General features: G+C 59.5%; 52 protein-coding genes and 1 pseudogene (2 of these 53 running past the window's edge). 33 read left to right on the top strand and 20 right to left on the bottom strand.

Features of this window, described 5'->3' with window-relative positions:
* Positions 1 to 239: the beginning of a putative ABC transporter substrate-binding protein YdcS gene (gene ydcS, locus V0R60_RS12835; protein WP_136477871.1), read on the bottom strand. It extends 913 nt beyond the left edge of the window; only the first 239 of its 1152 coding nucleotides appear in the window; the start codon lies at positions 237 to 239; the stop codon falls past the left edge of the window.
* 156 nt (positions 240 to 395) lie between these two features.
* Between ydcS and V0R60_RS12830 the strand changes: the two genes are divergently transcribed.
* The 15 genes and pseudogenes from V0R60_RS12830 to V0R60_RS12760 all read left to right on the top strand — a co-directional run bounded on the left by V0R60_RS12830 (position 396) and on the right by V0R60_RS12760 (position 16459).
* A complete protein-coding gene (locus V0R60_RS12830; protein WP_330079824.1) occupies positions 396 to 1124 on the top strand; it encodes a tellurite resistance TerB family protein in 729 nt (242 codons plus the stop codon).
* A 129-nt stretch (positions 1125 to 1253) separates the two neighbouring features.
* Positions 1254 to 2876: a methyl-accepting chemotaxis protein gene (locus V0R60_RS12825; protein WP_330079823.1), complete on the top strand. Its 1623-nt coding sequence runs from the start codon at positions 1254 to 1256 to the stop codon at positions 2874 to 2876.
* 6 nt (positions 2877 to 2882) lie between these two features.
* Entirely contained in the window at positions 2883 to 3419 is a 537-nt protein-coding gene (locus tag V0R60_RS12820; RefSeq protein WP_136477868.1) for a chemotaxis protein CheW, read from the top strand.
* Positions 3416 to 4690, top strand: coding sequence for a CheR family methyltransferase (locus tag V0R60_RS12815; protein WP_136477867.1), 1275 nt, complete (start codon positions 3416 to 3418; stop codon positions 4688 to 4690). The genes V0R60_RS12820 and V0R60_RS12815 overlap by 4 nt, the downstream gene beginning before the upstream one ends.
* Positions 4687 to 5352, top strand: coding sequence for a chemotaxis protein CheW (locus V0R60_RS12810; protein ID WP_330079822.1), 666 nt, complete (start codon positions 4687 to 4689; stop codon positions 5350 to 5352). The genes V0R60_RS12815 and V0R60_RS12810 overlap by 4 nt, the downstream gene beginning before the upstream one ends.
* Positions 5349 to 7643, top strand: coding sequence for a hybrid sensor histidine kinase/response regulator (locus V0R60_RS12805; protein WP_136477865.1), 2295 nt, complete (start codon positions 5349 to 5351; stop codon positions 7641 to 7643). The genes V0R60_RS12810 and V0R60_RS12805 overlap by 4 nt, the downstream gene beginning before the upstream one ends.
* Entirely contained in the window at positions 7640 to 8653 is a 1014-nt protein-coding gene (gene cheB / locus V0R60_RS12800; protein WP_330079821.1) for a chemotaxis response regulator protein-glutamate methylesterase, read from the top strand. Before V0R60_RS12805 ends, cheB begins: the two co-directional genes overlap by 4 nt.
* A gap of 51 nt (positions 8654 to 8704) precedes the next feature.
* Positions 8705 to 9738: pseudogene (locus V0R60_RS12795) on the top strand (diguanylate cyclase).
* 106 nt (positions 9739 to 9844) lie between these two features.
* A protein-coding gene (gene prfB / locus V0R60_RS12790; protein ID WP_136477862.1) for a peptide chain release factor 2 occupies positions 9845 to 10940 on the top strand; the annotation gives its coding sequence in 2 pieces (ribosomal slippage) (positions 9845 to 9916 and positions 9918 to 10940; 1095 coding nt in all).
* A gap of 100 nt (positions 10941 to 11040) precedes the next feature.
* Positions 11041 to 12543, top strand: coding sequence for a lysine--tRNA ligase (lysS, locus tag V0R60_RS12785; protein WP_038614096.1), 1503 nt, complete (start codon positions 11041 to 11043; stop codon positions 12541 to 12543).
* Positions 12544 to 12654: 111 nt separating this feature from the next.
* A complete protein-coding gene (locus V0R60_RS12780) occupies positions 12655 to 13359 on the top strand; it encodes a TetR/AcrR family transcriptional regulator (protein ID WP_136477861.1) in 705 nt (234 codons plus the stop codon).
* Positions 13360 to 13387: 28 nt separating this feature from the next.
* Positions 13388 to 13933: a hypothetical protein gene (locus tag V0R60_RS12775; protein WP_136477860.1), complete on the top strand. Its 546-nt coding sequence runs from the start codon at positions 13388 to 13390 to the stop codon at positions 13931 to 13933.
* Positions 13934 to 13957: 24 nt separating this feature from the next.
* Positions 13958 to 15235 (top strand): flavohemoglobin expression-modulating QEGLA motif protein, encoded by a 1278-nt coding sequence (locus tag V0R60_RS12770; RefSeq protein WP_136477859.1) that lies wholly within the window; start codon positions 13958 to 13960, stop codon positions 15233 to 15235.
* Positions 15207 to 16133: an alpha/beta hydrolase gene (locus V0R60_RS12765; protein WP_136477858.1), complete on the top strand. Its 927-nt coding sequence runs from the start codon at positions 15207 to 15209 to the stop codon at positions 16131 to 16133. Before V0R60_RS12770 ends, V0R60_RS12765 begins: the two co-directional genes overlap by 29 nt.
* A complete protein-coding gene (locus V0R60_RS12760) occupies positions 16130 to 16459 on the top strand; it encodes a hypothetical protein (RefSeq protein WP_330079820.1) in 330 nt (109 codons plus the stop codon). The genes V0R60_RS12765 and V0R60_RS12760 overlap by 4 nt, the downstream gene beginning before the upstream one ends.
* 64 nt (positions 16460 to 16523) lie before the next feature.
* On the opposite strand, the gene V0R60_RS12755 is transcribed toward V0R60_RS12760, so the two are convergent.
* The 3 genes from V0R60_RS12755 to V0R60_RS12745 all read right to left on the bottom strand — a co-directional run bounded on the left by V0R60_RS12755 (position 16524) and on the right by V0R60_RS12745 (position 18375).
* Positions 16524 to 17312 carry an OmpA family protein gene (locus tag V0R60_RS12755; RefSeq protein WP_136477856.1) on the bottom strand — a complete coding sequence of 263 codons (789 nt, stop codon included), beginning with the start codon at positions 17310 to 17312 and terminating at the stop codon, positions 16524 to 16526.
* A gap of 51 nt (positions 17313 to 17363) precedes the next feature.
* Positions 17364 to 17777 carry a DUF4398 domain-containing protein gene (locus tag V0R60_RS12750; RefSeq protein ID WP_136477855.1) on the bottom strand — a complete coding sequence of 138 codons (414 nt, stop codon included), beginning with the start codon at positions 17775 to 17777 and terminating at the stop codon, positions 17364 to 17366.
* A 253-nt stretch (positions 17778 to 18030) separates the two neighbouring features.
* Positions 18031 to 18375 carry a pilin assembly protein gene (locus tag V0R60_RS12745; protein WP_136477854.1) on the bottom strand — a complete coding sequence of 115 codons (345 nt, stop codon included), beginning with the start codon at positions 18373 to 18375 and terminating at the stop codon, positions 18031 to 18033.
* Between the two features lie 134 nt (positions 18376 to 18509).
* Between V0R60_RS12745 and ppc the strand changes: the two genes are divergently transcribed.
* From ppc to V0R60_RS12710, 7 genes are all read left to right on the top strand, one after another.
* Positions 18510 to 21137 (top strand): phosphoenolpyruvate carboxylase, encoded by a 2628-nt coding sequence (gene ppc / locus V0R60_RS12740; RefSeq protein ID WP_330079819.1) that lies wholly within the window; start codon positions 18510 to 18512, stop codon positions 21135 to 21137.
* A 253-nt stretch (positions 21138 to 21390) separates the two neighbouring features.
* Positions 21391 to 22041 carry an adenylate kinase gene (gene adk / locus V0R60_RS12735; RefSeq protein WP_136477852.1) on the top strand — a complete coding sequence of 217 codons (651 nt, stop codon included), beginning with the start codon at positions 21391 to 21393 and terminating at the stop codon, positions 22039 to 22041.
* Positions 22042 to 22126: 85 nt separating this feature from the next.
* Positions 22127 to 22801: a tRNA (adenosine(37)-N6)-threonylcarbamoyltransferase complex dimerization subunit type 1 TsaB gene (gene tsaB / locus V0R60_RS12730; RefSeq protein ID WP_136477851.1), complete on the top strand. Its 675-nt coding sequence runs from the start codon at positions 22127 to 22129 to the stop codon at positions 22799 to 22801.
* Positions 22802 to 22930: 129 nt separating this feature from the next.
* Positions 22931 to 23218, top strand: coding sequence for a hypothetical protein (locus V0R60_RS12725; RefSeq protein WP_136477850.1), 288 nt, complete (start codon positions 22931 to 22933; stop codon positions 23216 to 23218).
* 3 nt (positions 23219 to 23221) lie between these two features.
* A complete protein-coding gene (locus V0R60_RS12720) occupies positions 23222 to 24091 on the top strand; it encodes a DUF72 domain-containing protein (RefSeq protein WP_330079818.1) in 870 nt (289 codons plus the stop codon).
* A 33-nt stretch (positions 24092 to 24124) separates the two neighbouring features.
* On the top strand, positions 24125 to 24955 hold the full coding sequence (locus tag V0R60_RS12715; RefSeq protein WP_330079817.1) for an isocitrate lyase/PEP mutase family protein: 831 nt from the start codon (positions 24125 to 24127) through the stop codon (positions 24953 to 24955).
* Between the two features lie 6 nt (positions 24956 to 24961).
* Positions 24962 to 25654, top strand: coding sequence for an extensin-like domain-containing protein (locus V0R60_RS12710; protein WP_136477847.1), 693 nt, complete (start codon positions 24962 to 24964; stop codon positions 25652 to 25654).
* Positions 25655 to 25657: 3 nt separating this feature from the next.
* Here V0R60_RS12710 and V0R60_RS12705 read toward each other — a convergent pair whose 3' ends face one another.
* On the bottom strand, positions 25658 to 26278 hold the full coding sequence (locus V0R60_RS12705) for an energy transducer TonB (protein ID WP_330079816.1): 621 nt from the start codon (positions 26276 to 26278) through the stop codon (positions 25658 to 25660).
* A gap of 94 nt (positions 26279 to 26372) precedes the next feature.
* Here V0R60_RS12705 and V0R60_RS12700 point away from each other — a divergent pair, with 94 nt between their 5' ends.
* Entirely contained in the window at positions 26373 to 27152 is a 780-nt protein-coding gene (locus V0R60_RS12700; RefSeq protein ID WP_330079815.1) for a class I SAM-dependent methyltransferase, read from the top strand.
* Here V0R60_RS12700 and V0R60_RS12695 read toward each other — a convergent pair whose 3' ends face one another.
* The gene (locus V0R60_RS12695; RefSeq protein WP_256658265.1) at positions 27153 to 27821 is read right to left on the bottom strand and encodes a TetR/AcrR family transcriptional regulator; all 669 of its coding nucleotides are present in this window, start codon (positions 27819 to 27821) and stop codon (positions 27153 to 27155) included.
* A 161-nt stretch (positions 27822 to 27982) separates the two neighbouring features.
* Between V0R60_RS12695 and V0R60_RS12690 the strand changes: the two genes are divergently transcribed.
* Positions 27983 to 29083, top strand: coding sequence for an efflux RND transporter periplasmic adaptor subunit (locus V0R60_RS12690; RefSeq protein WP_330079814.1), 1101 nt, complete (start codon positions 27983 to 27985; stop codon positions 29081 to 29083).
* A 6-nt stretch (positions 29084 to 29089) separates the two neighbouring features.
* Positions 29090 to 32158, top strand: a complete 3069-nt coding sequence (locus tag V0R60_RS12685) for an efflux RND transporter permease subunit (protein WP_330079813.1) — start codon at positions 29090 to 29092, stop codon at positions 32156 to 32158.
* 64 nt (positions 32159 to 32222) lie between these two features.
* Here V0R60_RS12685 and V0R60_RS12680 read toward each other — a convergent pair whose 3' ends face one another.
* From V0R60_RS12680 to plsB, 3 genes are read right to left on the bottom strand one after another with little or no spacing between them, the layout of a single operon-like run.
* The gene (locus V0R60_RS12680; RefSeq protein ID WP_330079812.1) at positions 32223 to 32912 is read right to left on the bottom strand and encodes a DUF4197 domain-containing protein; all 690 of its coding nucleotides are present in this window, start codon (positions 32910 to 32912) and stop codon (positions 32223 to 32225) included.
* 32 nt (positions 32913 to 32944) lie between these two features.
* Positions 32945 to 33343 (bottom strand): YbaY family lipoprotein, encoded by a 399-nt coding sequence (locus tag V0R60_RS12675; protein WP_330079811.1) that lies wholly within the window; start codon positions 33341 to 33343, stop codon positions 32945 to 32947.
* 11 nt (positions 33344 to 33354) lie between these two features.
* On the bottom strand, positions 33355 to 35841 hold the full coding sequence (gene plsB, locus V0R60_RS12670) for a glycerol-3-phosphate 1-O-acyltransferase PlsB (RefSeq protein WP_330079810.1): 2487 nt from the start codon (positions 35839 to 35841) through the stop codon (positions 33355 to 33357).
* Positions 35842 to 36060: 219 nt separating this feature from the next.
* On the opposite strand from plsB, the gene V0R60_RS12665 reads away from it, so the two are divergent.
* Positions 36061 to 36270, top strand: a complete 210-nt coding sequence (locus V0R60_RS12665) for a cold shock domain-containing protein (protein ID WP_136477839.1) — start codon at positions 36061 to 36063, stop codon at positions 36268 to 36270.
* A 72-nt stretch (positions 36271 to 36342) separates the two neighbouring features.
* Here V0R60_RS12665 and V0R60_RS12660 read toward each other — a convergent pair whose 3' ends face one another.
* The 4 genes from V0R60_RS12660 to V0R60_RS12645 form a co-directional block, all read right to left on the bottom strand.
* On the bottom strand, positions 36343 to 36720 hold the full coding sequence (locus tag V0R60_RS12660; RefSeq protein WP_136477838.1) for a hypothetical protein: 378 nt from the start codon (positions 36718 to 36720) through the stop codon (positions 36343 to 36345).
* Positions 36721 to 36738: 18 nt separating this feature from the next.
* A complete protein-coding gene (locus tag V0R60_RS12655) occupies positions 36739 to 37551 on the bottom strand; it encodes a putative RNA methyltransferase (protein WP_330079809.1) in 813 nt (270 codons plus the stop codon).
* On the bottom strand, positions 37551 to 38702 hold the full coding sequence (gene dapE, locus V0R60_RS12650; RefSeq protein ID WP_136477836.1) for a succinyl-diaminopimelate desuccinylase: 1152 nt from the start codon (positions 38700 to 38702) through the stop codon (positions 37551 to 37553). Before dapE ends, V0R60_RS12655 begins: the two co-directional genes overlap by 1 nt.
* A 166-nt stretch (positions 38703 to 38868) precedes the next feature.
* Positions 38869 to 41460 (bottom strand): glycosyltransferase, encoded by a 2592-nt coding sequence (locus tag V0R60_RS12645; RefSeq protein ID WP_136477835.1) that lies wholly within the window; start codon positions 41458 to 41460, stop codon positions 38869 to 38871.
* 289 nt (positions 41461 to 41749) lie between these two features.
* Here V0R60_RS12645 and tcdA point away from each other — a divergent pair, with 289 nt between their 5' ends.
* Positions 41750 to 42571, top strand: a complete 822-nt coding sequence (gene tcdA, locus V0R60_RS12640; RefSeq protein WP_136477834.1) for a tRNA cyclic N6-threonylcarbamoyladenosine(37) synthase TcdA — start codon at positions 41750 to 41752, stop codon at positions 42569 to 42571.
* Here tcdA and V0R60_RS12635 read toward each other — a convergent pair.
* Genes V0R60_RS12635 through V0R60_RS12620 form a run of 4 tightly spaced genes read right to left on the bottom strand, consistent with a single transcriptional unit; the run spans position 42544 to position 45656 of the window.
* Positions 42544 to 42960, bottom strand: a complete 417-nt coding sequence (locus V0R60_RS12635) for a SufE family protein (RefSeq protein ID WP_136477833.1) — start codon at positions 42958 to 42960, stop codon at positions 42544 to 42546. The genes tcdA and V0R60_RS12635 overlap by 28 nt on opposite strands.
* The gene (locus tag V0R60_RS12630; RefSeq protein ID WP_136477832.1) at positions 42957 to 44162 is read right to left on the bottom strand and encodes an aminotransferase class V-fold PLP-dependent enzyme; all 1206 of its coding nucleotides are present in this window, start codon (positions 44160 to 44162) and stop codon (positions 42957 to 42959) included. The genes V0R60_RS12635 and V0R60_RS12630 overlap by 4 nt, the downstream gene beginning before the upstream one ends.
* A gap of 54 nt (positions 44163 to 44216) precedes the next feature.
* Positions 44217 to 45251: a 2,3,4,5-tetrahydropyridine-2,6-dicarboxylate N-succinyltransferase gene (gene dapD, locus V0R60_RS12625; RefSeq protein WP_136477831.1), complete on the bottom strand. Its 1035-nt coding sequence runs from the start codon at positions 45249 to 45251 to the stop codon at positions 44217 to 44219.
* Between the two features lie 42 nt (positions 45252 to 45293).
* Positions 45294 to 45656: an ArsC family reductase gene (locus V0R60_RS12620; RefSeq protein ID WP_136477830.1), complete on the bottom strand. Its 363-nt coding sequence runs from the start codon at positions 45654 to 45656 to the stop codon at positions 45294 to 45296.
* A 230-nt stretch (positions 45657 to 45886) separates the two neighbouring features.
* Between V0R60_RS12620 and V0R60_RS12615 the strand changes: the two genes are divergently transcribed.
* A complete protein-coding gene (locus tag V0R60_RS12615; RefSeq protein WP_136477829.1) occupies positions 45887 to 47533 on the top strand; it encodes a Na+/H+ antiporter in 1647 nt (548 codons plus the stop codon).
* Between the two features lie 62 nt (positions 47534 to 47595).
* Here the strand turns inward: V0R60_RS12615 and dapC are convergent, their stop codons facing one another.
* Genes dapC through map form a run of 3 tightly spaced genes read right to left on the bottom strand, consistent with a single transcriptional unit; the run spans position 47596 to position 52315 of the window.
* Entirely contained in the window at positions 47596 to 48789 is a 1194-nt protein-coding gene (gene dapC / locus V0R60_RS12610; RefSeq protein ID WP_136477828.1) for a succinyldiaminopimelate transaminase, read from the bottom strand.
* A gap of 22 nt (positions 48790 to 48811) precedes the next feature.
* On the bottom strand, positions 48812 to 51511 hold the full coding sequence (locus tag V0R60_RS12605; RefSeq protein WP_136477827.1) for a [protein-PII] uridylyltransferase: 2700 nt from the start codon (positions 51509 to 51511) through the stop codon (positions 48812 to 48814).
* Between the two features lie 21 nt (positions 51512 to 51532).
* The gene (gene map, locus V0R60_RS12600) at positions 51533 to 52315 is read right to left on the bottom strand and encodes a type I methionyl aminopeptidase (RefSeq protein WP_136477826.1); all 783 of its coding nucleotides are present in this window, start codon (positions 52313 to 52315) and stop codon (positions 51533 to 51535) included.
* A gap of 434 nt (positions 52316 to 52749) precedes the next feature.
* Here map and rpsB point away from each other — a divergent pair, with 434 nt between their 5' ends.
* From rpsB to uppS, 5 genes are all read left to right on the top strand, one after another.
* Positions 52750 to 53484, top strand: a complete 735-nt coding sequence (gene rpsB, locus V0R60_RS12595) for a 30S ribosomal protein S2 (protein ID WP_130263453.1) — start codon at positions 52750 to 52752, stop codon at positions 53482 to 53484.
* A gap of 188 nt (positions 53485 to 53672) precedes the next feature.
* Entirely contained in the window at positions 53673 to 54536 is an 864-nt protein-coding gene (tsf, locus tag V0R60_RS12590) for a translation elongation factor Ts (RefSeq protein WP_136477825.1), read from the top strand.
* Positions 54537 to 54717: 181 nt separating this feature from the next.
* Positions 54718 to 55461: a UMP kinase gene (pyrH, locus tag V0R60_RS12585; RefSeq protein ID WP_016392310.1), complete on the top strand. Its 744-nt coding sequence runs from the start codon at positions 54718 to 54720 to the stop codon at positions 55459 to 55461.
* The gene (gene frr, locus V0R60_RS12580) at positions 55458 to 56015 is read left to right on the top strand and encodes a ribosome recycling factor (RefSeq protein WP_136477824.1); all 558 of its coding nucleotides are present in this window, start codon (positions 55458 to 55460) and stop codon (positions 56013 to 56015) included. The genes pyrH and frr overlap by 4 nt, the downstream gene beginning before the upstream one ends.
* A gap of 18 nt (positions 56016 to 56033) precedes the next feature.
* Positions 56034 to 56602, top strand: the 5' portion of a protein-coding gene (uppS, locus tag V0R60_RS12575; protein ID WP_136477823.1) for a polyprenyl diphosphate synthase. Its footprint extends 187 nt past the window's final position; the window shows 569 of its 756 coding nt (coding positions 1-569); its start codon is at positions 56034 to 56036; its stop codon lies beyond the right edge, outside the window.

Genomic DNA, 56602 nt, shown 5'->3' with positions numbered 1-56602 from the left:
TCGTCGGAAGTGGCAGCGGTCTTGACGCTGACTTTGCAGCCGGTTTCCTTCTCGAAGCCGCTAACCCAATCGTAGGCTTTGTCACTTTCACCGCGCTCGATATAACCGGGCCAGGCGACGATATCCAGTTGCCCTTCGCCAGCGCCTACAGCCTTCAGAGGTTGCGCCGCCTGCAGGCTGGTGCTGGCCAGCAAGGCGGTACCCAGGGCACTGAGCAAAGCGGTCTTGTTCACAAGCATGGTGTTCCCTCTTGTTCAAATTATGATCGGGTCAGTCATGAAAGCGGTGGCACATCGCTTTAAGCGTAGTGCAACATCTGGATGCAAATGCATTCAGCTTGATTTCAGCTTGCGGCAGTAATCTTGGGGTTTATTTCCCGTCCTTGGAGGTTCCAGATGAACACCCGTGGTTTGCTCGATCAGTTGCTCAAATCCGGTCAGGACCTGCTGCAGAATCAGGCTGGCAAGAACTCAGCCGGCAAGGCTGGTGGGTCAGGCGGTCTTGGCGATCTGCTGGGAGGCAAAGGCGGCGGTGGCCTGGGCAGTCTGCTTTCCGGAGCCGGTGGCGGAGCCCTGGCAGCGGGTGCAATGGGGCTGTTGATGGGCAGCAAAAAGGCGCGCAAGTATGGCGGCAAGGCCCTGACCTACGGCGGCCTGGCGGCACTTGGCGTGCTGGCGTACAAGGCTTATGGCAACTGGCAGGCCAAACAGGGCACTGCGGTGCAGGGCGAGCCGCAGACGCTCGATCGCCTGCCCCCGGCGCAGGTCGAGCAACACAGCCAGGCCATCCTCAAGGCCCTGGTGGCCGCGGCCAAGTCCGATGGTCATGTCGATGAGCGCGAGCGAGCGCTTATCGAAGGTGAATTCGTCAAGCTTTCCAACGATCAGGAGCTGCAGCACTGGTTGCATGCCGAGCTCAACAAACCCCTGGATCCCGCTGATGTCGCGCGCGCCGCTACTACGCCGGAAATGGCCGCGGAGATGTATATCGCCAGTGTCATGCTGGTCGACGAGGAGCACTTCATGGAGCGCGCTTACCTTGACGAATTGGCGCGTCAACTGAAGTTGGACCCGGCATTGAAAGTAGAACTTGAGAGCCAGGTCAGGCAAGCCATTGGCCAATGATTTCAGGCAAGTGGCCATTGCACTGGCCATTTGCTCCGGTCCAGCCTGAAAGTCAGGCGCAAAAGCCCTTGGAGCCTGGGCTATACTCTGCCCATTTTTCTGCTCGCGTAGAACACTTGAGGGCTGACTGTGAAAAACTGGACCTTGCGCCAACGGATTCTGGCGAGCTTCGCCGTGATTATCGCCATCATGCTGTTGATGGTGGTGGCGGCCTATTCACGGCTGGTGACCATCGAATCCGGTGAGGAAGCAGTTCGAACCGATAGCATTCCCGGGGTGTATTACAGCTCCATGATCCGCAGTGCCTGGGTCGACAGTTACGTGTTGACCCAGCAATTGGTGGGCTTGAGCGGCAATCGCGAGATCACCTCTGCTGACCTGGCGTTGTACAAGGGCTTTGAGGCACGCCTGAAACAGCACATGGCCAGCTACCAAGGCACCATCAAGGATCCACAGGATCAAGCCAGTTTCGATGAGTTCGAACACCTCGAAGACGGCTACATCAAGTCGATCGAGACGGTGCTTGAAGCCTATCGTCGCAAGGACTACAGCGAAGCTGAGCGCCTGATCAACGAGGTGTTGACCCCGGCCTGGAACACTGGACGCAATCACCTGAACGCAGTAATCGAGCGCAACCGCCATTCTGCCGAAGAAGCAGCCGAATCGATCGTCGGCGCTGTGGTGACGGCCAAGTTCAGCATGATCACTTCTCTGGTCCTGGCGATTATCGCAGCAACTATCTGCGGCTTGCTGCTGATGCGTGCCATTACCGCGCCGATGCAACGTATCGTCCACGCCCTGGACAAGCTCAGCAGCGGCGACCTGAGCGTGCGCATGAACCTCGACCGCAAAGACGAATTCGGTGCAGTGGAAACCGGCTTCAATGAAATGATGGGCGAGTTGACCAGCCTGGTCTCCCAGGCCCAGCGTTCATCCGTGCAAGTGACTACGTCGGTCACCGAAATTGCTGCCACCTCCAAGCAACAGCAGGCTACCGCTACCGAAACGGCAGCCACTACCACTGAAATTGGCGCCACCTCACGGGAAATTGCCGCAACTTCCCGTGACCTGGTACGCACAATGACCGAAGTTACTTCAGCCGCCGACCAGGCTTCGAACCTTGCAGGTTCCGGCCAACAAGGGCTGGCACGCATGGAAGAAACCATGCACCAGGTGATGGGCGCCGCCGACCTGGTCAACAACAAGCTGGCGATCCTCAATGAGAAGGCCGGCAACATCAATCAGGTCGTGGTCACAATCGTCAAGGTTGCCGATCAAACCAACCTGCTCTCACTTAACGCTGCCATCGAAGCTGAAAAGGCTGGCGAATACGGTCGCGGCTTTGCGGTGGTGGCCACTGAAGTACGACGCCTGGCAGACCAGACCGCGGTTGCTACCTATGACATCGAGCAGATGGTCCGTGAGATTCAGTCAGCGGTGTCCGCTGGGGTGATGGGCATGGACAAGTTCTCCGAGGAGGTGCGCCGTGGCATGTTCGAGGTGCAACAGGTAGGTGAGCAACTGAGCCAGATCATTCATCAAGTCCAGGCCTTGGCGCCGCGGGTGCTGATGGTGAATGAAGGGATGCAGGCCCAGGCCACTGGCGCCGAACAGATCAACCACGCCCTGGCCCAGCTGGGCGATGCCAGCAGCCAGACCGTTGAGTCGCTGCGTCAGGCCAGCTTTGCCATCGACGAGTTGAGCCAGGTTGCTACCGGCCTGCGTGGTGGCGTGTCGCGGTTCAAAGTCTGATTGGCGATGACTGACTTCAAGCTTGATCGTAGCCAGCACATGATCGCTCACGGCACGTTGTACCTGTTGTTCCGTATGGGTGAGCAGCGCTTTGCGCTCGACGCCCATGAAATTGCCGAAGTCTTGCCGCGGCTGCCGCTCAAACCTCTGGCCCATACCCCAACCTGGGTTGCCGGGGTGTTGGCTCACCGCGGCGCATTGGTGCCGGTAATCGACGTCGGCGCCTTGAGCTTCGGAGTGCCTGCCCCGGTGCGTACCAGTACACGGCTTGTGCTGGTGCATTACCGTAACGACCCGTTGCAGCCCGAGCGATTGCTGGGGTTGATTCTTGAGCAGGCCACCGACACCTTGCGTTGCTCGCCGCAAGCGTTCCAACCCTACGGTGTGGATAACCATCAGGCTCGCTACCTTGGGCCGGTGCGCGAGGATGCTCAGGGCTTGGTGCAGCGCATCAGCGTGCAGGACCTGCTCAGCGACGAGGTACGTGCCTTGCTGTACCCCTTGCCTGAAGAGCAGGTGTCTGTGCACGGGGAACAGCCATGAGTCATGAACAACGTTTTTTTCGTTTTCTGCAGGAGCGCATCGGTCTGGATGTCGCTTCGGTCGGCACCTCGATGGTCGAGCGCGCATTGCGCCAGCGTTGCGCTGCAGTAGCGGCGATCGATCTGGACGACTACTGGCTGCGGCTGCAGCAGTCGAGTGAGGAAAAACAGGCGCTGATCGAGGCAGTGATCGTCCCCGAGACCTGGTTCTTCCGTTACCCGGAGTCCTTTTCGGCATTGGCGAGCCTTGCCCGCAAGCGTTTGGTCGAGCTGGCTGGGGCGCGTCCATTGCGCATTCTCAGCCTGCCATGTTCCACCGGAGAGGAACCTTACTCGATTGCCATGACCCTGCTGGATGCCGGGCTTGGCGCGCACGCGTTTCGTGTCGACGGCATGGACATCAGCCCAATCTCGATAAACCGGGCTGAGCAAGGCCTGTACGGGCGGAACTCGTTTCGCGGGTCGGATCTGCAATTTCGTCAGCGGCATTTTGATGAAAGCCAGGAGGGACACCGACTACACGAGCGAGTGCGTCAACAGGTCAAACTGCAAGTCGGCAATGTGCTCGACCCAGCGCTGCTCAGCCTGCAAGGCAGTTATGATTTTGTCTTCTGCCGCAATTTGTTGATCTATTTTGACGTACCCACCCAGAAACGGGTTTTCGAGGTGCTCAAGAGTTTGATTCACGAGGAGGGTGTGCTGTTTATCGGTCCGGCCGAAGGTAGCTTGCTGGCGCGCATGGGCATGCGCCCGCTGGGTATCGCACAATCCTTTGCCTATATGCGCCAGGCCGAAATCATCGAGCCTGCGCCGCTGTTTTCCAGCAAACCGCTACTGCCACCTATGCCGCCATCGCCGGTGGCCAAAAGCGTGCTCGCACCGTTGCCTGTACCCGCGCGTAAACTCAAGATCGTTGCACCGCCGGCGGTTGCCCAGGCCGCGCTGGCAGACAGCCGTGTCGAGTTGCTGGCGCAGATCACCCGGCTTGCCAACAGCGGCAGCAGTGCCGAGGCCAGGGCTGCCTGTGCTCGCTACTTGCAGCAGTATCCGCCGCATGCCGAGGTGTTCTACTGGCTTGGGCTGCTCAGTGATACGGCAGGTGACGCGGGCGAGGCGCTCAGCCACTATCGTAAAGCGCTCTACCTCGACCCGCAGCATGCCGAGGCACTGGCACATCTGGCAGCATTATTGGCGTCCCAGGGCGATGTCGCTGGCGCGCGTCGTCTGCAGGAGCGCGCTGCGCGGCGAGCGGATCGGGAGTCTGAACAATGATCACTGATGATCAGGTACAACTCGTTGCCGCCGATGCCAGTGCAATCGATGATTGCTGGAATCGTATCGGTGTGCGCGGCGATAAAAGTTGCCCGTTGTTGGTCGAGCACATTCACTGCCGCAACTGCGATGTCTATGCCAGTGCTGCGACGCGATTGCTGGACCGTTATTCGTTGTCCCAGGACGCCCACCAGCAGGTTCAGGTTCAGGAGCAGCGGGCCACTCGCTCGATGCTGCTGTTCCGGCTCGGTGAAGAGTGGCTGGCACTGGCTACCCGTTGTCTGGTCGAGGTCGCGCCGCTGCAGCCAGTGCATTCACTGCCTCACCAACGTTCGCGAGTGCTGCAGGGCGTAGCCAATGTGCGTGGCGCCCTGGTGCCGTGCCTGTCACTGGCAGACCTGCTTGGCCTGGAAGTTCAGGCTGAGGTCAATGCTTCGGGCAGAATCATGCCGCGTATGTTGATCCTGGCCGCTGCTGGCGGTTCGGTGGTGGTGCGTGTGGATGAAGTCGATGGTATCCACGGTATTGACCCGGAACTTGTGCACCACGAGCACAGCGAGGCAGCACGTTTTACCGCTGCCGTCCTGCAGTGGCGCGAGCGCAGTGTGCGGGTGCTGGATGAAGAACAGGTGCTTTCTGCTGTGAACCGGAGCCTTTCATGACCCCAGAGCAAATGCGGGACGCGTCCTTGCTCGAGTTGTTCAGCCTGGAAGCCGAAGCTCAGACCCAAGTGCTCAGCGCCGGTCTGTTGGCGCTGGAGCGCAACCCAACCCAGGCTGACCAGTTGGAAGCCTGCATGCGTGCAGCTCACTCGCTCAAGGGCGCAGCGCGAATCGTTGGCGTCGACGCCGGGGTCAGCGTTGCGCATGTGATGGAAGACTGCCTGGTCGGCGCGCAGGAAGGGCGCCTGCGCTTGCGCGCTGAACACATCGATGCGTTGTTGCAGGGCACTGATCTATTGATGCGCATTGCCACGCCTGGCGATGCCACGTTGGAACCTGCGGTACAGGCTTTTCTCCTGCAAATGGCGGCTCTGCTCGACCCCTCTGCTGCGCCAGCGAGGGGTGCACCGGCGGCGCCGATTGTCACTGCATCGGAGCCGCAGCCGAGAGAAGCGATAGCTGAACCGGTAGTGGAGCCCTCAAGCATTGACGCCGAACCAGAGGTCGCCAGCAAGCGCAGCGGCAAGCGCGCCGCTGAAGGCGGTGAACGGATATTGCGGGTAACTGCCGAGCGCCTGAACAGCTTGCTCGATCTGTCCAGCAAGTCGATGGTCGAAACCCAGCGGCTCAAGCCTTACCTGGCCACGCTGCAGCGCCTCAAGCGTATGCACAGCCAAAGCATTCGGGCCCTGGACGGGCTCAAGATCCAACTGGAGGCCAGCGGCCAGAGTCCGGAAGTTCAGGAATCGCTGGCCCAGGCCCAGCAACTCCTTGCACAAACCCAGCAGATTCTTCTGCAACAGGCAGCCGACCTGGACGAATTTGGTTGGCAAGCCAGCCAACGCGCACAACTGCTTTATGACACAGCTCTGGCGTGCCGCATGCGCCCGTTTGCCGATGTGTTGACCGGACAAAGCCGAATGGTCCGAGACCTGGGGCGCTCGCTGGGCAAGCAGGTTCGTTTGGAGATCGAAGGCGAGAAGACCCAGGTTGATCGCGATGTCCTGGAAAAGCTCGAAGCGCCGTTGACCCATCTGCTACGCAATGCAGTCGACCATGGTATCGAGTTGCCCGAGCGGCGGCTGTTGGCAGGTAAACCGGCGGAAGGCCATATCCGTTTGCGGGCCTCGCACCAGGCTGGCCTGCTGGTATTGGAACTCAGTGATGATGGCGGCGGCGTCGACCTGCAGCGGTTGCGTCAGAGCATTATCGAGCGGCAGTTGTCCCCTGCTGAAACCGTGGCGCAGATGAGCGAAGCCGAGTTGCTGACCTTCCTGTTCCTGCCGGGCTTCAGTCTGCGTGACAAGGTGACCGAGGTTTCCGGGCGTGGCGTTGGCCTGGATGCAGTGCAGCATATGGTCCGACTACTGCGCGGGTCTATCGTGCTGACCCAGACTAACGGGCAGGGCAGCTGTTTTCACTTGGAAGTACCCCTGACCCTTTCGGTCGTGCGCAGTCTGGTTGTGGAAGTCGGCGCGGAAGCCTATGCCTTTCCGCTGGCGCACATCGAGCGAACCCTGGAACTGCCCCCTGAGGCCATCGTACAGATAGAGGGGCGTCAGCATTTCTGGCATGAAGGTCGGCATATCGGCTTGGTCGCGGCCAATCAGTTGCTCAATCGGCCGCCGACCGAGACTGATGCGCCGACGATTAAAGTAGTGGTTATCCGCGAGCGAGACATGCTCTACGGCGTGGCCGTCGAACGCCTGGTCGGCGAGCGGGTGTTGGTGGTTATGCCGCTCGATGCGCGGTTGGGTAAAGTCCAGGATATTTCCTCTGGGGCCCTGCTGGATAATGGCAGTGTGGTGTTGATCATCGACGTCGAAGATCTGTTGCGCTCGGTCGAGAAGTTGCTCAGCACTGGCCGTCTGGAGCGCATCGAACGTGGTCACCGCAATACTCGCGAGGCGGCGCGCAAGCGCATCCTGGTGGTTGATGACTCACTGACCGTGCGCGAACTGCAGCGCAAGCTGTTGAGCAATCGCGGCTATGAAGTTGCGGTGGCGGTTGACGGCATGGACGGCTGGAACGCGCTGCGTGGTGAGGATTTCGATTTGCTGATTACCGATATCGACATGCCGCGGATGGATGGTATCGAGTTGGTCACTTTGTTGCGTCGCGACAGCCGCCTGCAATCGCTGCCAGTCATGGTGGTGTCCTACAAGGATCGTGAAGAAGATCGTCGCCGTGGACTGGACGCTGGAGCCGACTACTATTTGGCAAAAGCAAGTTTCCATGATGATGCCTTGCTTGATGCTGTGGTCGAGTTGATCGGGGGAGCCCAGGGATGAAGATCGCTATCGTCAACGACATGCCCATGGCGGTGGAGACTCTGCGCCGGGCGCTAGCGTTCGAGCCACTGCACCAGGTCATCTGGGTAGCCAGCAACGGTGCCGAAGCCGTGAAGATGTGTGCCGGACAGACGCCGGACCTGATCCTGATGGATCTGATCATGCCTGTCATGGATGGTGTAGAGGCCACCCGGCGAATTATGGCCGAGACACCCTGCGCCATTGTGATTGTCACCGTGGACCGTCAGCAGAATGTCCACCGCGTATTCGAAGCCATGGGGCATGGCGCGCTGGACGTGGTCGACACCCCGGCGCTGGGAGCGGGTGATCCCAAGGAAGCGGCAGCGCCGCTGCTGCGCAAAATCCTCAATATCGGCTGGTTGATCGGCCAACAACGCAGCAACACCCCGCAGCCCATGGCGGCGCCCGCGCGCGAACTCGCGCAGCGCCAGAAGCTGGTTGCCATTGGCTCCTCTGCCGGTGGTCCTGCGGCTCTGGAAGTGCTGCTCAAAGGTTTGCCGCGGGATTTTCCTGCCGCTATCGTGCTGGTGCAACACGTCGATCAGGTATTCGCCGCGGGCATGGCCGAATGGCTCAGTAGCGCCTCGGGTTTGACTGTGCGCTTGGCCTGTGAGGGAGAAGCGCCGCAACCAGGGCAGGTACTGCTGGCCGGCACCAACCACCACATTCGCCTGCTCAAGAACGGCACCCTGGCTTACACCGCAGAACCGGTGAACGAAATCTACCGGCCTTCGATTGATGTATTTTTTGAAAGCGTTGCCCGTTACTGGCGCGGGGACGCAATAGGCGTGCTCTTGACCGGGATGGGCCGCGACGGTGCCCAAGGTCTGAAATTGATGCGCCAGCAAAGCTTCCTGACCATCGCTCAGGACCAATACAGCAGCGCCGTTTACGGCATGCCCAAGGCCGCGGCTGCGATAGATGCGGCCATGGAAATTCGCCCTCTGGAGCGAATTGCTGCACGATTGATGGAATTTTTTCCAAAATGACGATATGTATTTCGCCACGCCGGACCTCCGGCAGTGACCAGGTGACAACGCATGAATGATTTACCGCTCGACGGTTTTCCGGCCGCCAATGAAAATTCGGCAATGGTCCTGCTGGTCGACGATCAGGCAATGATCGGTGAGGCGGTGCGGCGTGGGCTGGCGCATGAAGAGAACATCGATTTCCACTTCTGTGCCGACCCTCATCAGGCTGTTGCACAAGCTGTGCAGATCAAACCAACGGTGATTCTCCAGGACTTGATCATGCCAGGGCTCGACGGTCTGACGCTGGTGCGTGAGTACCGGAACAATCCGGCAACCCAGGACATTCCGATCATCGTTCTGTCGACCAAGGAAGACCCGCTGGTAAAAAGCGCAGCCTTTGCCGCCGGCGCCAACGACTACCTGGTCAAACTGCCCGATAACATCGAGTTGGTAGCGCGAATTCGCTACCACTCGCGCTCATACCTGACCTTGTTGCAGCGCGACGAGGCGTATCGCGCCTTGCGCGTGAGCCAGCAGCAGTTGCTCGATACCAATCTGGTGCTGCAGCGCTTGATGAATTCCGACGGCCTTACTGGCCTGTCCAATCGTCGTCATTTCGATGAGTATCTGGAGCTTGAGTGGCGCCGGGCGATGCGCGAGCAGGCTCAGCTTTCGCTGCTCATGATCGACGTCGATTACTTCAAGGCATTCAACGACACGTTCGGGCACCTGGCCGGCGACGAGGCGCTGCGCAAGGTTGCCGAGGCCATTCGCGGCTCCTGCGCTCGTCCTACCGATCTTCCCGCGCGATATGGTGGCGAAGAGTTTGCCCTGGTTCTGCCCAACACCTCGCCGGGTGGCGCGCGCCTGGTAGCGGAAAAACTGCGCCAGATCGTGGTCGGGATGAACATCGCGCACAACATGCCGGTCGCCGACGCCAGCCTGACGGTGAGTATCGGCTTGTCTACCCTCACGCCTGCGATTGGCAGCCATTGTCGGCAGCTGATTTCGGCGGCAGACAAAGGCTTGTACCTGGCCAAGAACAATGGTCGCAACCAGGTTGGCGTGGCATGAGGCAGGCCTTGGTGCCAGCCCCGATTTAGCGATGCAGATCCTTGTGCAACAACCGCCCGACGGGCTGCCGTCGGGTTCCAGACTCGGTTATACTCTCCGGCTTTTCTACAGATTACGCACGAGAGCCGCCCGCCCATGGAAATCCAACCAATCCTGAATACCATCAAGGACCTGACCGAGCGTTCCGAGTCTATTCGGGGGTATCTTTGACTACGATCACAAGCATGAGCGCCTGATCGAAGTCAACCGTGAGCTTGAAGACCCTAGCGTCTGGAATAAGCCTGAATACGCCCAGGAGCTGGGCCGCGAGCGCGCTGCGCTGGCGCAGATCGTCGACACGCTCGACGAAATGGCCAGTGGCCTGGCCGACTCGCGCGAATTGCTCGACATGGCTGTCGAAGAAAACGACGAAAGCTCCGTCAACGATGTCGTCGAGATGCTTGAAGGCCTTGAGGCCTCTCTCGCGCAGTTGGAATTCCGCCGCATGTTCAGCGGTGAAATGGACATGAACAACGCCTACCTGGATATCCAGGCCGGCTCCGGCGGTACCGAAGCCCAGGACTGGGCCAACATCCTCTTGCGCATGTACCTGCGCTGGGCTGACAAACGCGGTTTCGACGCTACCATCATGGAGCTGTCGGCCGGTGAAGTCGCCGGGATCAAAGGCGCTACCGTGCACATCAAAGGCGAATATGCCTTTGGCTGGTTGCGCACCGAAATTGGTGTGCACCGCCTGGTACGTAAAAGCCCGTTCGACTCCGGCAACCGCCGCCACACCTCGTTCTCGGCGGTGTTCGTGTCCCCTGAGATCGACGACAAAGTCGAAATCGATATCAACCCGTCGGACCTGCGTATCGACACCTATCGCTCCTCGGGTGCCGGTGGCCAGCACGTTAACACCACCGACTCGGCCGTCCGTATCACCCACGTACCGACCAACACCGTGGTCAGTTGCCAGAACGAACGTTCCCAGCACGCCAACAAAGACACCGCCATGAAAATGCTGCGGGCCAAGTTGTACGAGCTGGAAATGCAAAAGCGCAATGCGGCGTCCCAGGCCCTGGAAGACAGCAAGTCGGACATTGGCTGGGGTCACCAGATCCGTTCGTATGTGCTTGACGCCTCGCGGATCAAGGATCTACGCACCAACATCGAGCGCAGCGACTGCGACAAGGTGCTCGACGGCGATATCGACGAATACCTGGAAGCCAGCCTCAAGCAGGGGCTGTAACCGCGACACCGATGCCGCGGGCAAGCGCTCCTGTAGCGCTTGCCCCGCGATCCCAGGCCCGAGCCTGGGACAATGAACCTGTGATGGAAGATGTGACGACATGAGCGACCTAAAACTCGACCCGCAAGACCTGCAACAGGAAGAAAATACCCTGATCGCCTTGCGCAAGGAAAAACTTGCCGCAGAGCGTGCCAAGGGCAATGCCTTCCCCAACGACTTCCGCCGTGACAGCTACTGCAACGACCTGCAGAAACAGTATGTCGACAAGACCAAGGAAGAGCTGGAAGCTGCAGCGATTCCGGTCAAGGTTGCCGGGCGCATCATGCTCAACCGTGGCTCGTTCATGGTGATCCAGGACATGACCGGTCGAATCCAGGTCTACGTCAACCGCAAGACCCTGCCGGAAGAAACCCTGGCCGCGGTCAAGACCTGGGACCTGGGTGACATCATTGCCGCCGAAGGTACCCTGGCGCGTTCCGGCAAAGGCGACTTGTACGTCGAGATGACCAACGTGCGCCTGCTGACCAAGTCGCTGCGCCCGCTGCCCGACAAACACCATGGCCTGACCGACACCGAGCAGCGCTATCGCCAGCGTTATGTCGACCTGATGGTCAACGAAGAAGTGCGCGATACTTTCCGCGTGCGTTCTCAGGTCATCAACCATATCCGCAACTTCCTGATCAAGCGCGACTTCCTGGAAGTGGAAACGCCAATGCTGCAGACCATCCCGGGTGGTGCAGCGGCCAAGCCGTTCGAAACCCACCATAACGCCCTGGACATGGCCATGTTCCTGCGTATCGCGCCGGAGCTGTACCTCAAGCGCCTGGTGGTGGGTGGCTTCGAGAAAGTTTTCGAGATCAATCGCAACTTCCGTAACGAAGGTGTTTCGACCCGGCACAACCCCGAGTTCACCATGCTCGAGTTCTACCAGGCCTACGCCGACTACGAAGACAACATGGACCTTACCGAAGAGCTGTTCCGCGAGCTGGCGCAGCTGGTTCTGGGCAGCACCGACGTGCCATATGGCGACAAGGTGTTCCACTTCGGCGAGCCATTCGTGCGTCTGTCGGTATTCGACTCGATCCTCAAGTACAACCCTGAGCTGACTGCCGACGACCTTAACGACATCGACAAGGCTCGTGCCATCGCCAAGAAAGCCGGTGCCAAGGTCCTTGGTTTCGAAGGTCTGGGCAAACTGCAGGTGATGATTTTCGAAGAACTGGTCGAGCACAAGCTGGAGCAGCCTCACTTCATTACCCAGTACCCGTTCGAAGTCTCGCCATTGGCTCGTCGCAACGACGAGAATCCGAACGTTACCGATCGCTTCGAGCTGTTCATCGGTGGCCGTGAGATTGCCAACGCCTACTCCGAGCTCAATGATGCCGAAGACCAGGCCGAGCGCTTCATGGCGCAGGTTGCCGACAAGGACGCCGGTGACGACGAAGCCATGCACTACGATGCAGATTTCGTCCGCGCCCTGGAATATGGCATGCCGCCAACCGCGGGTGAGGGTATCGGTATCGACCGTCTGGTGATGCTGCTGACCAACTCGCCGTCGATTCGCGACGTTATTCTGTTCCCGCACATGCGCCCACAAGCCTGAGGGGAGCAATGAAAAAACCGCCTTTTCAGGCGGTTTTTTATTGAGCTGCAAGCGCGAATGCAGCGTCGTCGAACGCTCCACTATCCAAACTTCCCGAGGTATCCCGTGACAATGGCCCATCAAGGCGCCGCTGGCGTAGCAACCGCCGTGGCCGAAAGTGTTCGATATCAAGGCCGAAAGGCCAGTCGCCAGGGCAGCGAGCAGCGTCGGCAGGATATTCTCGATGCAGCCATGCGCATTGTCGTTCGTGATGGCGTTCGTGGTGTACGTCATCGCGCTGTAGCAGCCGAGGCCGGGGTGCCTTTGTCGGCGACCACCTATTACTTCAATGACATTGAAGACCTGCTTACCGATACCTTTGCCCAGTATGTGGAGCGCAGCGCCGCTTACATGGCAAAGCTGTGGGAGCACACGGAAGTGGTCTTGCGTCAGTTGCTTTCTCAAGGTGATCAAAGCCTGCCATGCCGCGCGCTCCTGGCCGATGAAGTGGCGAAAATGATGGCCGACTATGTCCAGCGCCAACTGCACAACCGGCGTGACTTTCTCATGGCCGAGCAGGCCTTTCGCCAGGAGGCATTGCTGTGCCCGCGTCTGGCCGAACTGGTCAAGCTGCACGAGCAGATTCTGCTCCATGGCGCCTGTCAGATGCTGGAGGTTGTCGGCTCGCGTCAGCCGCAGCAGGATGCGCTGGTGTTGACGGCGATTGTCGAGCAGATGGAATATCAGGGCCTGCTCGACAGTTCACAGGTCGATGCGCATACGCAGATGCTCGCTATCCTTACTCGGTACTTGCATCTGGTGCTGGCCGCCGTGTGAGCCGCGACCCTATTTCAAGGAGAACCCGATGAAAGCCAGAAGTCTGTTGTTGGCATTGTCGTTTTTGCTGCTTGGCGGTTGTCTGGTCACCTTCAATGAGCCGATGCCGGCCAATGAGGCCGCGCCCAAGGCGCTGCTGGGCAAATGGATCAGCAAGGACGCCTGGGGGGAACCGTTGAGCCTGCAGATCAGTCGCAGCGGTGGCGACGCCTACAAGGCGGTGGCTATCGGCAAAGACAAGAAGCGCGATGAGTACGTGTTCACGGTGTCCCGCCACGGCAACCGTTGGTATCTCTCGGCGGGTGTACCCAAGCGGCTCGGCGGAAACTTCCTGATCGGCGGGTTCGAGGTCGTCGATGGCAAGGAACTGGTGGTCTACAACCTCGATGTCGAGCAGGTCAACCAGGCCGTGGAGAAGAAAGAGCTCAGCGGGCGTACCTATGACGTTCCGGAGGACAACGGTGAAGGCGTGCTGATCGACAGCCCGGCCGAGCGGGTCCTGGCCTACCTTGACGATCCGGCCAACTCCGACCTGTTTATCGAAGTGGCGCGGTTCCAGCGGGCAGGCAAGTAAAAGAGTCAATTCAAGGAGAGTAGGGTGGACGAGTACCAGCAGACGATACGTGCCCTGTCTGATCGCATTGTCCTGGCACAAACGCCCATTCGCGTGCTCGATGCGGTGAAATGGGATGACAGCATCCGCCAGGGGTTTCTCAAGGCCAAGGGCAAGGAGATGCCCGCGGTCGATCGGGCTTATTACCAGGGCCGGCCGTTGTCGTTCGACTCTGGCGCAGTAAAGCTCGAGTTCCAGAACATCGAGCGTGACATTACCCGGCAACTGGGCCAGTTCAATCCGGTTGGGCAGATCATGCGGCGCATGTGCAAGGAGTACCGCATGGTGGTGCGCATGCTTGAAGCGCGCGGCACCGAGGATTTCGGGCTGATTTCTCAGGAGCTTTACGGTGCCGCTTCCGATGCGTTTCACGCCGGCGACCCGACCCTGGCTGACCTGGGGTTGATGCTCTCGGATTACCTGAACAATATCGACGGCCGAGGCGACCTCAAGGATGAACCGAAGAACCTCACGGCAAAACAAGCCGTCGAGATGCTGCAGAGGCGTTTGAACAAGGTGTTCAACGAAGCCGAAGACACAATTCGGGTGTTCGAGTCCGACGGTATCGTCGCTGACGCCGCAGCGGGTGCCGACTACATCAAGATTCGCGCCGATGCGATGTTCAACAGCCGCGACGTGCGTGCACTGGAGGTCCATGAAGGGTTGGTGCATGTGGGCACCACACTCAATGGCCTGAACCAGCCGATCTGCACCTTTCTGGCCAAGGGGCCGCCCTCGTCGACTGTTACACAGGAAGGCCTGGCGATTCTCATGGAGGTCATTGCTTTTGCTTCCTACCCGAGCCGCCTGCGCAAACTGACGAACCGCACCCGGGCCATCCATATGGTCGAGGAGGGTGCCGACTTCATGCAAGTCTACGAGTTTTTCCGCGCCCAGGGCTTCGGCATGCCGGAGAGCTATGGCAATGCCAGTCGAGTGTTCCGCGGATCGGTACCCAATGGGCTGCCATTTACCAAGGATTTGTCCTACCTCAAAGGCTTCATCATGGTTTACAACTATATTCAGTTGGCCGTGCGCAAGGGCAAGCTTGAACAGATCCCGTTGCTGTTTTGCGGAAAGACCACGCTTGAGGATATGCGCACATTGCGCCAATTGGTCGATGAAGGCCTGGTGGAACCACCCAAGTACTTGCCGGAACAGTTTCGTGACCTCAACGCGCTATCGGCCTGGATGTGCTTCTCCAACTTCCTTAACCACCTGAGCCTGGACCGGATTGAAGCCGACTATTCGAACATTCTCTGAATCGGGGTGCAAAACCCTGGGCTTGCTGCTGGTGGTGGTGCTGACACTGGGTGGTTGCAGTTCGCTGCTGTTCTACCCTGAGCCTGGCCAGCCGTTCACCCCCGAGAAAGCCAAGCTTGAATACCGTGACGTAGCCCTGACCGCGGCTGACGGTACGCGCCTGCACGGTTGGTGGCTGCCAGCCAAGCCGGGGGTCGAGGTCAAGGGCACGGTTCTGCACTTGCATGGCAACGGTGGCAACCTGGCCTGGCATCTGGGTGGCAGTTGGTGGCTTCCGGAACACGGTTATCAGGTACTGTTGCTGGACTACCGCGGTTACGGCTTGTCCCAGGGCAAGCCGGCACTGCCTGAAGTCTATCAGGACATCGCCGCAGCACTGGACTGGCTCGACAAGGCCCCGCAGGTGCAGGGTAAGCCGCAAATACTGCTGGGGCAGAGCCTGGGTGGCTCCATGGCTATTCATTACCTGGCGCACAACCCAGAGCAAGCCAAGCGTTTCAAAGCGATGGTGTTTGACGGCGTGCCGGCCAGCTATCGTCAGGTCGGACGCTTTGCCCTGAGCAATTCGTGGGTGACATGGCCATTGCAAGTACCCCTGTCGTGGCTAGTGCCTGACAGCGACAGTGCAATCAACTCGATTGCGCAGCTCAAGACACCGCCGAAGTTGTTCTTTCACAGTATCGACGATCCTATTGTGCCGCTGGCCAATGGCATTGAGCTGTATCAGGCAGCGCCGCCGCCAAGGGTGTTGCAATTGACCCGCGGTGGTCATGTGCAGACGTTTGCCGACCGTACCTGGCGGCAGGTGATGCTGCGCTTTTTGCAAGATCCTGAACATTTCAATGGGCTGCGGCGTTTGGCCGAAGTCCCTAATTACCCTGACGAGACGTCACAATGAGTGAAGAACGTAACGCTGTCCCCCTGATCATTACCGGTGTCTGCAGCATCATCGGCACCGTTGCAGCGCTGTGGTACTACGGCTACCTGCATTTTGCCAAGCCGGAAGATGCACTGCTGCTGTCGGATTTCACCATGCTCAAGACAATACCGGGGGAGGATTACAAGATTTCGCTCAAACCGGCCAACCAGGTCGCTCAATGTGTCGATGGCGTGCTGGTGTTGTTCGATATGTCGCAAAAAGGCCTGACCGGTGTGTTGGTGGACAACAAGAAGCAGGCCGTGCGTTGCCTGGGTCAAGAGACGCCGCAGCAACTCGAACAGTAACGGCAAGCCCGCCCCACGGACTGGGTTCCGTGGGGCGGGCTTGCTTTTGCGATGCAGCTTTACATCAATGCGCCTGGCTTACCGAGCGCGGTGCCACGGGCTGGTTGTCGTTGGAAATAGTCACTTCCACGCGACGGTTCTGGGCACGGCCCGAGTTGCTCGCATTATCGGCAATGGGGTATTCCTTGCCGTAGCCCTGGGCAACGATTCGTGATGGATCGACACCTGCACGTACCAGCGCCATGCGCACCGAGGCTGCGCGACGCTCGGACAGCGTCTGGTTGTAGTTGGCGCTACCTTTGCTATCGGTGTAGCCCTCGACAATCACTTTGCGGTCAGGGTTTTCCTGGAGGTAGCGAGCCAATGTGGTGATGTTGGGCAGGGCGCTGCTTTTCAGATTGGCCTTGTCGAAATCAAACAGTACATCGCCAAAGGTCACCAAGGTGCCGCGATCGGTTTGCTTGGCGTTGAGGCTGTCCTGTAGTTTCTGGATCTGAGCATCACGTGATTCCAGGCGGGCCTTGGCGCGTTGGGCAGAGGCATCTTTCAAGTTGCCTTCGGCGGTGCGCAGCGCGATGGTCTGCTTGGCCACTTCAATGCGCTGGTTGGTCAGGTAGGCGAGTTGATCGACCTTCTTCTCGTCATCCTTGTTCATGTAGGCCGCGTCGGCCTTGTTCAGCCAGTCCTGAGCGTCCTTGGTTTCCAGCGCGGCAACTTTGCTGGCCTGTGGATTGCTCTGCAGGGTAGAGAAGTTGGTCCGTGCCGATTCCAGGTTGGCGTTCGGCTGCGTTGAGCAAGCGGCCAGACCGACGCTCAGCGCCAGCAGGGCGGGGATCATCATGTGTTTGCGCATAATGGTTCATCCTTTGATCAATTACGAATGCTTGGGTCGACAGTGCGGCGCTCACTGCGCGCTGCGCATGCCTTCCTCACGCAAGTCCTGAACGCCCTCGTGGGCATCTTGAACGGCTTTTTCGGCCTTGGCGGCCTGCGCCTTGCGTTCGGCAACACGTGCATCCCATTCGGCCTGTTCGGCCAGGCGCTTGGCATCGTCGTATTGCTTGTCATGCATGGCGATTTCAGCCTGCTTGAGCTTGTCCTGGGCGGCCTTCATTTCCACTGCGGCAAACTCGGTACCGCCGGCGCTGACTGCCGAGTTGACCGCCGACTGGGTGACGGCGTACTGCTCGGTGGGTGGGTTGCCGGCACAGCCTGCCAGCACCAGGCTGCTGCCCAGTGCCAGCGCAGCCAGTTTGAGCCCGCGCAGGTGAGAGGGTGAGGTGTTAGCGGTATGGGTCTTCATACTGGTCAACTCCATTGGATCGCTCCTGATGAACAACAGATTCCGTAACAGTCCATCGGCAGTCCGGTCAGCTTCGGTTGCTGATGGGCTTTGCCGTGATGGCTACTGGCTGTGACCGAGGTGTTTTTTCAATAGTTCAGAAAAAAGTGCGTCAAAAAAGCGGGTTTTTCTGACTGATCAGTCAGTGCTTTTTTGCCGGAACTTCGAGCGGTGCGCGGGGTACGCGGGCGCATGCGCGAGCGCCCGATACCGGAGCGGAAGAGGGATTTCAGTGGGTCGGTTCGTCTTTCTGGCTGCTCAGGTCGTGCAGATAGCGACGAGACAAGGCGAGGAAGCGCGGAGTGGGGCCGATGTCCTCGTAGAGCGGATCGCCTTCTTCATCGGTGGCGATTACGTGTTGTCCCTGGATGTAGGGGAAGCTGGCTTCCAGCTCTTCCAGCGCTGCACCCAGTAGCTCGCCGAGTAATTCTTCGGGGCGCCGCTTGGGGTACATTTCTGCCAACGCGGCCAGGCGCGCCGCGGATTCCACGTCCAGGTGCAGGATATGACCGGTGGGGCTCAGACGGCCCTTGTCGTTCTGTTCCCAGTGCTGGGCAAGCTCACGGATTTTCATGATCACCTCATCAATCCTCAAGGATCTGTTTTCAGCGTAGTCACTGTGCAGTCATTGGTCTGCCTTGAAGCATGACCGGTAGTGGGGCACTCTGGAGCCAGAGCGGTTTTCCAGGAATGCCGGAGACAAGGCTGATGACTGATATCGATGTGCGCTTGCGTGAAGATGTTCATTTGTTGGGTGAATTGTTGGGGGACACCATACGTGATCAGCACGGTGAGGCGTTCCTGCAGAAAATCGAAGAAATCCGCCGCAGCGCCAAAGCTGATCGCAGTGGTGCGGCCGAGCAATTGAGCTCTACCCTCAATGACTTGGCTGACGATGAATTGTTGCCGGTAGCGAGAGCGTTCAACCAGTTTCTCAACCTGGCCAACATCGCCGAGCAATATCAATTGATACGGCGGCGCGATAGCGGTCAGCCCGAGCCGTTCGAAGCGCGGGTACTGCCGGAATTGCTGGCGCGACTGAAGGCGGCAGGGCACAGTGATGATGCCTTGGCGCGCCAGGTCGGCAAGCTGAGTATCGAGCTGGTATTGACCGCTCACCCCACCGAAGTCGCTCGTCGCACGCTGATTCAAAAATACGATGCGATTGCTGCGCAGTTGGCTGCTCAGGATCATCGCGACCTGATCCCTGCCGAACGCGAACAAGTGCGTCAGCGCCTGCAACGCTTGATCGCTGAAGCCTGGCACACCGAAGAAATTCGCCGCACTCGGCCAACGCCAGTCGATGAGGCGAAGTGGGGCTTCGCGGTGATCGAACACTCGCTCTGGCATGCTATTCCCCATCATCTGCGCAAGGTCGATAAGGCGCTTCACGCCGCCACCGGCCTGCACTTGCCGCTGGAAGCGGCGCCGATACGCTTTGCTTCGTGGATGGGCGGTGACCGTGACGGCAATCCCAATGTCACTGCGCCGGTAACCCGCGAAGTGCTGTTATTGGCGCGTTGGATGGCCGCTGACCTGTTTTTGCGTGATGTCGAATCCCTGGCCGCCGAGCTGTCCATGCAGCAGGCCAGCGAGGCCCTGAAGGCCAAGGCTGGTGACTGCGCCGAACCCTATCGGGTGATACTCAAACAGCTGCGTGACCGCTTGCGGGAAACCCGTGCCTGGGCGCACAGCGCATTGAAGTCGCCGCAGGTGCCATCGCCGCTGGTGCTGCAGGACAACCATGAACTGTTCGAGCCGTTGCACCTGTGTTTCGAGTCCTTGCATGCCTGTGGCATGGGTGTGATTGCCAATGGGCCGCTGCTGGATTGCCTGCGCCGGGCGGTTACCTTTGGCCTGTTCCTGGTACGCCTGGACGTGCGTCAGGATGCTGCCCGGCACACCGCCGCGCTTAGTGAGATCACCGAGTATCTGGGGCTGGGACGCTACGCCGACTGGGACGAGGATGAGCGTATCGCCTTCCTGGCCCAAGAACTCACTAGCCGACGGCCATTGCTGCCTGGCTATTTCCAGCCGCAGGCCGAAACTGCCGAGGTTCTTGCCACTTGCCGCGAGATCGCCGCTGCACCCGCTGCGTCGCTGGGCTCTTATGTAATCTCCATGGCGGGTGCTGCTTCCGACGTGCTGGCCGTACAGTTGCTGCTCAAGGAGGCCGGTGTACTGCGCCCAATGCGTGTGGTGCCACTCTTCGAAACGCTGGCGGACCTGGATAACGCAGGTCCCGTGATGGAGCGCCTGCTCGGTCTGCCGGGTTATCGCAGCGCCCTGCACGGTCCTCAGGAAGTCATGATCGGCTACTCCGATTCAGCCAAGGATGCTGGCACCACTGCAGCTGCGTGGGCGCAGTATCGGGCGCAGGAAACGCTGGTCCGTATCTGTCGTGAGCAGCAAGTCGAGTTGCTGCTGTTTCATGGCCGTGGCGGCACGGTTGGACGTGGCGGCGGCCCAGCCCATGCGGCCATTCTTTCGCAGCCGCCGGGATCGGTCGCAGGACGTTTTCGCACGACCGAACAGGGCGAGATGATCCGCTTCAAGTTTGGTCTGCCGGATATCGCCGAGCAGAACCTGAACCTGTATTTGGCGGCAGTGCTGGAAGCGACCTTGCTGCCGCCACCGCCGCCCCAGCCAGCCTGGCGGACGTTGATGGACGAGTTGGCCGCCGACGGGGTCAAGGCCTATCGCGGCGTGGTGCGGGATAATCCCGAGTTCGTCGAGTATTTCCGTCAGTCCACCCCGGAGCAGGAACTTGGACGCTTGCCCTTGGGCAGCCGCCCGGCCAAGCGTCGTGCGGGTGGCATCGAGAGCCTGCGCGCGATTCCGTGGATCTTCGGCTGGACACAGACCCGCTTGATGCTCCCAGCCTGGCTGGGTTGGGAAGCCGCGTTGAACAACGCCTTGCGTCGCGGTCAGGGTGATCTGCTGGCGCAGATGCGTGAGCAGTGGCCGTTTTTTCGCACGCGTATCGACATGCTGGAAATGGTCCTGGCCAAGGCCGATGCGGAAATTGCCCGCTCCTACGACGAACGTCTAGTGCAACCAGAGCTGCGACCTTTGGGTGCACATTTGCGCGACCTATTGTCGCAGGCGTGTGGTGTGGTACTGGGTCTGACCGGGCAGCCGGTGCTACTGGCGCACAGTCCCGAGACCCTGGAATTCATCCGGCTGCGCAATACCTACCTGGACCCGCTGCATCTATTGCAGGCGGAGTTGCTGGCGCGTTCGCGCAAACGTGAAGCCGCTCTGGACAGCCCATTGGAGCAGGCTCTGCTGGTTACTGTGGCAGGCATTGCCGCAGGTTTGCGCAATACCGGTTGAGTTCAGGCGCAACACTGCGATTCGCCTCGTAGCGAGGAGGAGATTGCTTGCAAAGCAATGGGTTGCGCTCGGCGCAACCTGTGCTTTGTATGGCGCGTGTGTGTGCTTTCTTCCGACTTTCGAGCGCTTGTGTGGCTTGAAGCCGCTGTGTATCTTGAGCAGCCTTTTGACCGATTTGTGGTCATGACCCAATTCCGGACTTGGCCCTCTGCGCCGACTCCATTGATTTGCTTACAAAAATGAGGAGCACAATATGCGCGTGATTCTGCTGGGAGCTCCCGGGGCCGGTAAAGGTACTCAGGCAAAGTTCATCACCGAAAAATTCGCCATTCCACAGATCTCCACCGGCGACATGCTGCGTGCTGCTGTAAAGGCCGGCACTCCGTTGGGCCTGGAAGCCAAGGCGATCATGGACGCAGGCAAGCTGGTTTCTGACGAGTTGATCATCAACCTGGTCAAGGACCGCATTGCCCAGGCCGACTGCGCGAACGGTTTCCTGTTCGACGGTTTCCCGCGCACCATTCCTCAGGCAGAAGCCCTGGTGACTGCTGGCGTTGAAATTGATGCCGTCGTCGAAATCGCCGTCGAAGACGAAGAGATCGTTCAGCGTATCGCCGGTCGCCGCGTGCACGAAGGTTCTGGCCGTGTCTACCACATCGTCTACAACCCGCCGAAGGTTGAAGGCAAAGACGACGAAACCGGCGAAGCGCTGGTTCAGCGTAAAGATGACACCGAAGAAACCGTGCGTCATCGCCTCGCTGTCTACCATGACCAGACCAAGCCGTTGGTAGACTTCTACCAGAAGCTGTCGGCTGCCAATGGCGGCAAACCGAAGTACGCCCATATCGAAGGCGTAGGTTCGGTTGATGCCATCACCGCCAAGGTACTGGCTGCTCTGAGCTGATTGATACTCGGTAGCAGACAACGGCCCGCTTGCGGGCCGTAGTTGTTTATAATGCCGCTCTTTTTTCTCTCGCCTGGAACCCCCGATGACCACCTTGCTGGCCCTGGATACCGCCACTGAAGCCTGCTCCGTTGCCTTGCTGCATGATGGCAAGGTTTCCAGCCATTACGAGGTGATCCCACGCCTGCATGCGCAAAAGCTGCTGCCGATGATCCAACAGTTGCTGGCGGACGCCGGCACCACCCTGGCGGCGGTCGATGCCATTGCCTTTGGTCGTGGCCCGGGTGCGTTCACAGGTGTGCGTATCGCCATTGGCGTCGTCCAGGGCCTTGCCTTTGCCCTGGAGCGGCCGGTGCTGCCGGTTTCCAACCTTGCAGTACTGGCCCAGCGCGCGCTGCGCGAGCAGGGTGTGAGCCAGGTTGCGGCAGCCATTGATGCGCGCATGGACGAAGTGTACTGGGGTTGCTACCAGGAAACGGCAGGGGAGATGCGTTTGATCGGCAGCGAAGCGGTGTTGTCTCCAGAGCGCGCAGCGCTACCTGCCGGTGCCAGCGGTGAGTGGTTTGGCGCAGGCACCGGCTGGGGCTATGCCGAGCGCATAGGGGTGAAACTGTGCGCACAGGATGCAAGCCTGTTGCCTCACGCCGTGGATTTGCTGACCTTGGCTACCTTTGCCTGGCAGCGCGGGGAGGCCATTGCTGCCGATCTCGCCCAGCCTGTGTATTTGCGCGATAACGTGGCGACCCCAAAGGCGCGCTGACGGCTGCTCGTCTACTATTTCCAGAGCAAATAAAACCTTTTGCCCGAACTGTGGTCCAGTTATCAATCGGGCATTAGCGAAGGCACTCTGATGCTGCTAAATTGCCATCATTGCTTCTGAGAGATCGCCATGCGCATCGACGGTTTTTCCTCACAGTCCTACCCGATCAAGCGAACCCCGCGCAGGGCGCCGGTGCTCAGCGACGATGTGGACGAGGATCTACCCGGCGAATTCGAGGTTCAGCCGCAAGCCACCACTGGTCAAGCGCGCACCGGGGGGGTGCCCGCGCGCCAGCAGGACATGATCTTTCCTCGTGCTTGCAACAAGCGCACCGCCCAGGCCCTCGCCAGCTACCTGACCACCGCGGGCTTTGTCGATTGGGAGATGGAAGTGCTGGGGCTGGACCTGTACATTTGATGGATGATTCTGTCCACGCTTCCCTATTTTCTCGGTTGTCCCTCCTGGAGTGAAAACGCCTGGCGTGAGTATCTTTATCCTGCGGACGCTAAAACCGGCGACCTGCTGAGTCTGTACAGTCAGGTATTCAACGCTGTAGAAGGCAACACTACCTTCTATGCTCGACCGGCACCGGCGACCGTCGAGCGTTGGGCACAAATCATGCCCGCGCATTTTCGCTTCACCGCCAAATTTGGGCGCGACATCAGCCACGCTGGTGACTTGCGGGATCAGTTGACGGCTGCTCAGGCCTTCACCCAGTTGCTCAAACCACTCGGGCCCCGCGTTGCTCCATATTGGCTGCAATTGCCGGCAACCTTCGCGCCAGCGCGCCTGGGCGAGCTGGTAGCTTTTCTGGATGAAATCGATGTACCGATCGCGGTGGAAGTGCGCAATCGCGCATTCTTTGCCAGGGGCGAGGAAGAGCGCGCGTTGAATCGCTTGTTGCAGGGGCGTGGTGTCGAGCGAATCTGCCTTGATCCACGCGCTTTGTTCAGTTGTATGTCGCAGGCACCGGGAGTGCTCGACGCCCAATCGAAAAAGCCACGGGTGCCACCCCGACCGACTGCTTTCAGCCAGCATCCACAGGTGCGTTTTATCGGTCACCCGGAGCTGGCGGCCAACGAACCCTTTCTGTTGCCCTGGCTGGACAAGGTAGCCGCCTGGATCGAGGAGGGTCGCAGCCCCTATGTTTTCCTGCATACTGCCGATAATCGTTTGGCCGCTGCCCTGGCTCAGCGTTTTCATCGCGGCCTGATGGAACGCTTGCCCGGTTTGCCGGCCTTGCCTGAATTGGACAGGGCGCCAGAGGCCGAACAACTCGGTCTGCTGTGAACGCCTCCTGTCATTTGCCCGGGAGCCATGATCATGGATGTACAAACGCTACGTGCCGAAGCCTTCAAAGCCCTGCATGAACGCGACAGGGCGTTTGTCATTCCCAACCCTTGGGATGCCGGTTCCGCCAAACTGTTAGCCAGCCTCGGCTTCGAGGCGCTGGCGACTACCAGTGCCGGGCTGGCGTTCTCCTTGGGGCGCCCAGACGCTGAAGGCGCCATGAGTCTTGAGGAAACCTTGGCAAACGCCCGCGCTATAGTCGATGCGACCGCTCTGCCGGTGGCGGCGGATCTGGAGAATGGCTTCGGTGACAGTGCCAAGGATTGTGCCGAGGCCATCTTGCAAGGCGCGCAGGCAGGCTTGGTGGGCGGTTCTATCGAGGACGCCAGTGGTAATGCCGAGGAGCCGATCTACAGCTTCCATCACGCAGTGGAGCGGGTCGAAGCTGCCGTGGCAGCGGCCCGTAGCCTGGACTTCCCTTTCATGCTCTGTGCTCGCGCGGAAAACCTTTTGCATGGTCGCATGGACCTGGACGACACCATCGCGCGCCTGCAAGCGTTCGCCGAAGCTGGCGCCGACGTGCTTTACGCGCCTGGTTTGCGCACGGCGGAAGAAATTCGCGCCGTGGTGCAGGCTGTAGCGCCCAAGCCTGTCAACGTGTTGATGGGCATGACTGGCGTGGCGTTGAGCGTTAATCAACTTCAAGACCTTGGCGTGCGACGTATCAGCGTCGGGTCGTCGCTGGCACGTGCTGCGTTCGGTGCGTTTTACCGTGGTGCCGAAGAGATTTTCAATCAAGGCACGTTCAGCTATGGCGATCAGGCGCTGCCTTTCGATCATTTGAACCAGCTGTTCCAGCGTTGATCGTGTATGCGTAAAGGTGTAGTCCTGCTGTTCCTGGTGTTGATCGGCGCAACGGTATACGCCTGGCGTCAGGGGTGGCGTGTACCGGATGCCTGGAATCCATGGGCGGTGCTCGATGTGCGCCAGCCACCGAACCTGCTGACGCCTTATAAGCTTGGGCGATTGCAGGATAATCCGCAGCTCTGTGCACAAGCCCTGGCAAGTTCCGATCTGCGTTATCGCCCGCAAGCAGACAGCGCGACCGGAGCGCAGTGCCCGTTGCAGAACGTGGTGCGTGTCGAGGGTTCATCCGTACGCCTGAGCAGCAGTTTTCTTGCCAGTTGCCCCTTGGCGGTTGCCTATGCCCTGTTCGAACGCCATGCGCTACAGCCTGCCGCGCAGCGGGCATTTGCCCAGCCCGTGGTGCAAGTCGATCATCTCGGCAGCTTTGCCTGTCGCAACATGTACAACCGCAAAGAGGGAAGGCTCAGCCAGCATGCCACGGCCAATGCGCTGGACATCGCCGGCTTTCGCCTGGCGGATGGCCGGCGTATCAATCTAATCAATGACTGGCAGGGCGAGGGCGCCAAAGCGCGCTTTCTCAAGGATGTTCATGCCAGTGCCTGCGACAGCTTCAACACGGTTCTGGGGCCGGACTACAACGCAGCCCACCGTAATCACTTTCATTTGGACATGGGCTTCTGGCAGATCTGTCGCTGAGACTCAGGCGGCGATGCGCACGTTGTTCAGTACTACCGGACGAGCCCAGCGGGTGTCGAAGTCCAGCGCCGATTGCTGGGCTATCAGGGTAGGCTCGTCGAACGGCTCAGGTGCTTTGTCTAGCAGCTCCATTTCGAACTCGGCGATAGGCAGGAACAGCGATTTGGGAGCCGGCCCCGGGCCAGGTTCCGGTAGTGGCTGACCCTGGTTCATGACCACCGGGCGCACCCAGCTATTGCTGATGTCCAACTGGCGCTGTTGTTCGATGAGTTCGACATCGTCGAACGGCGGTGGCAGTTTTTCCAGCAACTGCGGTTCGAACTCGGCAATTGGCAGGAACAGCGGTTCGGGTGGAGCGATCTCGGTGTCCAGTACATTGCATTGACGCTGGCTGTGGATGTGCGCCAACAGCTGGCTGCCACCCAAGGGCTCGCCCGTGGCCTTGTCGAATTGCTCTATCTCGAGGGCTGCTTGCTGTTCGACTTCAGCGTGTTGCTCAGCCAGAGCGCGGGCAAAAAAATCCTGCCACAGGTGGCTGACGCCGCCCAGTGCCTGAGTATTGTGCCGGCCATAGTCGCCTACGGGCGATAAGTAGCCTGAGCTGAGCTGAAGAATGTCGGTCATGGCAGTCGCGGGCCGTAAGGTCTGGCAAAATAGCGAATACTTCGTATATCGGCAGTGGCCGACGATCATTTAATTTTTTTGAGTACAGGATTCGATGGTGGAGCAACTGGCAGACGGCGGTATCCGGGTCGAGGCGCTGACAGCCGACTATCAACCCAAGGCGCAAGAGTGGGCACAGCGTCTGGGCCTGCCTCTGGAAAGTGTGCACGCCGAGTTCGCCGTGCAGGTGGGTGCCAGCGGGCTGCAGATCCAGCAGCTTGGCCCACAGGCCCCCGGCCCGGTGCGTGTCGACTTCGTCGAGGGGGCCGCCGCGCACCGACGCGTTTTTGGTGGGGGTAGCGGGCAGATGATCGCCAGGGCAGTGGGCATTGCCCAAGGCGTTCGACCACAGGTGCTCGATGCCACCGCAGGGCTTGGCAAGGATGCCTTTGTATTGGCCAGCCTTGGCTGTCAGATGACCTTGATCGAACGCCAACCATTGGTGGCTGCACTGCTTGAGGATGGGCTGGCACGGGCAGCGGCTGACGCTGAGGTGGGGCCCATTGTGGCCCGCATGCAGTTGCTCACTGGTAACGCCATCGAGCGCATGCGTAGCTGGCAGGGCGAGCCGCCACAGGTCATTTACCTCGATCCGATGTTTCCGCACCGGGACAAGAGCGCTCTGGTGAAAAAGGAGATGCGGGTGTTCCGGCCATTGGTTGGCGATGACCTGGACGCACCTGCACTGCTTGAGGCAGCCCTGGCGCTGGCCAGTCACCGGGTAGTGGTGAAGCGTCCGCGCAAGGCGCCAATCATTGAGGGGCCCAAGCCGAGTCACAGCTTGGAAGGCAAGTCGAGTCGCTACGATATCTACCCGAAAAAAGCCCTCAAGTGATCAGGAGCGGTAGGCGCGCAAGAACACTTCAACCACCTCTGCGACATGAGCCTTGGCGGCTTCATCGTCCAGCGGCGGGGCGTAACCGAGCAAAAGGCGATAGTTCGGTGCGCCCTTGAGTAGACAGAAGAAGTGCTCCGCCGCCTTATCGGGGTGTTCGATACGAAGCAGGCCGCGCTGATCGACGCGGCGCAACAACAGTTCCATTTCCCGCAACACTCTTAATGGGCCCGCCTCGAAAAAAATCTGGCTGAGCTTGGGGTCCTGGTTTCCGAGGGTCATGATCAAGCGGGTCAGTTGCACCGACTGTTCGCTGCTGATCAATGCCTGGAAATTGCAGCCGATGTTGAGCAGCACCTGCTCCAGTGGCACACCGTCGGGCAGCTCGAAGATCAGCTCGGGCAATTGCGCCGTACACGTGGCGGAAATGGCTGCGGTGAACAGCGTTTCTTTGTCGGTGAAATGGCTGTAGACGGTTAATTTTGAAACACCTGCCGCTGTCGCGACCGCATCCATGCTGGTGCTGGCATAGCCAAGCGTAAGAAACAGCTGCTTGGCCGCCTCGAGAATTGCCTGGCGCTTTGCCAGATCCTTTGGTCGGCCTGGGCCGACGGGAGCGGTGAGATCGTTGTGCATGGGTGACTTGTACAGATTCCGGTAAGTGAGCATGGTACATCGCCAGGGCATGGCGAGCCTGACAGATATCGTCATAACGAAGCGCTGTTAATACGTTTTTTCTCTTGGGCAGACGCTTCCCCGGTTCGATTCACTGATTTAATATACTCGCGAGTATAAATATTCCAAGCGTCACTCGCGAAAGGTCATTCATCATGTTGCGCCATGCCTTGCCCCTCGCTCTGCCCATTGGTCTTGCCTTGCTGCTAGTAGCGTGTGGGCAGGAAAGTGCGCCGCAGACCTCCCTGCGCCCCGCCCTGGTGGTGCAGCCGCAACCGGCCAGCGCTGCTGCGGACAGCTATCCGGGCGAGGTGCGCGCGCGCTTCGAACCGGAGCTGGCGTTTCGCATTGCTGGCAAGGTCAGCAAGCGCCTGGTGGAGGAAGGGCAGCGGGTCAAGGCTGAGCAGCCACTGGCCGAGTTGGACCCACAGGATGTGCGCCTGCAGTTGGAAGCCAGTCGTGCCCAGTTGGCTGCCGCTGAAGCCAACCTGAGTCTGGTGAAGGCTGAGCGCGATCGCTACCAGACCCTGCTGGAACGGCAAATGGTCAGCCGTTCCCAGTTTGATAACAGCGAAAACCTCTATCGCGCCGGCCTTGCCCGGCTCAAGCAAATGCGCGCCGAATTCGATGTGGCTGGCAATCAGGCAGAGTACGCGGTACTCCGCGCTTCCCAGGACGGGGTGATCGCCAAGCGTCAGGTCGAGGTGGGGCAGGTGGTCGCTGCAGGTCAAACCGTGTTCACCCTTGCTGCCGACGGCGAGCGCGAGGTATTGATTGGCCTGCCCGAGCAGCAGTTCGGTCGCTTCAAGGTTGGCCAACCCGTGGCGGTCGAGCTTTGGTCGCAGCCGGATCAGCGTTTCAGCGGGCGTATTCGTGAGCTGTCTCCGGCCGCCGACCCACGATCGCGCACCTTTGCCGCGCGTATTGCCTTCAGCGCCGGCAAGGTGCCAGCAGAGCTTGGGCAGAGTGCACGGGTTTATATCCAGCATGACCAACAGGTGGCACTGGCGGTGCCGCTGTCGGCGTTAACCGCTGAAAATGGTCAGACCTATGTCTGGCGTGTTGATGCCAACAACACGCTCAAGCGAGTTCCAGTTCGTGTCGGGGCCTTTGGCGAAAACACTGTCCCGGTGCTTGAAGGCTTGAGTGCATCGGACTGGGTAGTGGCGGCTGGCGTGCATGTGCTCCAGGAGGGGCAACAGGTGCGGCCGGTAGATCGGTCCAATCGTGTGGTGAATCTGGCGGCCAAGGAGTAAGTCCCGATGGGTTTCAACCTTTCCGCCTGGGCCCTGCGCAATCGCCAGATTGTGCTGTTCCTGATGATTCTGCTGGCTGTTGTCGGCGCGTTGTCCTACACGAAGTTGGGACAGAGCGAAGACCCTCCATTTACCTTCAAAGCCATGGTCATTCGCACCAATTGGCCAGGGGCCAGCGCAGAAGAAGTCTCGCGTCAGGTGACCGAGCGTATAGAAAAGAAGCTGATGGAGACCGGGGAGTACGAGAAGATCATTTCGTTCTCCCGGCCGGGTGAATCGCAGGTCACCTTCATGGCCCGCGACTCGATGCACTCGGCCGATATACCCGAGCTGTGGTATCAGATCCGCAAGAAAGTCGCCGATATTCGACATACTCTGCCGCCTGGTATCCAGGGGCCGTTCTTCAATGACGAGTTTGGCACCACCTTTGGCAATATCTATGCCTTGACCGGCGAAGGCTTCGACTATGCCGTGCTCAAGGATTACGCCGATCGCGTGCAGATCCAGCTGCAACGAGTCAAGGATGTGGGCAAGGTCGAGCTGCTGGGGCTGCAGGACGAGAAAATCTGGATCGAGCTGTCCAACCTCAAGCTGGCCACCTTGGGTTTACCGCTGGCAGCTGTACAGCAGGCCCTCGAAGAGCAGAACGCCGTGAGCACTGCGGGCTTTTTCGAAACCCCCAGCGAGCGTTTGCAGCTCCGGGTCAGTGGTCGGTTCGATACCGTCGAGCAGATCGAGCAGTTCCCGATTCGGGTAGGGGATCGCACGTTCCGCATCGGCGATGTGGCTCAGGTCCGTCGTGGTTTCAATGACCCTCCCGCACCTCGCATGCGCTTCATGGGTGAGGATGCCATCGGTCTTGCGGTGTCCATGAAAGCCGGCGGCGACATTCTGGTGCTGGGCAAGGCACTGGAAACTGAGTTCGCGCGCATTGCCCACAACCTTCCCGCCGGCATGGAACTGCGTAAGGTTTCCGATCAGCCGGCAGCAGTGAAAACCGGGGTCGGTGAGTTTGTTCAGGTGCTGATCGAAGCGCTGGCTATCGTCTTGCTGGTAAGTTTCTTCTCCCTGGGCGTGCGCACCGGTCTGGTGGTGGCCCTGGCTATCCCGTTGGTGCTGGCAATGACCTTTGCGGTCATGTATTACCTCGGGATCGGCCTGCACAAGATTTCTCTCGGCGCCCTGGTGCTTGCCCTTGGATTGCTGGTGGATGACGCGATCATCGCGGTGGAGATGATGGCCATCAAGATGGAGCAGGGTTTCGACCGTATCAAGGCCGCCAGCTACGCGTGGACCAGCACCGCGTTCCCGATGCTGACCGGGACCCTGATCACCGCGGCGGGATTTTTGCCCATTGCCACCGCGCAGTCCAGTACTGGTGAATACACCCGCTCGATCTTTCAGGTGGTAACCATCGCCTTGGTGGCCTCCTGGATTGCCGCCGTAGTATTTGTGCCGTACCTGGGTGAGCGCCTGTTGCCGGACCTCGCCAAGCGGCATGCTGCCAAGCACGGTACGGCAGACGGCGGACCTGATCCTTACGGCACACCGTTCTATCAGCGTGTACGGCGGGTGGTAGGCTGGTGTGTGGAGCGGCGCAAGACAGTGATCGTGGCGACCATTGCACTGTTCATTGGCAGCATTGTGTTGTTTCGCTTCGTACCGCAGCAGTTCTTCCCGGCCTCCGGGCGCCTGGAGCTGATGGTCGATCTGAAGTTGGCCGAAGGCGCATCGCTGAGCAACACGGCCGAGCAGGTCAAGCGTCTGGAGACAATGCTCAAGGAGCGTGCCGGCATCGATAACTATGTGGCCTATGTCGGCACGGGCTCACCGCGTTTCTACCTGCCATTGGACCAGCAATTGCCGGCGGCCAGTTTTGCCCAGTTTGTGGTGCTGGCCAAGACCATCGAAGAGCGTGAAGCCTTGCGAAGCTGGCTGATCGCGACCCTCGATGAGCAGTTCCCCGACATGCGCTCGCGCGTCACCCGCCTGGAAAACGGTCCACCTGTGGGCTATCCGGTGCAGTTCCGGGTTACTGGCGAGCACATCGAGCAGGTACGAGCCCTGGCGCGCAAGGTGGCGACCAAGGTGCGCGAGAATCCACATGTGGTCAATGTGCACCTGGATTGGGAAGAACCGAGCAAGGTGGTTTACCTCAACATCGATCAGGACCGCGCGCGTGCTCTTGGCGTGAGCACCGCCAACCTTGCCAAGTTCTTGCAGAGTTCGCTGACCGGCTCATCCGTCAGCCAGTTCCGTGAAGACAACGAGCTGATCGAAATTCTTCTGCGTGGTACTCAGCAGGAGCGCAGCGAGCTTGCCAGCCTGCCGAGCCTGGCGGTACCGACCGACAATGGACGCAGCGTTGCCCTATCGCAGGTAGCGACGCTGGAGTATGGCTTCGAGGAAGGCATCATCTGGCACCGCAACCGACTGCCGAACGTAACCGTGCGTGCCGATATATACGGTAAGGAGCAGCCTGTGACGCTGGTCCAGCAGATCCTTCCCACCCTGGACTCGATACGTGCAGAGCTGCCTGACGGCTACTTGCTGGACGTGGGCGGGACAGTGGAAGACTCGACGCGTGGGCAGAAGTCGGTGAACGCGGGTGTGCCGCTGTTCATCGTTGTCGTGTTGACCTTGCTGATGCTGCAGTTGCGTAGCTTCTCGCGCACGGTGATGGTGTTCCTCACCGCACCGCTTGGGTTGATCGGCGTAACCTTGTTCCTGCTGGTGTTTCGTCAGCCGTTCGGCTTTGTCGCGATGCTCGGTACCATTGCCCTTTCAGGAATGATCATGCGCAACTCGGTGATTCTGGTTGACCAGATCGAGCAAGACATTGCCGCCGGCCTGGACCGTTGGCAGGCGATCATCGAAGCCACGGTACGCCGCTTCCGTCCTATCGTGTTGACCGCGCTGGCAGCGGTGCTGGCAATGATCCCGTTGTCACGCAGTGTTTTCTTCGGGCCGATGGCGGTGGCAATCATGGGTGGGCTGATTGTGGCGACTGCGCTGACGCTGTTGTTCTTGCCGGCACTGTACGCGGCCTGGTTCAGGGTCAGGAAGGGCGGTTAGCTACAAGCTACAAGCTACAAGTGAAGGGTTGTAAACCCCCATTTGCAGCTTGCAACCGGCGCGCTCAAAGCGCGCCAAACACCTTCTTGGCCAAACCGGTTGCAGCAGCAGCCGGGTTCTGGCGAATGCTTTCTTCCTGCTTGGCGATCATCTCGAACAGGCCATCGAGCGCTTGTTCGGTCACATAGCCTTCGACATTGGCGTTCTTGGCTTCCAACACCCCAAAGGTCGCTGCTTGGCCGGCGAAGCTGTTGTACTGTTGGGCCAGGCCAACCTGGTCGGTAGCTTTCTTGACGATGGGCAGGAACTTGGCGCGGAGCTGTTCGCGGCTGGTCTTGTTCAGGTACTGAGTTGCCGAGTCATTACCGCCGGCGAGAATGCCCTTGGCGTCTTCGACGGTCATTTTCTTGACTGCATCCACCAGCAGAGCCTGAGCTTGTGGCACCGCAGCTTCGGCAGCCTGGTTCATGCTTGTCTCCAGTGCCTCGACCTCGGCACCCATACCAAACTGCTTCATCTTCTTCGCGACTTTGCCAAGGTTGCCCGGCAATTCGATGCGCACCTCAGGGTTGTTGCTGAAGCCTCCAGGGGCGCCGAGTTGTTTTACGGCGACCTGAGCCCCTTGGGTCAGTGCGTCCTTCAGGCCACCAGAGGCGTCCTTCTGTGACAGGTCACCAAGTGACAGTGCCATGGCACTGGCCGAGAGCAGCAGGCCGGCGCACAAGCCGGTCAAGGTAAGAGCAGGGCGGAACATGGCAGCATCCTTATCTGTAATCGGAACGGATATCAACGAACGGCATCAACTTTGATGCGTAGCGGCTGCGGATCGCTGCCGTCGAGCTGCACACCATGATGCTCGGTGTTGATGAACAGCAGCTTGCCATCCAGTTCGATACGCGCACTGACTGCATAGCGATGACCAGGTTTTACCTGGGCAGGGTCATAGCTCAAATGAAAAGGCAGTGGAACGTTGCCTTTGACCGGACCGTTCTGGCTCGCCAGGGTGACCGCTGGGGCATCCATCAGCGATACGTCCTGCAGGCTTACGCTCAGGGTGGCAGCGGGTGGCAGGGCGATGCGCTGCAGGTAGTAGACTTCGCCGTCGAGGCTGGCCTTGGGCGCTTGCGGGGTACTGCTGCAGGCGGCCAACAGACCACCAAGAAGGATCAGGGACAGCTTTTTCATTTGTAACTCCTTTATGCCGGGGTATCGGTGGTGTCTTCATTGCGGTGCAAGGCCACCTGGCGGATCGACAAGCGTATCTCCGCGGAGAGCACGCGTTTGGCCGCCCCTTCGGCCAATTCACTCAGTTTTTCATGGTACCCAAGTTTGCCGTTTGTATCCGGGCGCAACACACCCTGTGTGATCTGGGTCTGGATGAAATGGCGGAACAAGGTCTTGTCAAAGAACTCGGGCGCATTGAGGCCATGCAGAATCGACAGGCGTTGGGCCATGACCACACACAAGTCTTCAAGCTCTTCAGCGCTCAGGGTGTGCTGGCCACTATTGAGCAGCAAAGCGGTCGCCATGTAGAAGCGTTGCAGAGTCTGGGTAATGGCCCGGGCCAGCAATGTCAGCAAGACAAACTGACGCGAGCTGGGTGCCGGACGCAAGTACACGCCGTTTTCATAGCGCAGCAGGCCTTGCTCGACGAATGCTTGCAGCCATTGGTCAATTACCGCCTCCAGTTCCTGCGGCCCCCAACGAATGAAAAGTTCGGACTGTAGATATGGGAACAAGGCCCGGGTGTACTGCAGGATCAACTCGCGGCTCATGCGCGAGCTGCTCTGGAAGAAGCTCGCCAGCAATGCCGGCAGGGCGAAGATGTGCAGGACATTGTTGCGGTAGTAGGTCATCAGGACCGCGTTCTGCTCGTCCAGGTAGAGAATTCTGCCCAGGGCATCGCTTTGCTCGGCCAACAAGTCCATACCCTTGACGTAGCTGATCAGGGCCAGGCCGTCGCCTTCGGGCAAGGTGGTGTGCGGCGAGTAAGGCACTTTGCGCAGCAACGCCAGGTACAGATCCAACACCCGTGCCAGGGCGCGTTCGTCCAGGGCCAGGCGGCTGGTAGAGAGCAGCGCGAGGGCCACCAGATTGACCGGATTGATCGCCGCTGCCTCGTTGAGATGCTGGGCAACTTTTTCACCCAGGCGGGAGGTGGTCTCATTGAGCCAGGCCGGGCGGAACTGTGGCGCATAGGACTGCTCGCGCCAGCCAGGTTGTTGCTGGTCGAGGAAGGCGCCGAGGCGGATCGGCTCGCCGAAGTTCACCGCTACCTGACCGAAACGCTGCTTGAGGGCACCCACGACTTTGAAAATATCGAAGATCGATTCTTTCTTCTTGCTCGCACCGCGCAGCTCGCCCAGGTAGGTACGCCCTTCCAGGACTCGTTCATAGCCGATGTACACCGGCACGAAGACGATTGGGGTGCGAGATGAACGCAGGTAGCTGCGCAGGGTGATAGCCAGCATGCCGGTTTTGGGTTGCAGCATGCGACCGGTTCGCGAGCGGCCGCCTTCGACGAAGTACTCGACCGGGAAGCCCTTGGTGAACAGGGTGTGCAGGTATTCGTTGAACACCGCCGTGTACAGTGGATTGCCCTTGAACGTGCGGCGCATGAAAAATGCCCCGCCACGGCGCAGCAGGCCGCCGATCACCGGCATGTTCAGGTTGATCCCGGCGGCAATGTGCGGTGGTGTCAAGCCGTTGCGAAACAGCAGGTAGGACAACAGCAGATAATCGATGTGACTTCGGTGGCAAGGCACGTAGATAACTTCGTGGCCTGGAGCGATGCCTTGCACTTGCTCGATGTGATTGACCTTGATGCCATCATAGATTTTGTTCCAGAACCAGCTGAGCACCACTTCGAGAAAACGAATGGCGGTGTAGGTGTAGTCCGAGGCTATCTCGTTGCCGTAGCGCAAGGCCTGCGCCTCGGCTTTGGCAAGGGTGATTTTCTCGCGCTCGGCCTCGTCGGCGATGGCCTGGCGCACCAACGGATCGTGGACCAGGCCTTTTACCAGGTTACGACGGTGTGAGATATCCGGGCCAATGACCGCGGTTTTGAGGTTGCGAAAGTGCACTCGCAGCATGCGTTGAGCCATGCGCACCGTGCGCTCATGACCCTTGTCGTGCTGGACCAGCTCGCGCAGGTGAATCGGAGCAGAGAACTGCACCCGGGTTTTGCGTCCCAGAATCAGTACCGTCAACAACCGACGCAGCCGTCCGGTAACCGCCCAACTATCGGCAAACAGCAGCTTCCACGGGCTGGACTCACTGGCAGGCGATTGCCCCCAGAACACACTGACCGGAATGATCTGCGCGTCTTCTTCTGCATGCTGGCTGATGACATTGACCAGTCGCGACAGTGTCGGTGGCGCGCCACGTTTGTCTTGACGGCCCAGCCAATCAGGCTCGGGAGTCAGGTAGAAAAACGCCGCGGGTTCGAGCAGGGTGCCAACGGCTACCGGCAATACCGGGCGTGGAAGCCCCGCTTTGGTGCACTCACGGTCAAGCACTGCCAGATCGGTCAGGGAGGGTGACTGAAGGGCGTAGAACACTGGTCGGCTGCGATCCAGATTCAGGGTGAAGGAGGACTGGTTGATGGTCTCGGAGCGAACCCACAGGTACAACAGGCGACGCAGGGCGCCAAAGATCAGACGGCGCAGGGGAGAACGGGTCATACAGTGTGTGCTCTGGGTGATATTTTGAGTGATTGCTCAGCCGGTTAGTGTGACGTATCTGCGCAAGTTCAGCAAAATGCTCGCCCGTCATAAAAAATATTTCTAGCCTGACATATACTCGGTCCGCAGCTTGCAGGGTAATGCTCAAGCTGCGACAGCGAAGGAGGGTGATCCTTCGCTTGCAAGGCGATTCCAAAATAAAAATTCGGAGTAGTTCAGATGTCGTCTCGTGAGACTGGAAGTGTAAAGTGGTTCAACGACGCTAAAGGTTATGGCTTCATTCAGCGTGGAGATGGTGCGGATGTGTTCGTTCACTACCGTGCCATTCGTGGTGAGGGACATCGCACCCTGATCGAAGGCCAGCAGGTCGAATACAATCTGACTCAGGGCCAGAAAGGCTTGCAGGCAGAAGACGTTATAGGCCTCTGACCCCGCAAGAATGAAGCTGTAAGCTACAAGTTGACCGTGCTCGACTTGTAGCTTGCAGCCCACAGCGTGAAGCTACTGCGTCCGCCAGGTGATTTCTTCTTCGCCATCGGCACTGATGCGAATCCAGCGATCGGCATCTTCCTCACCTTCTTCTTCGACCCAACTGCCAGGTGCGCAACGCACTTCGACGTTCAGGGCAGCGAACGCAGCGCGAGCGCAGGCGATGTCGTCATCCCACGGGGTCTTGTCACTTTCCAAGTACAAACTGTTCCATTTGCCCACAGCCTTCGGTAACCAGGTAACCGGAATGTTACCGGCCATGCACTTGTAGGTCTGGCCTTTCTGCTGCCATTCACTGCAAGGGCCCAGTGCTTCGGTCAGCCACGCAGCGATCTGTTTGTGATCGACGTCGGCGTCTTTGAGGTAAATCTCGATATCGGGTTGGCGCATTGGGGACTCCGGGTGTGCTCAGTCTTGGCGCACGAAATAGTCGTATCGCATCGAGACCGTGACCTCGAAAGGCTCGGCCTGCTCGATGACGCGGGCTCGTTTTTCAGCGCTGGCGCGCCAGCCATGGGGCGTCATGGCCAGCAAGTCGGCGCGGGATTTGCCATCGACAAGGGTCAAGCGGAATTTGAGGATTTCGCTGTGAGCGTGCTGCATACCTGCCGGGACCAATGCCAAATGCTTGTCGTCGGCGTAGTCGCGCACTTCATCATAAAGCTTGTGGCGCAGTTCGATCAGATGCTCGTTGGTTGGGCCGACGCGCATCAGGCCACCCCCCGGCGCGAGCAGGCGCATGGCTTCCTGCCAGTCGAGCGGGCTGAATACGCTGGCCAGGAACTGGCAGCTGGCATCAGCCAGGGGTATTCGGGCCATGCTCGCCACCAGCCAAGTCAGCGCCGGGTTGCGTCTGCAGGCGCGTTTGACCGCTTCGCGGGAAATGTCCAGGGCGTAGCCGTCGGCGTTGGGCAGCGCCTGGGCAATCTGTGCGGTGTAATAGCCCTCGCCACAGCCGATATCCAGCCAGCGCTGTGGTGCCCGTTCAGCAGCAAGCTCTGCCAGCCGGCGGGCTACCGGGGCGTAATGCCCGGCATTGAGAAAGTCGCGGCGGGCTTCCACCATTGCCTGGTTATCACCTGGGTCGCGACTGTTCTTGTGCTGTACCGGCAAAAGGTTCAGGTAGCCCTGACGAGCACGATCGAAGCGGTGTCCGGCCGGGCAGGCCACGCTGTTGTCGAGGGTGCTCAGCGGGGCGCTGCAGAGGGGGCAGGTGAGCATCAGGCAAGCAACCGGGTGAGGGTCTGGTAATAGATTTCGGTCAGGACGTCGAGGTCGCTGGCCAGAATTCGCTCGTTGACCTGATGGATAGTGGCATTGACCGGGCCCAGTTCAACCACTTGAGTACCCAGGGTGGCAATGAAGCGACCATCGGAAGTACCACCGCTGGTCGAGGCTTGGGTGTCACGGCCGGTGACCGCCTTGATGCTGGCCGACACCGCATCGAGCAGGGCACCCGGTTCGGTCAGGAAAGGCAGGCCGGACAACGCCCAGTCGACGTGCCAATCGAGTTGGTGCTTGTCGAGAATAGCTGCGACCCGCTGTTGCAGGCCTTCGACGGTCGACTCGGTGGAGAAGCGGAAGTTGAACAGTGCCGTCAGCTCGCCCGGCACAACGTTGGTCGCGCCCGTGCCTGAGTTCAGGTTGGAGATCTGGAAGCTGGTCGGCGGGAAGAATGCGTTGCCCTCGTCCCAGTGTTCGGCGGCCAGCTCTGCCAGCGCCGGGGTGGCGAGATGAATCGGGTTTTTCGCCAGGTGCGGATACGCTACATGACCTTGTACACCCCGCACTGTCAGTTTGGCGCCGAGCGAGCCGCGTCGGCCGTTCTTGACCACGTCACCGACCAGGCTGGTGCTCGACGGTTCACCGACGATGCACCAGTCCAGACGCTCTTTACGTGCAGCCAGACGCTCGACCACCGCCTTGGTGCCATGGTGGGCCGGGCCTTCCTCGTCGCTGGTAATCAGAAAGGCGACTTTACCGCGGTGATTCGGATAGTCGGCGACGAAACGCTCGGTGGCCACGACCATGGCTGCCAGGCTGCCTTTCATGTCAGCAGCACCGCGGCCACAGAGCATGCCATCGGCATCGATCAGTGCATCGAAGGGATCATTTTGCCAAGCTTGCACCGGGCCGGTGGGTACGACGTCGGTGTGGCCGGCAAAGCACAACACCGGACCTTCCTGGTTGCCATGGGTGGCCCAGAAGTTATCGACATCCTCGATGCGCATTGGCTCGAGCATGAAGCCGGCATCACCCAGGCGCTGCATCATTTGTTTCTGGCAGTCGAAGTCCAGAGGGGTTACCGAAGGACGACGGATCAGGTCGCAGGCCAGTTCTAAGGTAGGCGAAAGGTCGGCTGAGGCCGTCATTGAAGGAACTCCGGGGGCAAGGCAGGGCACGAATTCGAGGGGCGTTATCTTATAGCAAAACGATCAAGTGAGGGTTGCCGGTAAGCGTGAGCAGGAGCGGGAATGGCCTGCGATGCGATGTGTTGCAGATCACATCGCAGGGCAGGCCCATTCGTACCGAGTGCGCTCAGGAGGCTTGGGCCGGCTGGACGGCACTCACCGGCTTGGGCAATGACGACAGCATGGCCATGATCAGCGCCGCCAGGTAGGGCAGCGACTGTACCAGCAGCATGGTCACCCAGAAGCGCATGTCATTGCTCGGCAGGCCCTGGACCAGGTAGATCCCGGCAGCAGCTCCCCAAAGCAGCAGCATGATGAACAATTCTTCGCGGGCCTCGGAGAGCGCCACCAGCAAGCCGTGGCTGTCGGCATTCTTGGGCGTGCGGAAGAACGGAATGCTGCTGGTGAAGAAGCCGTAGAGCACGGCCTTGGCAATGGTGTGCGACAACGCCAGACCGGCCAGGGCCGCGGCGAAGGCGTCCTTGAGATTGACCCCGACCGCGCGGCGGTAGAGGAACACGATCTTGCCGACCTTGAACACAAACAGTGCCAGGGGTGGAATGGCGAAGATCAGCAACGGTGGGTCGACCCGTTGCGGCACGATGATCATCGCGGCAGACCAGAGCAGCGCACCGACGGTAAAGAAGATATTCATGCCGTCGGCAATCCATGGCAGCCAACCTGCCAGGAAGTGATAGCGCTGCCCACGGGTGAGCTCCGAGTCCTTGCCACGCAATAGGCTGGCAGCATGGCGCTTGATGATCTGGATGGCGCCATAGGCCCAGCGGAAACGCTGCTTCTTGAAGTCGATGAAAGTGTCCGGCATCAGGCCTTTGCCGTAGCTCTCATGGGAGTAGGCTGCCGAGTAGCCTTTCTCGAACACGCGCAGGCCCAGTTCAGCGTCTTCGCAGATGCACCAGTCGGCCCAGCCCAGTTCTTCAAGCACCGAGCGCCGGGTCATGGTCATGGTGCCGTGCTGGATGATCGCGTCACGATCATTGCGGGTTACCATGCCAATATGGAAGAAGCCCTTGTACTCGCTGTAGCACAGCTTCTTGAAGGTGCTTTCGTTCTGGTCGCGATAGTCCTGCGGCGACTGCACCACGGCGATTTTCGGATCGGCGAAATGCGGCACCATGTGCTTGAGCCAGTTGCGGTCCACACAGTAGTCGGAGTCGATCACTGCGATCACCTCGGCATCCTTGGCTGTGTGCGGAATCAGGTAATTCAGTGCGCCACCCTTGAAGCCGGCCAGGGGTGCTACGTGGAAAAACTTGAAGCGTTCACCGAGCATTTCACAGTGTGCCTTGATCGGCTCCCAAACCGCCGGGTCCTTGGTGTTGTTGTCGATGATCAACACTTCGTAATCCGGATAGTCCAGTGCTGCCAGAGCGTTGAGGGTCTGTTTGACCATCTCTGGCGGCTCGTTGTAGCACGGTACATGCACCGAGACTTTAGGTCGGTAGGCGCTGTCGGCCTGCACCGGCAAGAACTCCCGGCGCCGTTTGTGAATCCACACGGCTTCGGCCAGTTCATGGGCCTCGGTCAGCAATACGATGAACACCCCCAGCGCACCGAGCGCAAGCAAAAAGCCTACCGTCAGGCTGAACCAGGTGCTGTATTGTTGGCTGTAGTCGTAGCCGATCCACACCAGCACCGACCCACAGAGAAAGGCGATGAAGGTCAGGAATGTACGCCCGCGCTGACGCAGGGCCGAGCCGTCGATCAGTAGCAAGGTCAGCGACAGCATCGCCAACACCACTGAGCCCACGGCCAGGACCCGCCATTGCGGAATGGCCACTACCGGGCCTTCGAAGTTGAACTTTTGCTGGCGGGCGGCGTTGAACACGCCCCAGTAGGCGCCAACCGAACCTTCATCGCTGGCCTTCCAAGGCTGGTCGTAGGCCTCGATGACGAAGTAGTTGTAGCCCTGGCGGTTGAGCTTGTTGACCAGGGTGCGCAGGTAAATGGCCTGGTCAGCCTGGGTTGCGTCGGCGCCGCCACGCATGCGGCCATTGCTTGGCCAGCCGACTTCCGAAAGCAGAAGCGGTTTACGTGGGAATTGTTGTTTGAGGTCGCGGGCACGGTCGAGTACGAATTGACCGGCATCCTTCATCGGGATGAACTCCCAGTACGGCAGGATGTGCGCGGCAATCAGGTCAACGTGTTTGGCCAACTCCGGGTGTTCTTTCCAGATATGCCACTGTTCACTGGTGGTCACCGGCACCTTCACCGCCGCACGCACGCGATCCAGATACTGAATCAGGGCTTCGGGGGTGATTTCCTCACGGAACAGGGCTTCGTTACCGACCATCACCCGCACAACGCTGCGCGAACTGTTGGCCAGTTCGATGGCTTTCTGTATTTCCCGCTCATTGCGCTCAAGATCCGGACTGATCCACACGCCAAGGGTTACCCGCAGGCCGAACTCTTCGGCCAGGCGCGGAATGTCGGCCTGGGTGCCTTCAACGGTATAAATACGAATACTGTCGGTCAGCTTGCTCAGCTGTTCCAGGTCCTGGCGCAGCTCGTCCTCAGTGGGGTACTGGCCTTTTTGTGGGCTTTCTCCGAGGCGAAACGGCGAGTAGGAGAAACCGGAAATCTGCTCCGGCCAGTTGGGTGCGGAAACCGGGCGGTTGATCAGCGCCCAGAACCCGGTAAATAGCGCGGCGATGGCCATGACTATTACCAGGTTGATACCAAATTTACGCGATGACATAGATAGTTCGGGTTCCGAAAGGTGGAACGGGCGAGCGCCACATGGCGCTATTCCTGCTGTACGAGCGCCTATGCTGTGTAGGCAAAGGTGGGCGCAGAAGGTTAGATAGACTTCAAGCGTTGAAGTTCTGAGGCCCGTGCTGTTGTCGTCCTGGACCAGGGGTTGCGTGGCACATTAAAGCAGGAATACCGCCGACATTCCTAATGTGGCCAAGGCGACTGGTCCGAAGCGGGATGGCATCAGGCCTCAAGAGGCCTATAATGCGCGCCGGTTTTTTCGGGGTTTGGCCATGAGTACAGATGATCCACGCTTTGCCGGTGTTGCCCGGTTATACGGTGACAACGGCCTACAGCGCCTGCGCGAGGCCCATGTGGCTATCGTCGGTATCGGCGGTGTTGGCTCCTGGGCAGCTGAAGCCATGGCGCGAAGCGGTGTGGGGGAAATATCGCTGTTCGACCTCGATGATGTTTGCGTCAGCAACACCAATCGTCAGTTGCATGCCCTGGAAGGCAGCATTGGTCGCGCCAAGGCTGAAGTCATGGCTGAGCGTCTGCGCGCCATCAACCCTGCGTGCAAGGTGCATGCGGTGGTTGATTTCGTGACCAAGGAAACGCTTCCTGAATATATCGGCGAGCACATCGACTGCGTGATCGACTGTATCGATAGTGTCATGGCCAAGGCGGCGCTCATCGGTTGGTGCAAGCGCCACAAGGTCACCATTATCAGCACCGGTGGTGCCGGAGGGCAGATTGATCCTACCCAGATCCGCGTTGCCGACCTGAACAAGACCTTCAACGACCCGCTGGCCTCGCGAGTGCGTTCAACCTTGCGTCGCGACTATGGCTTTTCGCGCACGGTCACCCGCAACTACAGCGTACCCTGTGTGTTCTCCACTGAGCAGCTGCGCTACCCCAAGGGGGATGGCAGCGTGTGTCTGCAGAAGAGTTTTGTCGGTGAAGGCGTCAAGCTTGATTGTTCAGGCGGTTTTGGTGCCGTGATGATGGTCACGGCGACGTTCGGCATGGTTGCCGCCAGCAAGGCGGTGGAAAAACTGGTAGCGGGTGCGCGTCGCCCAAGTGAGCGTCAGGCTAAGTTGCCAGCGGCAAGCTGAGCCATACGCTGCAACACGGCATTCAGACCGTTGCTGCGCGAAGGGGAAAGCTGGCGACCGAGTCCTAGCTGATTGAACCAGCCGGGCAGATCGAGTTGTTGCAGCTCGGCACTGGTCAACCCTTCTACTCGTACCAGCAGCAGCGCCAGTAGACCGCGGATGATTCGGGCATCGCTGGCACCTTTGAAGCGCCAAATCCCATCTTCCTGCTCGGCAACCAGCCAGACCTGGCTTTCACAGCCATGAACCCGGTTGGCTTCCGATTTTTGCGCATCGCTCAATGGCGCCAGGCGCTCACCCCATTGCATCAGCAAGCGCGCGCGCTGCTCCCAGCCAGCCGCTTGCTCGAAGCTGAGCAACGCGTTCTGGGCACTCTCGGACAGGTTCATCGCAGCAGCTCCAGAGCTTGATCCAGTGCCTCGAAGAAGCGCTGTAGGTCGTCTGAGTCGTTGTACAAGGCCAGCGACACCCGAATCGCGCCGTCCAGGCCCAGGGACTTGAGCAGCGGCATGGCGCAGTGGTGCCCTGCGCGTACGGCGATCCCCTGTTCGGTCAGCATGTGTGCAAGGTCGGCGTTGTGTACACCTTCGATGACGAAGCTGGCCAATGCCAACTGTGGTTGACCCAACAGACGGATGCCTTCGCGATCATTCAATCCGCGCAAAAGACTGCGGTGCAGGCTGGCTTCGTGCGCGCAAACCGCATTGGCATCGAGCCCTGTAAGATAGTCCAGGCTGGCGCCCAGGCCGATGACGCCGGCAATTGGTGGCGTGCCGGCTTCGAAGCCGAGAGGCGCCGTGCGGAAGCTGGCGCTCTGGTAGTCGGCCACATGGACCATCTCGCCACCGTACTGCCAATGTTTCAGGCGGGCCAGCGCCTCGCTGCGGCCGTAGAGCACGCCTACCCCGTCCGGACCGTAGAGTTTGTGGCTGGAGAATACATAGAAATCGCAACCGAGCTGTTGTACATCCTGGCGAGCATGGACCACCCCCTGGGCGCCGTCGACGACGGTCAGCGTCCCTTGCGCGCGGGCGTGAGCCAACAGCGGGGCAAGTGGCTGCCAGGCGCCGAGCACGTTGGACAGTTGGCTGACTGCCAACAGTCGGGTGCGCGGGCCAATCAATTGCAGTGCAGCCTCAAGATCAATCAGACCGCGGCTGTCCAAGGGCAGAACTACCAGCTTGAGGCCACGGCGATGGGCCAATTGTTGCCACGGCAACAGGTTGGCATGGTGTTCCAGCGCACTGATGGCGATTTCATCCCCGCTTTCAAACCCACTTTCCAGGCCGTAGGCCAGCAAGTTCAACGCTGATGTGGCGCCGTGGGTGAAAACGATTTGTTGTGCATCGCTGGCATTCAGCCAACCTGCAACTTTCTCCCGGCTTCGTTCAAACGCCTGAGTAGCGAGAGCGCCAGGAAGGTGTTGGGCACGATGCACATTGGCAGCACCATGACCGTAATAATGGCTCAAGGCATCGAGCAGAATTTGCGGTTTTTGCGTGGTAGCAGCGTTGTCCAGGTAGGTCTGGTGCTGGCGCTGCAGAGCGGCGATGGCTGGAAAATCAGCGCGCCACGGGGAAGGCTGGAACATGATGGTCGGACCTGAAAATCGGGCCTGGCGTTAGGCCAGACCCGATGGTACCACTTAGTTGTGAGCGTGCAGCGCTTCGTTCAGCTCGATCGCCGACTTGTGAGTTTTGCACTCCACGGCGCCGTTCAGCGAGTTACGACGGAACAGCAGGTCGGTCTGGCCAGCCAGATCACGGGCCTTGACGACCTTGACCAGTTGGTTGTTCTCGTCCAGCAGGTTCACCTTGGTACCGGCAGTGATGTACAGACCGGCTTCAACGGTATTGCGGTCGCCCAGCGGAATGCCGATACCGGCGTTTGCGCCGATCAGGCAGCCTTCGCCGACCTTGATCACAATGTTGCCGCCGCCCGACAGGGTGCCCATGGTCGAGCAACCGCCGCCGAGGTCCGAACCCTTGCCGACGAATACGCCAGCCGAGACGCGGCCTTCGATCATGCCAGGGCCTTCGGTGCCGGCGTTAAAGTTGACGAAACCTTCGTGCATGATGGTGGTGCCTTCGCCGATGTAGGCGCCCAGGCGCACGCGGGCGCTGTCGGCGATACGAACGCCGGCCGGCACGACGTAGTCGGTCATTTTCGGGAACTTGTCTACCGAGAATACTTCCAGCAGCTCGCCTTTGAGGCGCGCTTCCAGTTGTTGTCCGGCCAGTTCGGCCAAGTCGACGGCGCCCTGGCTGGTCCAGGCCACGTTCGGCAGCAGCGGGAAGATGCCCGCCAGGCTCAGGCCGTGGGGTTTGACCAGGCGATGCGAAAGCAGATGCAGCTTCAGGTACGCCTCTGGTGTCGAGGTCAAGGCAGCGTCTTCTGCCAGTACCGTGGCGACCAGGGGTTTGTTGCTTTCGGCTAGGCGGGTCAGGAGAGCCGCCTGGGCAGCGTCGACACCCTTGAGGGCGTCAGCCAGCTGTGCCGCCTGGGTGTTGCTGAAGGCGATGGCCTGGTTGCCGCCTTCATAGCCCAGCACTGGGGTGATCGCGGCGACCAGTTCGGCGCTCGGGTTGATCAGTGGTTGAGCGTAGAAGACTTCCAGCCAGGCGCCTTGACGGTTCTGGGTGCCGACACCGAAGGCCAGGCTGAACAGAGTAGTGGACATGCAGTTACCTCTTGCGAATTAGAGTGAAAGCGTGGCGCCGCGTTACTGGAGGGCGGCCGCGTACAGGTCTGGCTTGAAACCGACAAGGGTCCGTTCGCCAAGGTCGAGCACCGGGCGCTTGATCATCGACGGTTGGGCTAGCATCAGTTCGATGGCTTTGTTCTGGTCGAGGTCGGCCTTCTGGGCGTCTTCAAGCTTGCGGAAGGTCGTGCCGGCACGATTGAGGACTGTCTCCCAGCCGTGCTCGGTGCACCAGCGGGTCAGGCTCTCACGGTCGATGCCTTGGGTCTTGTAATCGTGAAAGTCGTAATCCAGGCCTTTGTCTTCCAGCCAGGTACGGGCTTTCTTCATGGTGTCGCAGGCCTTGATTCCATAAAGGTGCAATGGCGTGTCGCGTTTGGTCATGTCTTGCCCCTCCTGGGAAAAAATGGTGAAGGATTATGCCACGGTCGGCCGGGTTGGGTTGGCCTTGGCGAGGCACTTTGTAGCATTGTGTTACAGGTTTTGGCAGCCTCTGCGACTTTTGTGCAGCGGTGCGTCAGCAGCCTGAACGGCTACTATGTCGTTTCAATGGCAATGTCCAAAATGGGCAAAAGGTGCGCCGTTGACTGTTTGAATTGAAAGGAACACGCCGTATGCAATCAGCCTACACTGTTCTCATCCTGCTGATGCTGGTGAGTGTCTCCAAACTTGTCGGCCGAGTGATCCCGTTGCCGTTGCCGCTGGTGCAGATCGGTGCTGGCGCATTACTTGCCTGGCCGACACTCGGCTTGCATGTGGCGCTTGACCCTGAACTGTTCCTCTTTCTGTTCTTGCCGCCCTTGCTCTTCGCTGACGGTTGGCGCATGCCCAAGCGTGATCTCTGGCGTCTGCGCGGTCCGATCCTGACGCTGGCTGTGGGTCTGGTGCTGTTCACGGTCGTCGGAGCTGGCTACTTCATTCACTGGATTCTACCGAGCATTCCTTTGCCAGTGGCTTTTGCCTTGGCCGCAGTGTTGTCACCAACCGATGCTGTGGCGGTATCGGCCATTACCCAGGACCGTCTGCCAACGCCCTTGATGCATATGCTCCAGGGCGAAGCGCTCATGAACGATGCAACGGGCCTGGTGACTTTCAAGTTTGCCTTGGCGGCTGCCATCACTGGAGCGTTCTCTCTGGCCGAAGCCAGCTTCACCTTTGTTCTGGTTGCACTCGGTGGGCTGGCCATTGGTGTGGCGTTGAGTTGGTTGGTTGGGCGCCTGCGCGCCTGGATGATCGCCCGGGGCTGGGATGACCCAGCGACCCACGTAGTGTTCATGCTGTTGCTGCCGTTTGCCGCCTATGTACTTGCCGAACGCCTGGGGGCTTCAGGGATTCTCTCGGCGGTGGCGGCGGGCATGATGCAGAGCTGGCTCGACCTGTTACCTCGGCAGACCAGCACCCGCTTGCTCAATCGTAGTGTCTGGTCGCTGTTGGAGTTCAGTTTCAATGGCCTGATCTTCCTGTTGTTGGGCTTGCAACTGCCAGACATCATCAAAGCTGTGACCAGTCACGAAGCGTCCTTGTGGCCAACCTTGCTATGGCGTTGTCTGGACGTGGTAGCGATCTTTGCGGTGTTGCTGGTCCTGCGTTTTGTCTGGGTACAAAGCATCTGGCGCTTGATTGGGATGATCCGTCGCTGGCGCGGCAAGGAAGATCTGGTGCTGGTGCCCAATGCCCGCTCCTGCTGGTTGCTGACCATCGGTGGAGTACGTGGCGCGGTGACCTTGGCCGGTGTTATGTCGGTGCCGCTGTTGATCAGTGCGGGCAAGGCTTTTCCGGAGCGAGACCTGCTGATCTTCATTGCTGCCGGGGTCATTCTGTTGTCGCTGGTTTCGGCTTGCGTAGCGTTGCCGCTGTTGCTGCGTGGCGTGGCGAAGAGCCCCGATGACACCTTGCGCCAGGAGGCTAAGGACGCTTGGCGGCGCACAGCAGAGGCGGCCATCCATGCGCTCGAAGCCGAAGACCTGGTTGAGCCGGGTGCGCCTCAGGACGCCGCGCAGTCTGCATTGGCGGCGGAGTTGAAGGCGAGGTTGATGGCCGAATACCGCCATCAGTTGGACAGCTACAACGACAGTGCCGAAGCCCAGGCGCTGGCCGAGCAGATGGACTTGTTGGAGCGGCGTCTGCGTCTGCGTGCGCTGCGTGCCCAGCGACTGGAACTGTACAAGCTGCACCGTGATCATCAGATAGGCGACGACGTAGTACGGGAGGTGTTGGGGGAGCTCGACATGAGTGAGGCGAACCTGGGCGCGGTGAAATAGCCTCAGCCTCGCTTTTGCCACCTTGAGGAGCAGTCATTGTCCTCAAGGTGGTCACGTTGCGCTTATTTCTGCAGGAATGCGCGGATCCGCTCGGCCGCTTCCACACACTCGGCCAGCGGGGCAACCAACGCCATGCGCACACGCCCGGCCCCCGGATTGACACCCTGCACTTCACGCGACAGGTATGAGCCTGGTACGACGGTCACGTGCTGGGTTTCGAACAGGTCACGACAGAACTCGGCGTCATCGCCAGGGACCTTGGCCCATAGGTAGAAGCCACCATCCGGGCGTTGTACGTCGAGCACAGGCGCCAGAATTTCCAGCACGGCGTCGAACTTCTCACGGTACAGGTCGCGGTTGGCCAGTACGTGCGCTTCATCGTTCCAGGCAGCAATGCTTGCCAGCTGGGTTTGTACGGGCATGGCGCAGCCGTGGTAGGTGCGATACAGCAGGAACGGCTTGATGATCTCGGCGTCGCCGGCGACAAAGCCCGAGCGCAGACCCGGTAGGTTGGAGCGCTTGGACAGGCTGTGGAACACCATGCAGCGCTTGAAATCACTACGCCCCAACTCAACGCAGGCGCTGAGCAGACCCGGCGGCGGGGTTTGCTCGTCGAAGTACAGTTCGCTGTAGCACTCGTCGGCGGCAATCACGAAGTCGTGCTCGTCAGCCAGGGCAATCAGTTTCTTCAGGGTTTCCATCGGCACTAAGGCGCCAGTGGGGTTGCCGGGGGAGCAGATGAACAGAATCTGGCAACGCTTCCAGGTTTCGGCTGACACGGCATCGAAGTCGGGGTTGAAACCATTGCTGTCCAGGCACGGCAGATAATGTGGGGTGGCGCCCGCCAGCAGGGCTGCACCTTCGTAGATCTGGTAGAACGGATTGGGGCTGATGACCAGGCCGTCGGCGCTACGATTGACTACCGCTTGGGTGAAGGCAAACAGTGCTTCACGGGTGCCATTGACCGGCAGCACGTGTTTGTCGGCATCCAGCCAGCCGCTTGGTACGCCAAAGCGACGTTCGCACCAGCGTGTAATGGCCTGACGCAATGCAGGCAGGCCTACGGTGGTCGGGTAAACGGCCATCTGTTGCAGGCTGTCGGCCAAGGTCTGGGCGACGAACGCTGGCGACTCATGCTTGGGCTCACCGATCGACAAGGCGATGGCGCGTTTGTCGGCGGCAGGCTGGACGCTGCCGAGCAAGGCGCGCAGTTTCTCGAACGGGTAGGGCTGAAGCTGAAGCAAATCAGAGTTCATCGGCGCGGGGTCTCGTCAAACGTTAAATGGTCAGGCGGGAAATCGGTGCCACAGCAGCCATATCGACGCGCAGTTGTTCGACAATGGCGTCCTGAAGGCGGCTGCACAGCTGTGGATCGGACAATGGTTGGTTGTCGGCATCGGTAATGAAGAACACGTCTTCGACCCGTTCGCCGAGCGTGGCAATCTTGGCGTTTTGCAGCGACAGGTCGAACTCCAGGAAGATCTTGCCGATTCGCGCCAGTAGACCTGGACGGTCGGGAGCGCTGAGTTCGAGAATTGTCACCGGACGCTGGGCGTCGTTGTGAATAGTGACCTGTGGGGCGAAATTGAAGTGTTTGAGCTGACGCGGTACCCGACGTTTGATGATGGTCGGGTAGTCGTCCGGATTGCGTAGGGCATCGCTTAGGCCATCGCGGATTTCCTTCACCCGCTGCGGGTTGTCACCGATCGAGCCGCCATCGTTATCGAGCACGATGTAGGTGTCGAGGGTGAACTGGCTGCTTGAGGTGATGATGCGGGCATCATGGATGTTCAGGTTGAGCTGGTCCATGGCCGCTACGGTCACGGCGAAAAAATCGTGCTGGTCGGGTGCATAGATGAATATCTGCGTGCCACCCTCAAACTCTCGCTGGGTGGTTTCCTTGATCAGCACCAAGGGGCCGCCGTCGGCAGGTTGCTGCAGGATCGCATCGCTGTGCCAGGCCACATCGGCCGCGGTGTGGCGCAAGAAGTAGTCATCGCCCAGTTGTGCCCAGAGCTGTTCGACGTCGTCGGGGTCGGTGCCTTCGCGAATCAGAATGTCCAGTGCTGCGCTCTGGGTCTGGCGGATCTGTTCTTCCCGATCCAGCGGGTTTTCCAGGCCGCGGCGCAGGGCACGCTTGGTTTCGGTGTAGAGCTGGCGCAGCAGGCTGGCGCGCCAGGAGTTCCATAAGCTGGGGTTGGTGGCGTTTATATCGGCCACGGTCAGCACGTAGAGGTAATCCAGGTGAGTTTCGTCGCCTACCAGTTGGGCAAAGTCGTGGATAACCTGCGGGTCGGACAAATCCTTGCGCTGGGCGGTGGTCGACATCACCAGGTGATTCTGGACCAGCCAGACGATCAGGCGGCTGTCCCAGGCGGGCAATTGGTGGCGTGCACAGAACGCCTGGGCATCCACGGCGCCGAGCTCCGAGTGATCGCCCTGACGACCCTTGCCGATGTCATGGTACAAGCCGGCCAGGTAGATCAGTTCAGGCTTGGGTAGGCGACCCATGAGTTTGCTGGCCAACGGGAATTTCTCGGACACCGGGGTGTACTGCAGTTTGCGCAGGTGCTTGATCAAGTTCAGGGTATGGGCATCGACCGTATAGATGTGAAACAGGTCGTGCTGCATCTGCCCGATAATCAGGCCGAACTCTGGCAGGTAGCGGCCGAGGATGCCGTAGCGGTTCATGCGCCGCAGATTACGATGGATACCGATTTCGCACTTGAACAGCTCGATGAACAAGCTGGTATTGCGAATGTCGTTGCGAAAGTCATCGTCGATCAGGTGCCGATGTTCGCGCAACAGGCGAATGGTGTCGGCGCGTGCCCCCTTGATCTCGGGGTGCTGCGCCATCAGCACGAAAATCTCCAGGATGGCAAAGGGCGTTCGCTTGAATACGTTCGGTCGCACCGCCTCGATATAACCGTCGTGCAGCCTGAAACGGGCGTTCAGCGGCTGGGTGTTGCCGCTGTCGTCGTCGAGGATGACCTCTTCGAAGTGCTGGATGATCAGGTCGCTGAGCTCGGCAATGCTCATGACCACCCGATAGTACTGCTGCATGAACTGTTCGATGGCACGCTTGGGGTTGTCATCGGTAAAACCAAGCAGGGCGGCGATACTGCGTTGGTGATCGAACAGTAGCCGGTCTTCGGCACGCCCGGCGAGCATGTGCAGGGCGTAGCGAACCTTCCAGAGGAATTCCTGGGAGGAGGCCAGCAGGGCGTTCTCACTCTCCAGCAAAAAGCCTTCATCTGCCAAGGCATGCAAGTTGAGGGTGCCGTATTGGCGGCGGGCGATCCACAACACGGTCTGGATGTCGCGCAGGCCGCCAGGTGAGCCTTTGACGTTGGGTTCCAGGTTGTATTCGGTGTCGTTGTACTTGTGGTGCCGGGCCTTTTGCTCTGAACGCTTGGCCAGGAAGAATTCCTTGCTCGGCCACATATTGACCGTGCTGGTCACCTCGAGCATGCGTTGGCGCAGGCGCTCGGGGCCAGCAATGGTGCGGCTTTCCATTAAGTTGGTGACGACGGTCAGGTCGGCCCGCGCTTGCTCGGCGCACTCATCGACCGAGCGCACGCTTTGCCCTACTTCCAGGCCGATGTCCCAGAGCAGGGTCAGAAAGCGCTCGATAGAGTCGCGAAACACCTCGTGATCCGCACTGTCGAGCAGGATCAACAGGTCGATGTCGGAGTAGGGGTGTAATTCACCCCGTCCATACCCCCCGACTGCCACCAGGGCAATATCGGCTTCATCGCTCCAATCGAACTGGTTCCATGCCTGCTGCAGGATGTTATCGACGAACCAGGCGCGGTCTTCGATCAGTCGGCGGATCTCCCTGCCTTCGCGAAAGCGCTTGTCCAGCGCTTCCCCAGCCTGGCGGATGGCCTTCTTGAAGGCTGCGATTGGGCTAGACTTTAGGGCCAGTTCCGCTTGGAACTGGCCGCGGTCGAACAGCTCGGGATCCACCTGGGGCATTGAGTCACTTTCCTGTTCGAATCAGGCCGACGTGCGGGGAATGGTGTCGTCTTTACGCAGGGTGAAGATTTCGTAGCCAGTCGCCGTTACCACCAGCGTGTGTTCCCACTGGGCCGAAAGTTTGCGGTCCTTGGTGATGGCAGTCCAGCCGTCACCCAGCACTTTGGTGTCGGCGCGGCCCTGGTTGATCATTGGCTCGATAGTGAAGGTCATGCCTTCCTTGAGTTCCATGCCAGTGCCAGCGCGGCCATAGTGCAGAATCTGCGGCTCTTCGTGGAACACTTTACCGATACCGTGGCCGCAGAACTCGCGGACCACCGAGAAGCCGTTCTTCTCGGCGTGTTTCTGGATCACTTCGCCGATATCGCCCAGGCGGCAGCCCGGCTTGACCAGCTCGATGGCCTTGTACATGCATTCCTGGGTAACCTGGGACAGACGCTCAGCCCAGACCGGCACGTTGCCGACATGGAACATGCGGCTGGTGTCGCCGTGGTAGCCATCTTTGATGACGGTGACGTCGATGTTCAGGGTGTCGCCGTCCTTGAGGGGCTTGTCGCCCGGGATGCCGTGGCACACCACATGGTTGACCGAGGTGCAGATCGACTTCGGGAAACCTTTGTAGTTGAGCGGAGCCGGGATCGCCTTCTGTACGTTGACGATGTAGTCGTGGCACAGGCGGTCGAGCTCTTCGGTGGTGATGCCAGGCTTGACGTGCTCCTCGATCATCTCCAGCACTTCAGCGGCCAGGCGGCCGGCGACGCGCATCTTTTCGATGTCTTCGGCGGTTTTAATGGTGACGGTCATTACAGGCTCTCTACGGCGCATAGATGCGCGAATAAACTGGGGAAAGCTCGGATTCTACCAGAGCAGCGCCCGCTCGGGCGGCTATGGCAGTGATGCAACCTTTATATAAGGGCATTTTGGCGCGATTAACCCGTCGGTGCAAAATCCTGTAACAGCGCAAGCGTTGAGCCGCTGGGCCCGGGCCTTGCCCCGTGATCGGGCCCGCTACGTGAGGCCCGGATTACAGTCCCGCGAGGCAGGGGCGCGCACTGATGCTAATTCGGGTTCCGTTCGCTGCGCTTCTGTGATATAAAATGCGCCGCTTTACGGGGATAGCCTCGTGAGCTTAAACCCACACACGTGTCGACACGATGACCTGGGTGCCTTCGATCTACGGATCCTGGGTTGGTCATTGGGATACGTGGAGGCCCAACCCGACTTATCAAGGAACTATCATGTCCCAAGTCAACATGCGCGATATGCTGAAGGCCGGTGTGCACTTCGGTCACCAAACCCGTTACTGGAACCCGAAAATGGGCAAGTACATTTTCGGCGCGCGCAACAAGATTCACATCATCAACCTTGAAAAAACCCTGCCAATGTTCAACGACGCACTGACTTTCGTCGAGCGTCTGGCCCAGGGCAAAAACAAGATTCTGTTCGTCGGCACCAAGCGTTCCGCTGGCAAGATCGTTGCTGAAGAAGCAGCACGTTGCGGTTCGCCGTACGTCGATCACCGCTGGTTGGGCGGCATGCTGACCAACTACAAAACCATTCGTGCTTCGATCAAGCGCCTGCGCGACCTGGAAACCCAGGCCGAAGACGGCACTTTCACCAAGCTGACCAAGAAAGAAGCGCTGATGCGCTCCCGTGATCTGGAAAAACTGGATCGCAGCCTGGGCGGTATCAAGGACATGGGCGGCCTGCCTGATGCCCTGTTCGTGATCGACGTTGACCACGAGCGCATTGCTATCACCGAAGCCAACAAGCTGGGCATCCCGGTAATCGGCGTTGTCGATACCAACAGCAGCCCAGAAGGCGTTGACTACATCATCCCAGGTAACGATGACGCCATCCGCGCTATCCAGCTGTACATGGGTTCGATGGCTGACGCAGTAATTCGTGGTCGCAACAACGTTGCTGGCGGCACCGAAGTTTACGCTGAAGAAGCAGCACCAGCTGCTGAGTAATTGACGCCTGGCGTCTACTCGGCACGCAAAAAGGGGGCTAGGCCCCCTTTTTGCCACCTTGAAATCCTCTTGTCAGCATCGCCGTTGCAACCTTGTTGGGCATGAGTGCTGGTGAGTGGATTTACAGAATTGAACGCCCGTCAAGTATCGGGTGGAATGGTTGAAAACCTATCCAAGAGGAATTTGAAATGGCAGCAATTACTGCAGCGCTGGTTAAAGAACTGCGTGAGCGTACCGGCGAAGGCATGATGGATTGCAAGAAAGCCCTTGAAAAGGCTGACGGCGACATCGAAAAAGCCATTGATGACATGCGCGCTTCGGGCGCCATCAAGGCGGCTAAAAAGGCTGGTAACGTTGCCGCTGAAGGCGCAATCGCCATCAAGGCTGACGACAAGTCTGCCGTTCTGCTGGAAGTTAACTCGCAGACCGACTTCCTGGCCCTGCAAGATGACTTCAAAAACTTCGTTGCTGAAAGTGTTGAACAAGCTTTCGCCGAAAAATTGAGCGACGCTGCTCCGCTGATCGCATCGCGTGAAGCTGCTCGTGAAGCCCTGGTTGCCAAGGTTGGCGAAAACGTCAACATTCGCCGCCTGGTGCGCGTTGAAGGTGACGTCGTCGGTACTTACCTGCACGGCAACAAGATTGGTGTTGCAGTTGTCCTGAAGGGCGGCGACGTCCAGCTGGCCAAAGAAATCGCCATGCACGTTGCTGCCAGCAACCCTGAGTTCCTGCTGCCGTCGGAAGTTTCGGCTGAAGCGATCGAGCGCGAGAAGAATGTCTTCCTGACGCTGAACGAAGAGAAGATCAAGGGCAAGCCTGAGAACATCGTTGAGAACATGGTCAAAGGCCGTATCTCGAAGTTCCTGGCCGAAGCTAGCCTGGTCGAGCAAGCGTTCGTCATGAACCCAGAAATCAAGGTCGGTGATCTGGCCAAGAAAGCTGGCGCTGAAATCGTTTCCTTCACCTACTTCAAAGTAGGCGAGGGCATCGAGAAGCCAGTCGACAACTTCGCAGAAGAAGTTGCCGCTCAGCTGGCTGCTGCCAAGCAGTAAGACAGACTCACATCTGTCGCCCCAAAGAGGCTGCCCGCTTACGCGCGCAGCCTCTTTGTCAAAGCGGTAGCGGTTTACAAAGCCGTTGTCCGCTGGCGCAGTAGCTGCGCCACGCTAGAGTTACGCGCAGGCTGAAAGCAGCCCGCAAGATTTTTTTCAAACGCCGCAGGAGAGATTCGCAATGGCTCAGCAGGGCAGTGGTTATCAGGCTCGCTATAAACGCATTCTACTCAAGCTTAGCGGCGAGGCCCTGATGGGCTCGGAAGAGTTCGGGATCGACCCCAAGGTCCTGGATCGCATGGCACTGGAAGTTGGCCAGCTGGTCGGAATCGGTGTCCAGGTAGGCTTGGTAATCGGTGGTGGTAACCTGTTCCGTGGAGCGGCGCTCAGTGCAGCCGGCATGGATCGCGTTACTGGCGACCACATGGGCATGCTGGCCACCGTAATGAACGCCCTGGCCATGCGTGATGCGCTGGAGCGTGCGAACATCACCGCTATCGTCATGTCCGCCATTTCCATGGTTGGCGTGACCGATCACTACGATCGCCGCAAAGCCATGCGTCACCTCAACGCCAAAGAAGTTGTAATCTTCGCTGCCGGTACCGGTAACCCGTTCTTCACCACTGACTCTGCCGCTTGCCTGCGCGCCATCGAAATCGATGCCGACGTGGTATTGAAGGCAACCAAGGTCGATGGTGTATACACTGCAGACCCATTCAAAGACCCGCATGCCGAGAAGTTCGATCATCTGACCTACGATGAAGTGCTGGATCGCAAGCTGGGCGTGATGGATCTCACTGCAATCTGCCTGTGCCGAGACCACAAGATGCCGTTGCGCGTCTTCAACATGAACAAGCCCGGCGCCCTGCTGAACATCGTGCATGGTGGCGCGGAAGGTACTCTGATCGAGGAAGTTCAAAAATGATCAACGAAATCAAGAAAGACGCTCAGGAACGCATGGGCAAGACCCTGGAATCGCTGGCGCACGCTTTCAGCCGGATTCGTACCGGTGCAGCCAACCCGCAGATCCTGGCTGGTGTCATGGTGCCTTACTATGGCGCTGATACCCCGATCAACCAGGTTGCCAACGTTACCGTCAAAGATGCCCGCACCCTTCAGGTTGTAGCCTTTGAGCGCAACATGCTGGCAGCCGTCGAGAAAGCGATTCTCAACTCTGGCCTGGGTTTCAACCCGACCAACCTGGGTGAGCTGCTGCTTATCTCGATGCCAGCGCTGACTGAAGAAACCCGCAAGGGCTTCACCAAGCAAGCGCGTGACGCTGCCGAAGACGCCCGTGTTGCGGTGCGCAACATCCGTCGCGACGCGTTGAGCCAACTGAAAGACCTGGTTAAAGAGAAAGAGATCAGCGAAGACGAAGAGCGTCGTGCAGCTGATGACGTGCAGAAGCTGACTGACAAGTTCGTAGCCGAAATCGAAGTCGCTGTGAAAGCCAAAGAAAAGGACCTGATGGCCGTTTAAGGGTCGGGACTTTTTTTAATGGAAAAGACCAAACAGGGTGTGTCCCCATCGGTGCCGCGCCATGTCGCGATCATCATGGATGGGAATAATCGCTGGGCGAAGAAGCGCCTGTTGCCTGGTGTTGCCGGGCACAAGGCAGGCGTCGACGCAGTGCGCGCGGTCATTGAAGTGTGCGCCGAGGCCAAGGTCGAGGTCTTGACCCTGTTCGCCTTCTCCAGCGAAAACTGGCAACGACCGGCCGAAGAGGTCGGTGCGTTGATGGAGCTGTTCTTCTCGGCCTTGCGCCGAGAAGCCAAGCGCCTCAACGACAACAACATCAGTTTGCGCATCATCGGTGATCGCTCGCGCTTTCACCCTGAGCTGCAGGCTGCCATGCGTGAGGCCGAAGCGCTGACCGCTGGTAGCAACCGCTTCATTTTGCAGATCGCCGCCAACTATGGTGGCCAGTGGGATATCGCCCAGGCCGCCCAGCGCCTGGCGCGTGAGGTTCAGGCCGGTCATTTGCGTGCCGATGACATCACCCCTGAGCTGCTTCAGACCTGCCTGGCTACAGGCGATCTGCCATTGCCCGATCTGTGCATCCGCAC

Source organism: Pseudomonas auratipiscis (genome assembly GCF_036324085.1).
GTDB lineage: Bacteria > Pseudomonadota > Gammaproteobacteria > Pseudomonadales > Pseudomonadaceae > Aquipseudomonas > Aquipseudomonas auratipiscis.
The sequence above is the reverse complement of the archived record's forward strand: the minus strand, read 5'-3'. Positions and strand labels throughout refer to the sequence as shown.

Excerpts from the sequence above, each read along its gene's own strand:
- rpsB (WP_130263453.1), top strand. The coding sequence starts at position 52,750 with ATGTCCCAAGTCAACATGCGCGATATGCTGAAGGCCGGTGTGCACTTC.
- ppc (WP_330079819.1), top strand. The coding sequence starts at position 18,510 with ATGACTGATATCGATGTGCGCTTGCGTGAAGATGTTCATTTGTTGGGT.
- pyrH (WP_016392310.1), top strand. The coding sequence starts at position 54,718 with ATGGCTCAGCAGGGCAGTGGTTATCAGGCTCGCTATAAACGCATTCTA.
- map (WP_136477826.1), bottom strand. The coding sequence starts at position 52,315 with ATGACCGTCACCATTAAAACCGCCGAAGACATCGAAAAGATGCGCGTC.
- V0R60_RS12720 (WP_330079818.1), top strand. The coding sequence starts at position 23,222 with ATGATTCTGTCCACGCTTCCCTATTTTCTCGGTTGTCCCTCCTGGAGT.
- adk (WP_136477852.1), top strand. The coding sequence starts at position 21,391 with ATGCGCGTGATTCTGCTGGGAGCTCCCGGGGCCGGTAAAGGTACTCAG.
- V0R60_RS12705 (WP_330079816.1), bottom strand. The coding sequence starts at position 26,278 with ATGACCGACATTCTTCAGCTCAGCTCAGGCTACTTATCGCCCGTAGGC.
- tsf (WP_136477825.1), top strand. The coding sequence starts at position 53,673 with ATGGCAGCAATTACTGCAGCGCTGGTTAAAGAACTGCGTGAGCGTACC.
- V0R60_RS12655 (WP_330079809.1), bottom strand. The coding sequence starts at position 37,551 with ATGCTCACCTGCCCCCTCTGCAGCGCCCCGCTGAGCACCCTCGACAAC.
- V0R60_RS12830 (WP_330079824.1), top strand. The coding sequence starts at position 396 with ATGAACACCCGTGGTTTGCTCGATCAGTTGCTCAAATCCGGTCAGGAC.
- V0R60_RS12635 (WP_136477833.1), bottom strand. The coding sequence starts at position 42,960 with ATGAACCTGTCCGAGAGTGCCCAGAACGCGTTGCTCAGCTTCGAGCAA.
- V0R60_RS12820 (WP_136477868.1), top strand. The coding sequence starts at position 2,883 with ATGACTGACTTCAAGCTTGATCGTAGCCAGCACATGATCGCTCACGGC.
- V0R60_RS12815 (WP_136477867.1), top strand. The coding sequence starts at position 3,416 with ATGAGTCATGAACAACGTTTTTTTCGTTTTCTGCAGGAGCGCATCGGT.
- V0R60_RS12715 (WP_330079817.1), top strand. The coding sequence starts at position 24,125 with ATGGATGTACAAACGCTACGTGCCGAAGCCTTCAAAGCCCTGCATGAA.
- cheB (WP_330079821.1), top strand. The coding sequence starts at position 7,640 with ATGAAGATCGCTATCGTCAACGACATGCCCATGGCGGTGGAGACTCTG.
- plsB (WP_330079810.1), bottom strand. The coding sequence starts at position 35,841 with ATGACCCGTTCTCCCCTGCGCCGTCTGATCTTTGGCGCCCTGCGTCGC.
- V0R60_RS12745 (WP_136477854.1), bottom strand. The coding sequence starts at position 18,375 with ATGAAAATCCGTGAGCTTGCCCAGCACTGGGAACAGAACGACAAGGGC.
- lysS (WP_038614096.1), top strand. The coding sequence starts at position 11,041 with ATGAGCGACCTAAAACTCGACCCGCAAGACCTGCAACAGGAAGAAAAT.
- V0R60_RS12685 (WP_330079813.1), top strand. The coding sequence starts at position 29,090 with ATGGGTTTCAACCTTTCCGCCTGGGCCCTGCGCAATCGCCAGATTGTG.
- V0R60_RS12755 (WP_136477856.1), bottom strand. The coding sequence starts at position 17,312 with ATGCGCAAACACATGATGATCCCCGCCCTGCTGGCGCTGAGCGTCGGT.
- V0R60_RS12660 (WP_136477838.1), bottom strand. The coding sequence starts at position 36,720 with ATGCGCCAACCCGATATCGAGATTTACCTCAAAGACGCCGACGTCGAT.
- V0R60_RS12805 (WP_136477865.1), top strand. The coding sequence starts at position 5,349 with ATGACCCCAGAGCAAATGCGGGACGCGTCCTTGCTCGAGTTGTTCAGC.
- V0R60_RS12775 (WP_136477860.1), top strand. The coding sequence starts at position 13,388 with ATGAAAGCCAGAAGTCTGTTGTTGGCATTGTCGTTTTTGCTGCTTGGC.
- dapE (WP_136477836.1), bottom strand. The coding sequence starts at position 38,702 with ATGACGGCCTCAGCCGACCTTTCGCCTACCTTAGAACTGGCCTGCGAC.
- V0R60_RS12725 (WP_136477850.1), top strand. The coding sequence starts at position 22,931 with ATGCGCATCGACGGTTTTTCCTCACAGTCCTACCCGATCAAGCGAACC.
- V0R60_RS12710 (WP_136477847.1), top strand. The coding sequence starts at position 24,962 with ATGCGTAAAGGTGTAGTCCTGCTGTTCCTGGTGTTGATCGGCGCAACG.
- V0R60_RS12780 (WP_136477861.1), top strand. The coding sequence starts at position 12,655 with ATGGCCCATCAAGGCGCCGCTGGCGTAGCAACCGCCGTGGCCGAAAGT.
- V0R60_RS12615 (WP_136477829.1), top strand. The coding sequence starts at position 45,887 with ATGCAATCAGCCTACACTGTTCTCATCCTGCTGATGCTGGTGAGTGTC.
- V0R60_RS12675 (WP_330079811.1), bottom strand. The coding sequence starts at position 33,343 with ATGAAAAAGCTGTCCCTGATCCTTCTTGGTGGTCTGTTGGCCGCCTGC.
- V0R60_RS12760 (WP_330079820.1), top strand. The coding sequence starts at position 16,130 with ATGAGTGAAGAACGTAACGCTGTCCCCCTGATCATTACCGGTGTCTGC.
- V0R60_RS12695 (WP_256658265.1), bottom strand. The coding sequence starts at position 27,821 with ATGCTCACTTACCGGAATCTGTACAAGTCACCCATGCACAACGATCTC.
- frr (WP_136477824.1), top strand. The coding sequence starts at position 55,458 with ATGATCAACGAAATCAAGAAAGACGCTCAGGAACGCATGGGCAAGACC.
- V0R60_RS12665 (WP_136477839.1), top strand. The coding sequence starts at position 36,061 with ATGTCGTCTCGTGAGACTGGAAGTGTAAAGTGGTTCAACGACGCTAAA.
- V0R60_RS12810 (WP_330079822.1), top strand. The coding sequence starts at position 4,687 with ATGATCACTGATGATCAGGTACAACTCGTTGCCGCCGATGCCAGTGCA.
- V0R60_RS12645 (WP_136477835.1), bottom strand. The coding sequence starts at position 41,460 with ATGTCATCGCGTAAATTTGGTATCAACCTGGTAATAGTCATGGCCATC.
- V0R60_RS12680 (WP_330079812.1), bottom strand. The coding sequence starts at position 32,912 with ATGTTCCGCCCTGCTCTTACCTTGACCGGCTTGTGCGCCGGCCTGCTG.
- dapC (WP_136477828.1), bottom strand. The coding sequence starts at position 48,789 with ATGAACTCTGATTTGCTTCAGCTTCAGCCCTACCCGTTCGAGAAACTG.
- tsaB (WP_136477851.1), top strand. The coding sequence starts at position 22,127 with ATGACCACCTTGCTGGCCCTGGATACCGCCACTGAAGCCTGCTCCGTT.
- V0R60_RS12630 (WP_136477832.1), bottom strand. The coding sequence starts at position 44,162 with ATGTTCCAGCCTTCCCCGTGGCGCGCTGATTTTCCAGCCATCGCCGCT.
- V0R60_RS12700 (WP_330079815.1), top strand. The coding sequence starts at position 26,373 with ATGGTGGAGCAACTGGCAGACGGCGGTATCCGGGTCGAGGCGCTGACA.
- tcdA (WP_136477834.1), top strand. The coding sequence starts at position 41,750 with ATGAGTACAGATGATCCACGCTTTGCCGGTGTTGCCCGGTTATACGGT.
- dapD (WP_136477831.1), bottom strand. The coding sequence starts at position 45,251 with ATGTCCACTACTCTGTTCAGCCTGGCCTTCGGTGTCGGCACCCAGAAC.
- V0R60_RS12605 (WP_136477827.1), bottom strand. The coding sequence starts at position 51,511 with ATGCCCCAGGTGGATCCCGAGCTGTTCGACCGCGGCCAGTTCCAAGCG.
- V0R60_RS12750 (WP_136477855.1), bottom strand. The coding sequence starts at position 17,777 with ATGGAGTTGACCAGTATGAAGACCCATACCGCTAACACCTCACCCTCT.
- V0R60_RS12620 (WP_136477830.1), bottom strand. The coding sequence starts at position 45,656 with ATGACCAAACGCGACACGCCATTGCACCTTTATGGAATCAAGGCCTGC.
- V0R60_RS12690 (WP_330079814.1), top strand. The coding sequence starts at position 27,983 with ATGTTGCGCCATGCCTTGCCCCTCGCTCTGCCCATTGGTCTTGCCTTG.